This window comes from Paraburkholderia sp. JHI869 (genome assembly GCF_038900775.1).
GTDB lineage: Bacteria > Pseudomonadota > Gammaproteobacteria > Burkholderiales > Burkholderiaceae > Paraburkholderia.
On sequence record NZ_JAYMSC010000015.1, the window covers coordinates 1 to 57,671 of the forward strand.

A 57,671-nucleotide genomic window follows, 5' to 3' on the forward strand; every position below is an offset into this window, starting at 1 on the left:
GCCTCCAGGAGGTCGGACCACCGCGCGAGGCGGTGCGGAGAAACCATGTCGGCGCGCTCAACGGCTTGGCCGCCGCGATTTGCTGCCGGTGACAGTCGAGTTGCTGCATACGCATTCTCATGATTGTTATGCCGTCGAAGCCCGGCCTTGCTGTACAGCGAAGGCCGAGACTCGCAGTCTAACCAACTCGTGCGCCAATTTCGAAACGTTAGTTATTTGTAAGGTTTTCGGGGAATTACAGCGCGCGGATCGCGCGATCCGTGGGTGCCGGCGCGGTGTGCAATGCATCGTAGAAATGCTTGTTTGCGTGCGCGCCTCCGACTGACTAGATTGGAAGGGGTCAACGCCTAGCAAGGAGTCCGCAATGTCGAAGTTGTCGATGCCGGCGTGGTTTTCGCGGCGCGGCCGAGCGAACCGCGCGCCTATGCCGCACGCCGACGAGCCTGAACTGCGCGACCCGTCGCGCGAAACCGAGCACCTCGAACGAATTGCCACGTACGCACGGGCTGGTTACTTCAATATGGGCTATACGCCCGACATGTTTCCGCTAGTGGGCGATCTGCCGCCGCATTGAGCCGCGCCAGGCTTCTGCACGCGCGTCACTGTGCCGTGCCTTCCTCTGCGCGACCCGATGTGCCGCCGAGCGTCCCGGCGGGCCGGAACTCGCTGGGCGCCACGCCCAGTTCGCGGCGGAACATGTCGCTGAAGCTGCTGGGCAGATAGCCCAGCATGCGCGCCACGGCGCTCACAGGCTCGCCTTCCGCAAGCCGCGACACCGCGAGTGCGAGCTGCACCTGGCGGCGCCACTCAGCAAACCCCATGCCTAGCTCGCGTGTGAAGAGCCGCGAGAGCGTGCGCACGCTGGCGCCCACCTGTGCCGCGTGCTGTTCGAAGCCGATATCGGCCGACGGGTTGTCGATCACTGCGCGGCACAGCGTGCCGAGGCGGCGGTCGGAGGCGTCGGGCAGCGGAATGCGCATCGTGGAGCGCGGCGCGTGCGCAAGTTCGATCGTCGCGAGGCGATAGGCCGCGTCGAGCCAGGCGTCGTCGTCGTCGCGCGCGCGTTGCGCGAGGCTCGTGATGAGCTCGCGCAGCAGGCCGTTGATCTCGAAGACTTCGCAGCGTTCGCTCAGATGCCGGCTGTCGCGCTCGTGCAGATAGAGATTGCGCATCTCGACGGCGCTCAGCATGTGAATGGCGTGCTGCGTGCCGGGCGGCAGCCACACGGCGCGCTGCGGCGGCACGACGAGCGCTTCGCGTTCCACCTCGACCCACATCACGCCGGACACGGCGTAGAGCACCTGCGCCCAGGTATGCGTGTGCGGCTCGATCTGGAGGCCGCGTGGGTAGTGGCGCGCAAGCGATCGGCCGCGCCCCGGCTCGTCGTCGAGTTCGGGGGGCGCGGCTTGGGCCATTGGGGGGTCTCCAGGTGACAGGTGGGGCATGCGTGCCTAGTCGGGCGATCGTCACGCTAGCACGGTTGGACGCGGGCTGGAAGCACGGTCATGGCGCGAATGCGATCGTCGATGTCACGCTTTCGCGCATTGCCGCTTGTGCGCATTTGCACAGGTAATATGAGACGATTCACCGGACCGCGCGCCAGCGCCCCGCATTCCCGCCCATGAACGCATCCGATCCCGCACTGCAAGACGAAGACCCGCTGGGCCCGCTGGGCCTCTACACGCGCGGCGACGGCCGGGCCCGCGAATGGTGGCGCGTCTCGCCTTCCGGGCGCGTGCACATGTACCGCATCGAGCACGGCCAGGGCGAGTACGGAGAGGCCGCCGAAGTCGACATCGACACCGAGATCGATCTCGACAATCTCGAAGCAAAGTTGCTCAAATGGCGTCGCGAGGGCTTCGTTTCCGAAGCGCAGCACGCCGATGAAGTGCGCGCGCCACAGGCGGGCAGCACGTTTTCCGCAGCCTTGCAGCAAGCCGCCGCAGCAGTGCGAGAGGCCAAAGCGGCGCGAGCCAGGCCGCAAAGCAGAACGCCCACTGTACGCATTGGCCACGCCGATCTGCCGCGTGGCGAGCCAAACGCACTGGTGCCGCGCGTGAACGCCGCCTACCTCTTCACCGCACGCGGCGACGATATCGTTCAGGACATCGTAGAAAATCGCCGCGTCATGCTGATCGGTCATACGGGTTCGGGCAAGACGAGCTTCATCGAACAGGTGGCCGCGCGCGCGGACTATGGCGTGTTGCGCGCCAACATGAACGGCCAGACCACCATTGGCGACTTCGTGGGCTTCTGGACGGTGAAGGGCGGCGAGACGATCTGGGTGGACGGCGTGCTGCCCGTGGCGATGCGCGAGGGCTACTGGCTCATCATCGACGAACTCGATTTTGCCGAACCGTCCATTCTTGCGGTGCTTACCGCCGTGCTGGAACCGAACGGCCGCCTCCTGCTCAAGGAGCGCGGCAACGAGATCGTCGAGCCGCATCCGTCGTTCCGTCTCTTCGCCACGGCGAATGCGGCGGGCGCGATGAGCGCGTATCGCCATCTGTACCAGGGCGCGAACCTGCTCAACGAAGCGTTTCTCGACCGCTGGCGCGTCTACCTGTTCGACTATCTCTCGCTTGAAGAGGAGGCCGAAGTATTGCTGCGCACGCTGCCGGTGCTCACGCCGGCGCTCGCGCATACGCTCGCCGCCATCGCCGCCGACTGCCGCGCGGCGTTCGCTCGCGAGGACCTCGCGAGCGCGTTTTCTACGCGACGCCTGATCGACTGGGCCGAACTCATGCTGCGCACGGGCGATGTCGAGCGCGCAGCGGGGCCGGCGATCTACGCGAAGGTGAGCGCGGACGATGCTGCACTCATTCGCAGCATCATTCGTCATCACGTGATCTTCGACGCGTGAGTGCGGAGGCGACTGTGCCCAGCTTGCAGGACGCGACAGAAGGATTGACGGCGAGCGCCGATCCCGAGGGCGCACTCGGCCGCCTCGCGCGCGTGCTGGCCGGCGATACAGGCGTGAGCGTGACGTTCGGCGCGGGCGAGCCGCGCGTGGAGGGCGAGCGCTTCGTACTGCCCGCGCGCCTCGCGCGTGAGGCCGCGAGTGAAGCGGCGCTCATTGGCACGCTCGACTTGCTGGCGGCGCGCCATCGCTACAGCGAAGCCGCGCGTCTCGACACGCCGCAAGCCGGTGTGACGGGGCGCATTGCGCAGGCGATCGAGGACCGCCGCGTGTTCGCGCAGCTCGCGCGGACCTTCCCTGGCGCGCAACACTATATGCAAAGCTGGCGCGCGCAGCGCGGCGACGCAGTTGCGCGACGCTGGCCGGAGCTGGCGTGGCGCGAGCGCCTTGCATGGGCGATCGAACGCACGCTGTGGGACGAAGCGCCGGGCGTGCTCGAGCGCGACGCCGCGGCGCTTGCCGCCGCGCTGCGCGCAATCGACGGCCCGCTCGCTGCGGCCCGCGCGAGCCAGTCGACGCGCGCCAGCCTGAGCGCCGCCGCGGCGATCGTGGCGGGCGTGCGCTCGCTCGCATCGCGCGGCGCGAACAACATGATGCAGACGGCGGGGCCGTCCGAAGGGCTCGACGACGAAGCGGCGCGGCTCGCGCAGGCGATGGACGAATTCGGCGCGCAAGACGAGGTCGAACCGCCGGGCGGCGCGGCGCAGCCCGAAGACGCCCGCAAGGGTGACGAGGGCGCTTTCGCACGCGCGAGCATGGAGTCCGACTCCGCCGCTGGCACATCGCTTTCCGAAGCGGATGCGCCGCACGCCGCCTTGGTCGCGCATGGGAGCGCTGCCGCCATGCGGCCGCGCCTGTCGATTCCGCTGACGACGGCATTCGATGTCGTCACCGACCTCACGGGCCGCGGCGACGCCACCGCCTGGCGCAAGCTGCGCGCTTTGGCGCGAGCGGAGACCGGCGCGCTCAAGGCCCAGCTCGAGCGCGTGCTCAAGGCCGACGAACTCACGCACTGGAAGCGCGAGCAGGAGCGCGGCGAGATCGACCGCGCGGCGCTCGCGCGTCTGGCCGCCTCGCGCGGCTACCGCACGCCGTTTCGCGTGGCGCATCATGCGAGCGGGCGCGACACGGTCGTCACGCTGCTGCTCGACCTGAGCGGCTCGATGGCGGGCCGCAAGATCGAACTCGCGCGCCTGTGCGCGGCGGCGCTCGCCGATGCGCTTACGCAGCTCGCCTTCGATTCGGAAGTGCTCGGCTACAGCTCGATCGAAGCGCCGGAAATGCGCGCGCTTTATGAGCGCGAGCGCGCGGCGGGCGCCGATCTGCGGGCCTATAACCGCTTCGTTGAGCGCCTCGATCTACGCGTGTTCAAGCGTTTCGACTCACGCGAGCTGAGCGGACTCGCGGCCATCGAGTGCGGGCACGAGAACCCCGATGGCGAAGCGCTCGCGTGGGCGGCGGCGCGGCTCGCGCAGCGTAAGGCGCGCCGGCGGCTGCTGTTCGTGCTCTCGGACGGCTATCCTTCGACGAGCGACGGCGATGCGGCCGTGTTGCGTACCGACCTGCTCGCGCGCGTGCAGGCGGTCAAGCAGCAGGGCATCGAGCTGGTTGGCATCGGCATCCTGGACGACGCGGTCGAGGCGTTCTACCCGAACGCCGTGGTCGTGCGCAAGCTGCACGAACTGCCGGCCACCGCGTTCGCGACGCTGAGCCGCCTGCTCGCGGGCCGGCCGCACTGAAACCGTGCGGGCGCGGGCAGCGGCGCTTTCCTTGCCGGACTGCGCGCATTGCGCTAACTTGAGTAGGCAGGCGTTGCGGCGTCTGCGAACCCATCCACTGACGAATACATACAGGTCATGCCAGGCCGCGATCACCGACCCGTGGACTACGACCGCCTCTACTACCGGCTCGATCTGGAGCCGGGGGCGAGCGAGGCGGAGATCAAGCATCACTATCGCCATCTCGCGCAGATCCTGCATCCCGACAAATGGCGGCACCCCACGGCCGCCTCGATGCGCTGGGCCGACGACCAGTTCAAGCGCGTGAAGGAGGCCCGCGAACTGCTCGAAGCGTACTGGTCCGTGCACCATGCGCCGCCGGTGAGCCGCTCCGCGCTGAGCGTCGCGCAGGCCGAGGAGTTGCACGCGCAGATGCAGTCGCTGCTGGCGCAGCGCGAACGCGTGCGCGCCGAGCTGGACGGGCTGCGCGCCGAGCGCACGCGCACCCTCGACGAGGTCCAGCGCATGCGGACCGAGCGCGACACGCTGCACGGCGAACTCGCGGGGTTGCGCGACGAAGCGGATGCCGGGCAGCCAGGCGTCCCGGACGCCGGAGCCGAGCCTCAAGCCGTCGACGTGCACGCGCGTTCAGGCGGCGTGCGCGATTTCCTGTTTGCGAAACTCGACGACCCTTCGCGCGGCTGGCTGCTGACGCTCTCCGCGAGCGTGTTCGCGTGCGTCGTGATCTTCGTGGTCGCGCACTGGATCGCCGGCTTGCTGCTCGCGCCCATTGCGCGCTTCGAGGTTGGGCGCTGGCTCACGCATATTCTGCAATGGGCGCTCGTGGCCGGCGGCGTGGTGCTCACGTTCGGCTGGGGCTGGTCGCAGCGCACGCTATACCGCGCCGGGCGTGCCGGGCGCGAGCATCCCGTGGCCTTGCCCACCGATGAAACGCGCCTGCGCGTGAGCGCCGCATTGCGTCATGAGGCGCACTACGGAGCGGAGTGGAGTATCGATTCGTACGAGGCCGCGCCCGACGATACGCAATTCGCGCTGCGCGCGGTCATGCGCTTCTCGCCTGGCTCGCAAACGGGCACACGACGCCACATGGTGGCGTTCCGCTGCCGGGCGCACACGACTGGCGCCGCGCAGACGGCGCTCGCGTACGACTTCTCCGTGGCGGCTCCCACGTGGTGGCTCGTGCCTGCCGCGCGGGTGGTGCGCGACTTGCGCAAGCGGCTCGATGCCGATCTCGGCGCGCCGCGCTGAAGCGGCCACGCCGGCCGCCTTCAATCGACGACGAAAAGCTTCGTGCCCGTGCGCGTGTACGACTGGTGCGCTTCGGCGTTGTCACCCACCTGATAGCTCATGCCGGGCGTGAGCATGAACTTGCGCCCGTCGTCGAGCGTGGTTTCGAGTTCGCCTTCGAGGCAGAACAGAATGTGCCCCTTCTTGCACCAGTGGTCCGCGAGGTAGCCGGGCGAGTAGTCGACCATGCGCACGCGGATCGGGTTCGCCTCGTCGCCGAAAAAGCGCGTGCGCCACGTGGCCATGCCCGTTTCCCCTTTGTGCTGCGTGGGCTCGACGCTGGACCAGTCGGTGGTGCCGAAGCGGAATGCATCCATTTTCATGGGGTTCTCTCACTGTGCGTTGCGATGGATTGATTGTAGCGGAGCACGCTCACGCATCGTCGTCCGTCACACGCTCTCGGTCGTCCACGCGCTTCATGTTGTCGAGCAGCTTCAGAAGATAGTGCAGCGTGTGCGTCATGTCGTCCGACGAGAAATTGCTTAGCACTTCTTCGTAGTACGCCTCGATTTTCGGCGTGGCCTGCGCAACCCACAGCTTGCGCCCCGGCCCGGTCATGCAGACGAGGCGCGAGCGGCGGTCGCGCGCATCTGCCTCGGTGCTCACGTGGCCGTCGCGTTCCATCCGACTGATCAGGCCTGAGAGATTCTGGCGGCTCACCATCAGATATCGCGCGAGATCGCCCACGCTCATGCCCGGCTGCGCTTCGGGGCGCGAGAGCGCGCCGAGCACGGCCCATTGCTGCGTGGTCAATCCCTCGGCTTCCACGGCGCGCGTGCCGGTTTTATGCAACATGTTTGCGCATTGATACAGCCGGAAGAACAGCCGATTGGCAAGATCGAAGCGGCTTGAATCTTGATTTTGTGGTGTCTTTGGCAAGGGTTTCTCCTGGTGATTCCGCGCTTGTCATCGATCTGGGCGTTACCTAGTATACGTCAATATATTGACGTAATTCGATGTGAGGACTGGCGTCGAAGGCGTCTATGGTACTGCTCAACCGAATGGAGGGTCGCGGTGGGAAAACTCGAAGGCAAGACGGTCGTGGTGACGGGCGGCGGCGGCGGCATCGGCGGGGCGACCTGCCGGCGCTTCGCGGCCGAGGGCGCACGCGTGGCGGTGCTGGATCTGTCGCTCGAAGCAGCGCTGAAGGTGGCCGAAGAGATTCACGAGAAGGGCGGCCAGGCGCTGGCGTTGCGATGCGACATCACGAACCGCGCGGAGGTGGAAACAGCGCTCCAGCAAGTGCAAGCCCAATTGGGTCCCGTCGATGTGCTCGTCAATAACGCGGGCTGGGACGTTTTCCGTCCGTTCACGAAGACCGAGCCGGCGCAGTGGGAAAAGCTCATCGCCATCAATCTCACGGGCGCGCTGCACATGCATCACGCGGTGCTGCCTGGCATGGTCGAGCGCAAGCGCGGACGCATCGTCAACATCGCCTCGGACGCCGCGCGTGTGGGCTCGTCGGGCGAAGCGGTCTATGCGGCGTGCAAGGGCGGGCTCGTGGCGTTTTCGAAAACCATCGCGCGCGAGCATGCGCGCCACGGCATCACTGTGAACGTGGTGTGCCCAGGGCCGACCGACACCGCGCTCTTCGCCGAATACAAGGAGGGCGCGGGCAACCCCGACAAGCTGCTCGAAGCGTTCCAGCGCTCCATTCCGCTTGGCCGCATCGGCCAGCCCGACGACCTGCCAGGCGCGATCGTGTTCTTCGCGAGCGACGACGCGAACTACATCACGGGACAGGTGCTGAGCGTATCGGGCGGCCTGACCATGGCGGGTTAACGCGGGCAGGTGGGCTCTCCATCGACTACGAAACAGCGAAGACATCGATCATGAACTACGAAGACATTCTCTACGAAGTGCGCAACGGCGCGGCATGGATCACCATCAACCGGCCCGACAAGATGAACGCGTTTCGCGGCCGCACCTGCGACGAACTGATTCACGCGATCAACAAGGCGGGCTATGACCGCGAGATCGGAGTGATCGTGCTGGCAGGGGCGGGCGACAAGGCGTTCTGCACGGGCGGCGACCAGTCCGCGCACGCGGGGCAGTACGACGGGCGCGGCACGATCGGCCTGCCGATGGAAGAACTGCACAGCGCGATTCGTGACGTGCCCAAGCCCGTGATCGCACGCGTGCAGGGCTATGCGGTGGGCGGCGGCAACGTGCTGTGCACGATCTGCGATTTCACGATCGCTTCGGAGAAGGCCGTGTTCGCGCAGGCGGGCCCGAAGGTCGGCTCGGTCGATCCGGGTTACGGCACGGCGTTTCTCGCACGCGTGGTGGGCGAGAAAAAGGCGCGCGAAATCTGGTATCTCTGCCGACGCTATCCGGCCGCCGAAGCGCTGGCGATGGGCCTCGTGAACGCCGTCGTGCCGCACGATCAACTCGACGCGGAAGTGCAGAAGTGGTGCGACGAGATCATGGAAAAGAGCCCCACGGCCATTGCGATCGCCAAGCGCTCGTTCAATATGGACACCGCGCATCAAGCGGGCATAGCCGGCATGGGCATGTACGCGCTCAAGCTCTACTACGACACGGAAGAATCGCGCGAGGGCGTGCGCGCGTTCCAGGAAAAGCGCAAGCCGGAGTTCCGCAAGTACGTCAAATAAAGGCATCTCCATAACGATCAGGATAGCGAATCAATCAACGATGCTTTAAGGAGACGCCATGAATCCGTATATCGACGAAGACCTTACCGCGCTCGGCGAGCACGCGCGGCGCTTCGCGCAGGGACGCGTCGCGCCTGGCTTCATCGAACGCGACACCACGCGTGTGCTCGATCGCGGCCTCATGCGAGAAATGGGCGAGATGGGCTTCATCGCGCCGGAATTGCCGGAGCAGTATGGCGGCCAGGGCCTGGGGTGCCTCGCCGCTGGCGTGATCCACGAGGAGATTGCGCGGGCCGACCTGAGCCTCTCGTACATCAACCTGCTTGCCTCGCTCAACGGCCAGATTCTCGCAAAGCACGCGGCGCCCGAGATCGCGCGGCCTTGGCTGGAACGCCTCACGCAGGGCCGCGCGCTGCTCGCCATTGCGCTCACGGAGCCGCGTGGCGGCTCGGACGCCGCGAACCTGCGCCTGAAAATGGAGCGCGTGGGCGACCACTACGTCCTCAATGGCGAGAAGACTTCGATTTCAGCCGCCGATCAGGCCGACGCCGCGGTGGTGTTCGCGCGCACCGGCAGCGTGGAAGACGGCGCGCGCGGCGTTTCGGCCATTCTCGTGCCGATGGATTTGCCAGGCGTCACGCGCAACTGCTTCGACTGCCACGGACAGCGCGCGATTGGGCGCGGTTCGATTTTCTTCGAGAACGTGCGTGTGCCGGCGGACCACCTGCTCGGCGACGAGGGCAAGGGCTTTGTTCAGGTGATGCAGGGGTTCGACTTTTCGCGTGCATTGATCGGCCTGCAGGTGCTCGCCGTGGCGAACGTGAGCCTCGAGGAAACCTGGGAGTACGTCGCGCAGCGCGAAGCCTTCGGCAAGCCGCTTTCGGCGTTCCAGGGCGTCTCGCATCCGCTCGCCGAATACGCAACCCAGGTGGAGGCGGCGCGCCTGCTGTGCCTGCAGACGCTATGGCTCAAAGACCGCGGCCTGCCGCATACGGCCGAGGCCGCCATGTGCAAGTGGTGGGGGCCGAAGCTCGCCTACGACGTGGTGCACCAATGCCTGCTTTCGTTCGGGCACGGCGGTTACGATCGCGGGCCGCTCGAACAGCGCCTGCGCGACGTGCTGGGCTTCCAGATCGGCGACGGCACGGCCCAGATCATGAAGACCATCATCGCGCGCTCGAATGCGGGCCGCGACGCGGTGCCGGCATGATGCGCGCCGCCTGCGACGTTTCCTTCAACGCCACGGGAGGCTGCACATGGAGTTCGACGCGGTATTGATCGGGCCGCGCCGCGCGCGGGAGGAGGCACTGCGCTGGTGGCTCGGGCGCACCATCAATGACGAACTGGACGCGTGCGTTGCCGAATGTCCGGCGAAAATCGCGCTTACTGCGGTGCGAATCGAAGAGGGCGAAACCACGCGCTTCACCTACGCGCAAATGGCGCGCATGGCGGACCGCATTGCCGTGGGGCTCGTGCGACTCGGTGTCACGAAAGGCGACGTGGTGTCGATGCAGTTGCCCAACTGCTGGCAGTTCACGCTGCTCTATCTCGCGTGCTCGCGCATCGGCGCGGTGCTCAATCCGCTCATGCCGATCTTTCGCGAGCGCGAGCTGTCGTTCATGCTCAACCATAGCGCCAGCCAGGTGATGATCGTGCCGCAGCGCTATCGAGGCTTCGACCACGAAGCGATGCTGCGCGCGCTGCAGCCTGAACTACCCGCATTGCGGCACGTGGTGGTTGTGGGCGCAACCGAAGAGGGCAAGCCGGCGCGGCACAGCTTCGAGGCGCTTCTGAGCGAGCCGCGCTGGGAAGAAGCGAGCGACGCCGAAGCGATCCTCACGCGCAATCGCCCCGGCCCCGACGACGTGACGCAACTGCTCTATACCTCTGGCACGACGGGCGAGCCCAAGGGCGTGATGCACACGGCGAACACGCTGCTGTCGAACATCCTTCCTTATGCGCAGGCCATGCGTCTCGGGCGCGACGACGTCGTGCTGATGGCTTCGCCCATGGCGCATCAAACCGGCTTCATGTATGGCCTCATGATGCCGATCGCGCTGCGCGCGAGCGCCGTCTTGCAGGACGTATGGCAACCCAAAGCAGCGCTCGCGCTGATCGCCCAGGAGCGTGCGACGTTCACGATGGCGTCCACGGCGTTCCTGGGCGATCTCGCCAACGCGGCCACCGAGGCGCAAGCCCGTGTTCCGACACTGCGCACTTTCTTGTGCGCGGGCGCGCCGATTCCCGGCGCACTGGTCGAACGGGCTCGCATGACGCTGGGGGCGAAGATCGTCTCCGCGTGGGGCATGACGGAGATGGGCGCGGTGACGCTCACGCGTCTGGATGACGATGACGAGCGCTCGTTTACGACCGACGGCGCGCCGCTGCCGGGCGTGGAAGTGAAGGTGGTGGACGAGAACGACGGCGCACTGCCGGCGAACGTCGCGGGCCGGCTTTTCGTGCGCGCGTGCTCGGGTTTTGGTGGTTATCTGAAACGTGCGCACCTCAACGCTACGGACGCCGAAGGCTGGTTCGACACCGGAGACCTCGCGATCGTCGACGAGCGCGGCTATATCCGCATCAGCGGCCGCAGCAAGGACGTGATCATTCGCGGCGGCGAGAACATTCCCGTGGTCGAGATCGAGTCGTTGCTTTACCGTCATCCCGCGGTTGCGCAGGTGGCGATCGTCGCCTATGCGGACGAGCGGCTGGGCGAGCGCGCGTGCGCCGTGGTGGTGGCCAGGCCTGGCGTGGCTGTCGATCTGCCCTCGCTCGTCGGCTTCCTCAAGTCGCACAAGGTCGCCGTGCAGTATTTGCCCGAACGGCTATTGCTGCTCGACGCCATGCCGACTACGCCCGCAGGCAAGGTGCAGAAGTTCCGTTTGCGCGAGATGCTGCGTGAAGCCGATGTCAAAAAAACTGCCTGAACATCCAGTAAAGACCCGCGGCGAGCGCTATCGAAGCGGGCAGCGTGAGCACCCACGCGAGCACGAGGTTGCGCACGGTGCCCCACTGCAGGCCCGAGCCGTTCGCGGCCATCGTGCCGGCCACGCCCGAGGCGAGCACGTGTGTCGTCGACACCGGCAAGCCGTAGACATCGGCCATGCCGATGGTGACCATGGCGACCGCCTCGGCCGAAGCCCCCTGACCGTAGGTGAGATGCTGCTTGCCGATCTTTTCGCCCACCGTCACGACAATGCGCTTCCAGCCCACCATCGTGCCGAGACCGAGCGCCACCGCCACGGCCACCTTCACCCACGTTGGTATGAACTTGGTCGAGTGGTCCATCTGCTTGCGGAAGGTGTCGAGCACCTTGGCGTCCGCGGGCGACATCTCGGGCGCCTTTGCCTTCTGCATCAGCCGGATCGCTTCGCTCGCCACATACATGTTGTTGCGTACGTTGTCGACGATTGCATCGGGCACCTTCGCCATCGAGCCGGAGAGGGCCACCTGGTCGCCGATGGTGTCGGTAAGCTGGCGCAGCGCGGGCAGGGTGGCGGGCGTGAGCTTGCGTGTGCGCACGAATGCCTCGACCTCGGCGCGCGCGTTGTCGGGCGGCGCGCCGTTCGCGTATCGGCCAAGTGTTGCGGATGCCTCGCGCGCCACCACCACAAACGCCGTAGTTTCCTCGGGCGTGACGGCCTTGTTGAGCGCATAGGCGGTAGGCACGACGCCGATCAGGATCAGCATGATGAGACCCATGCCCTTCTGGCCGTCGTTCGAGCCGTGGGCGAACGACACACCGGTGCAGGTGAGGATGAGCAGCGTGCGGATCCAGAGCGGCGGCGCCTGGTTGGGTTTGGGCTCGGCGTAGAGCGCAGGCACGCGCACGAGCAGCTTGAGCACGAGAAGCAGCAGCGCGGCCATGACGAAGCCGACCACGGGCGAAAACAGCAGCGCCTTGCCTACACCGAGCGCCTGGTCCCAGTCCACGCCGCTCGTGCCCGAAGGCCCGCTGATGAACTGGTTCATGATGCCCACGCCGATGATCGAGCCCACGAGCGTATGCGAGCTGGATGAAGGCAAGCCGAAATACCAGGTGCCGAGATTCCAGACGATAGCCGCGATCAGGAGTGCGAACACCATGGCGAAGCCGGCACCGCTGCCCACCTGGAGGATGAGTTCCACCGGCAGCAGTTGCAGGATGCCGAACGCGACCGCGCCGCTGGAGACGAGCACGCCGATGAAATTCCACGCGCCCGACCAGGCCACGGCGAGATGCGGATCGAGTGAGTTCGTGTAGATGACGGTGGCGACAGCGTTGGCGGTGTCGTGAAAGCCGTTCACGAACTCGAAGCCGAGCGCGATGAGCAGCGCAAGCCCGAGCAGGATGAAGGGCAGCGCCGAGCTTTCGCGCACGGCGCGCAAATCAACGACGAGATGATCGATTACATAGATCGCCCCGGCCGCGATGAAGGCGAGAAAAAGGGCGATGCCAATGCCGCGGCGGCGAGCGCTCGGCGCGCGGTAGGGGGACAATGGTATGTCCGGCATGAAAGCGATGCTCTGTTTTATTCGCTTCGGGAAGCGCCTCGACGCAGCGTATGCGGGTTAGCAAACGTGCGCGGCACGATGCCGCGTCAGCACGCCAGCAAGGCGATACGGACGAGACGTCGCAGTGTCGCACAATTGACAAAGATCAGACACGGACGTGATGCCGCACTGGCCTGCGTGTGTTTGCGCTTTGTGAGTGCTTTTGTGATCGCTTTCGTGACCGCTTTTGTGACCGCTTTTGTGACTTCTCACAATCACGTTATCCGCTTTCCCAGTTCTCCAGGCGTGGACAAATCCGTAGCATGGAGATGAAACGCGGCGCCTCGCATACAAGCCGCGAAATGATTTCACGGAGACGAACGTGTCGAAAGCCCCCTGGCTCGCCAGCTATGGCGAGATCCCCGCTACCATCAATCCCGATCTGCATCCGTCGCTCGCACATATGTTCGACGCAGCGATGCGCGAGCATGCGCACCGGCCGGCATTGCGTGCGGGCGACGCATCGCTGAGCTACGCCGACGTCGATCGTCTCTCGCGCAATTTCGCGGCGTATTTGCAGCACGCAGGCGTGAAGAAGGGCGACCGCGTCGCCGTCATGTTGCCGAACCTGCTCGCGTTTCCCATCGCGCTGATCGGTATCGTGCGGGCCGGGGCGGTGCAGGTGAACGTGAATCCGCTTTATACGCCGCGTGAGCTTCAGCATCAGCTCGTGGATTCCGGCGCGCAAACGCTCGTGGTGTTCGAGGGCGTACTGCCCACTTTCGACGCGATCAAGGCGAATACGGCCGTCAAGACCGTGTTGAGCGTTGCCGCGAGCGATTGCGCGAGCGAACCCCAGGCGCTGCAGCCCGGCTCGTTTGCGGCGGCGCTCGCGCAAGGCGCCGGCTTGCCGTTCGAAGCCCCCACGTTGTGCGGCGACGACGCGCTCTTCCTGCAATACACGGGTGGCACGACCGGGCTTTCCAAGGGCGCGCTGCTCACGCATCGCAACCTCGTCGCCAATGTCGAGCAGTTCAAGACCTTCATGCCGGGCTTCATGAACCCAGGTGAAGAAGTCGTCGTGACGGCGCTGCCGCTTTATCACATCTTCGCGCTGACGGTGAATCTCATCACCTATTTCTCGATTGGCGCAGAGAACTGGCTCGTCGCGAACGCGCGCGATCTCAGCGGCGTGATCGACGTGTTCAAGGCTGCGCGTCCCACGAGTTTCATGGGCGTGAATACGCTCTACGCGGGGCTCGTTTCGCATCCGCGTATCGGCGAAGTCGATTTTTCGCGGCTGCGGCTCGCGGGCGGCGGCGGCGCGGCGATCATTCCCACGGTGTCCGAGCGCTGGCAGGCCATTACGGGCGGGTTCATCCGCGAAGGCTATGGACTTTCGGAAACGAGCCCGGTGCTGTCGTTCAATCCCGGGAGCGTCGACCGCTTCACGGGCACGACGGGGCTGCCGGTACCCTCCACCGACGTCAAGCTGATGAACGACGGCGTGGAGGCCGCGCCGGGCGAGCCCGGCGAGATCTGTGCAAAGGGTCCGCAGGTCATGCAGGGCTACTGGAACCAGCCCGAAGCCACCCGCGCGGCGTTCACGGACGACGGCTACTTCCGCACGGGCGACGTGGGCGTTTTCGACGAGCGCGGTTTCCTGCGCATTGTCGATCGTTCGAAGGACATGATCCTCGTTTCTGGCTTCAACGTGTACCCGAATGAAATCGAGGCGGTCGTGACCGCGCTGCCTGGCGTGGCCGAATGCGCGTGCGTGGGCGTGGCCGACGAACGCAGCGGCGAGGCCGTGCGAGTGTTCGTGGTGCTCGCGCGTGAGGCGGTGTTGAGCGATGAAGCCGTGATCGCGCATTGCCGGGCGCAACTCGCGGCGTACAAGGTGCCGCGCGTGGTGAGCTTTGTGGAGGCGCTGCCGAAGTCGACGGTGGGCAAGATTTTGCGGCGCGAGTTGCGCGACGCGGGGTAATACTGAGAAGAGCGCGCCGCGTCATCTAGCGCGCCGCGCTCTTCGCCTTCTTCACGCCCAAACGTCCCTTCTTCTCTGTCTTCTTTCCATCGCGCTCCAAACCCTGCGTCGCGCCGCGCAGCTTGAGCGCGATATCCAGCCTTGCGATCCATTGCGCGTCGTCGAGCTTCGCGCCCAGCAGCGTTTCGATGCGCTCGAGACGGTAGTCGAGCGTATTCGGATGCACACCTAACGTTTCGGCCGTCTGTCGCCGGCGCTGCCCGCTGGCGAACCACGCTTCGAGCGTGGCGAGCAGGTCCGCTTCCGTCGCGAGTTGCTCGGCGAGCGAGACGAGATAGCGCAGCACGTTGGCGCTGCTGCGCACGCTCTCCTCGATGGCGATCGACGAGAAGCGGTGCACGCGCACGGCACTCCCATTGTCATCGCCTTCATTCGCACGGCCGCCGCGAGGCGCGAAGTCCACTGCCTTGAGCGCTTCTTCCACCGATGCCGCCCAGCCGCGCGCCCCTTCGTTCATGAGACCAATACCGATGCTGCGCACGCGCGGCTCGGCACGCGTGAGCGCGGCCGCATGTTCGGCCACGCGTTGATCGTTGCGCGTCATTGAATCACCGCGCACGCACGGCAGCCAGAACACCAGCCGCTCGCGGTGCCACACGCGCACGAGCGCGTCGGGCTTCAGTTCGAAGTGACGCGCGGCGCTGAGCGCGAAACGGTCGAGCGCATCCTCGCGCACGGAAGGCGCGTGGTCGCGCAAGTCCAGGTCGACGGCGAGCGCAATACGCGGCAGCGTGGCGTCGAGGCCGAGCGCCGTGACGGTCTCGCGAAAGCGCGCGGCGTCGTCGGGGGCATGGAAGACGAGGTCGTAGAGCTGTTGCAGCAGCGATCCGCGCCAGCGCGCCTGCTGGTGCTGCTCGTCGAGATACGCTTCGGCGATGTGCTCGGCCATGGCGTCGAAGTAATCGAGCAGATACGGCGAAATATCGAACAGCAGCTCGTGTGCAAGTGATGGGTCCGCTTCGGCAAGCTCCGTGCAGGTGCGCCAGAGTTCGCGCGCGCCCAGACGAAACGCGCGCAGCAGCGAGCGCAGCGGCACGTTCTGGTGCACGCGGCGGCGCGCGAACGCCGCGGTCTGGTCCATGACTTCGGCGGTGGGCGGCGTGCCATCGAGCAGGCACTGGAACCACAGGCCGGCGGAAAACGCGATCGACGAGAAGATGTCCTTGCGCGCCGCCGCAGAAAGCGCGCTATAGCCCTCGAGCGAGAGCAGCGTGTCGTAGGTGCGCTGGACAGCCTTGGGCTGGGTTTTGGCGAGCGTGCGCAGCCTGCTGCGCAGGCGTGGGCTGATGGCGGGAACGGGGGGCGGCACGGTGAGTTCGCGAATATGCGCGGGTTTGTTCAAGCGATACCCGCGAGTGTACTCAGCGCCGTGCCGCCGCGTCGAGAGGCGGCAACCGGAAGCTGGGGCCGTCCAGACGGCCCCAGGCAGTCGATCAGAACAACAGCGCGATACCCGCCATGCCGACGAACTGCGAGCGCGTGGACGAGGGCGTGGCGTTCTGCGAGTCGCCCACGGCCGGGCTCGCGTTGACGATGTTGCCCGCGCCGTTCGCGCCGAGCGTCTGGCCGCCCGCGTGCTGGTAGGCCTGCAGCGCGTAGAGCGTGGTGCGCTTCGAGAGGTGGTACGACTCCTTGAGCGAGTACTGCTGGTAGCGCGCCGCGCTCGTGATGCCGTTGGCCTGCGAAGCCAGCGTGTAGGCGAAGCCGCCGCCCACGTCGAAGGCCGGCGTGAAGCGATACACGGCGAGCGCCGCCCAGGTGTTGAAGATGGCCGTGTCGTGGAAGATCGACTTGCCTCCCGCAATGTACTGAACGTTCGAATACGACGCGCCGAGGATCAGGTTGCCGATCGTGTAGTTGCCCGCTGCCGCAATGTGCTGGACCGCGCTCGCCGACACATAGCCCGTGTTCAGCGAGGACTTGCCGAAGCTGCCGGTGGACGAGCTGTCGAATCCGCTCGTCAGTTGCGCGTTGTCCATGCGCAGGATGGCCGCGGCGAGGCTCACCGGGCCGGCCGAATAGCGCAGCGCGGCGCTCCACGTCTGACCCTTGCCGGTGCTGCCGGCAATGCCGCCGAGCGCGTACATGGCGCTTGCCTGCACGCCGTAGAAGATCGGCGAGGTGTAGGTAGCTGAGTTGTTGATGCGCACGGTCGTGTCGAGACCGTCGATGTCGCCCGGGTGCGCGCCGGTCGCGCCGGTGAGCCACGAGCTGCCCGTGAGCGGGCCGACGAACTGGTAGTACGGCGTGTACTGGCGGCCGGCCGTGAACGTGCCCAGGTTCTGGTTCTGCAGGCCCACGTAGGCCTGGCGATTGAAGATCAAGCCGCTCGACGAAAGCGCGCCGCTGTTCAGGTCGAAGCCGTTTTGCAGGTCGAAGATCGCGAGCGTGCCGCCGCCGAGATCCTCCTTGCCCTGCAAGCCGAACTTCGACGCATACAGATTGCCCTGGCGCAGATAGACGTTCGAGTGACCGTTCTGGTTGTTGACGTAGGTGATGGCGTCGTCGACGGCGCCGTAGAGCGTGACGCTGCTTTGCGCGAACGCGGGGCTGGCCACGAGGGCTGCGCCGGTGGCGAGGAACGTGCCAAGACCAAGGCCTGCTTTCTTCATCGTTGTGTGTCTCCGGTGAGGTTGGGACTGCTTATTGTTGTCTTTGCTACGCCGCTCGACTTTCATGTCGATACGGCGTGCGTACTGCAGCGCGAAGTGACTAAGATGACTGCGGTGACTGCGTTTAAATCAATCTTGCGGTTCGCTCGCCCCCTTTGCGGCAAGCGCGCGCTGCCGGGCCTGCGCGGCGAGGCGCACGGCGGCATTGGGCGCGCCGTAGCCGTCGTAGCCGCCGCGCCGCTCCACGATCTCCAGGAAGAAGCGCTGGTCGAGCGTTTCCGTGTAGGCGTGCAGGAACTCGCCGCCGCGCTCGTCGCGGTCGTAAAGCAGGTTGTGCTCGCGCAGCATGTCGAGAAACTCCGGATCGAGCGCGTGGCGCGCGTCGAGATCGTCGTAGTAGTTCGCGGGCACGCGCAGCAGCGGCACGCCGGCTTCCTCGAACTCCTTCACTGCGCGGAAGATGTCGCCGGTGTTGAACGCCACGTGATTCAGGCCCGTGCCGTGGTAGGCGCGCACGGTTTCCGCCGCGGCCGTGTGCTGGTCCACCGAGGCGTTGAGCACCACACGCAGCCCGCGGTCGCGGCTCATGAGCGCGCGGCTGCGCACGAGCCCGTACGGATCGGGCAGCAGAACGGCGGGCGTGGCTTCGAGCCCGAACGCCGACTTCAGGAACAGCACCCACGAATCGAACGAGCCGGCCGGCAGCGAAAGGCTCACGTGATCGATGCCGAGGATCGGTCCCACTTCGACGGGGCCGTCGATATCCGTGAGTGCAAAATCGGCTTCGAAGAGCGTGGGCTGACCCGGCTCCTCGTTAACGAAATAGTTAAGACTGCCGTCCGGACCCTGGACGGCGGGCACCACGCGCTCGTTCGGACCCACGCGGCCTGAGAACGGCTGGTAGCCGAAGCCGGCGGCGCGTTCGAGCGAGAGGCGCGCATCGTCCACGCGAAACGCCGAGGCGCACAGCGAGAGCCCATGGCGCTGGAAAAACGCGCCGGCGAACGAGTCGGGCTCGGCATTGAGCACGATGGCGGCCGAGCCATGCTGATAGAGCGTCACATCTTTCGAGCGATGCTGGCCCGCGCGGCGGAAATGCAGCTTTTCGAGCCAGTTCGCCACGTGCGCGCGCGCCGTGTCGTCCACGGCGAATTCGAGGAACTGCCACTGCGCGTTCGCGGGCGCGGCGCTCGGATGGTAGAGCGTTCTCGCTTCGACATGCTCCGTTTGCAGGGTCTCGCGCGTAAGCGATTCGAGCAGCAGCAGCGAGCGATGACCGTCTGCGGCCGTGGCCGCGGGCGGCGCGCCGCGAAAGCCGTCGTTGAAGATTTCGAGCGAAAGCGGGCCCGTGTAGCCGCTTTTCACCACTTGCGCCGTGAAATCCGCGAGCGCGAAATCGCCCTGGCCCGGGAAGCAACGATAGTGCCGGCTCCATTCGAGCACGTCCATCTGCATTCTCGGCGCATCGGCGATCTGCACGAAGCCGATGCGCTCGCCCGGAATCGCGGCAATGCCGTCGGGGGTGTCGTCGAGCGAGAGCGTGTGGAAGCTGTCCAGCGCGAGCGTGAGGTTCGCGTGATTGACGGTGTTGACGAGCCGCCACGCGTGGCCATAGGTGCGCACATGGCGCCCCCACGCAAGCGCTTCATAACAGATCGTGACGCCCGCTTCCCCGGCTGCCTGTGCGAGCGCGCCAAGCTGCTCGGCGGCGAGAACGTCGTCGCAGATCGTTTCCGGCGAGACATTGCTGCACACCAGCAAACGGTCCGTGCCCAATTGATGCATCACGTCGAACTTGCGCTTCACGCGTTCGATGTTGCGCGCGAGGCGCTCGGGCGCAACGCCCTCGAAATCGCGGAACGGCTGATACAGCACGATATCGAGGCCGAGATCGCCAGCCATGCGGCGCACGTCGGCGGGCGAGCCTTCGAAATAGAGCAGATCGTTTTCAAAGATCTCGACGGCGTCGAAACCCGCGGCGCGGATCGCGGCGAGCTTTTCGGCGAGCGTGCCGCTGATCGACACCGTGGCGATCGAGCGGCGCAGCGCGCGAGAGGGGGTGTGGAGCGGCTTGGACATGGGCATGGCGATCGGGCTGACTGCAACTGCGATGTTGAACAAGGGTCCGGCGCGGCGGCGTGGGGCGGGTGCTTAACTAACTGGCGCACCGCAGACGCACTTGCCGCTGGAGTGTTCGAAGGATACGCCAAACTAACTAGTTAGTACAAATTCTGGCAAACCCCAGGTGACCGGTGGACGGCTTCGCGGCACACTTGCGACCATGCGGTGAAGCATGCATCGGTTCCTCAGCATGCGCCGTGCCGGTCGTCACGCTGTTCTGGAGTGTATGCAATGGGAATGCCTTCGGTGCTGGTCCTGAACGGACCGAACCTGAATCTGCTGGGAACGCGGGAGCCCGCGATCTACGGTGCTGAAACGTTAGATGACGTTGCCAACCTGTGCCGCGAGGCGGCGGGGCGTCTTGGGCTCGAGATCGATTTTCGCCAGTCGAACGCCGAGCATCAGTTGATCGACTGGCTTCATGAAGCACGTACGCGCGTGGACGGCGTCGTCATCAATCCGGCCGCCTACACGCATACGTCCGTGGCAATCGCCGACGCGCTTTCCGCCATCGCCAAGCCCGTGATCGAGGTCCATATTTCGAACGTGCACAAGCGCGAGGCGTTCCGGCACCATTCCTTCGTTTCGCCCATTGCGGAGGCGATCATCGTCGGCTGCGGCACGCAGGGGTATGTGCTGGCGCTCGAGCGCATGGCCACGCTGCTGGCAAAGAAGGTGGCGAAATGAGCAACGCAAAAAATGCGCTGGGCGCGCGCGCAACCGCCCAATCGTTTCTCTGCGGTCTGATCGGCTCGGGCATCGGCGGCTCGCTCACGCCCGCCATGCAGGAGCAGGAAGGCCGCGAACTCGGCTTCAACTATGTATACCGTCGTATCGACCTCGAAGCGCTGAAGCTTACGCCCGCAGCACTCCCCGAGTTGTTGCTCGCCGCCGAGCGCATGGGCTTCGACGGCCTGAACATCACGTATCCGTGCAAGCAGGCGGTGATCGAACTGCTCGACGAACTCTCCGACGACGCCCGCGCGCTCGGCGCCGTGAACACGGTGTTGTTCCGCGACGGCAAGCGCATCGGCCACAACACCGACTGGTCGGGTTTCGCGCGCGCGTTCCAGCGCGGCCTGCCCGATGTCTCGCTCGAAGCGGTGGTGCAACTGGGCGCGGGCGGTGCAGGCGCGGCGGTCGCGCACGCGGCGCTGCAGATGGGCGCCAAAGCGCTCACGCTGTTCGACGTGGACGCGTCGCGCGCCGAGTCGCTCGCCAGCGAATTGCAGGCGCGCTTTCCTGCCGCACGCGTGAGCGCTGGCGGCGACCTGCGCGACGTGCTGCAGCACGCCTCGGGCCTCATCCACGCCACGCCCACCGGCATGGCGAAGCTGCCGGGCATGCCGTTGCCTGCGGAGTATCTGCACGAGCGGCTGTGGGTGGCGGACATCGTCTATTTCCCGATCCGCACGGCGCTGCTCGAAGCAGCCGAGGCGCGCGGCTGCCGCACGTTGAGCGGCGGCGGCATGGCGGTGTACCAGGCAGTGGATGCGTTCCGGCTGTTCACGGGTGTCGAGCCCGACGCGGAACGCATGTATGCGCATCTGCAATCAATGCTGGCGGCCAACGCTGGCGAATAACAACGACAGCGCTCGACAGGACTAAGCGTTAAAGCGTTACTTCCCGTCGACATACCGGAGACGAAAGACATGGCACCACCCGTATCCACGGGGCGCGGCGACGCGCCGAACCTTTCCGCAGCCGCGCCGGCCGAGGGCGCAATGCGCCGCTCGAAGGCGCGCTATCGCATCCTGGGCCTGCTGGCCGTCGGCACGATGATCAATTACCTCGATCGCACCGTGCTCGGCATAGCCGCCCCGCAGCTCACCAAGGAACTGGGCATCAACGCGGCGCTCATGGGCGTCGTGTTCTCGGCGTTCTCGTGGAGCTACGTCGTCGCGCAGATTCCAGGCGGCGTGTTCCTCGACCGCTTCGGCAGCAAGTTCACCTACTGGCTTTCGATGACGCTGTGGTCGATGTGCACGCTCGCACAGGGCTTCATCAGCGGCGTGGGTGCGCTGTTCGCCTGCCGTCTGGGCCTTGGCGCTGCGGAGTCGCCGTGCTTCCCGACCAATAGCCGCGTGGTCGCCACGTGGTTCCCGCAAAGCGAGCGCGCGTTCGCCACGGGCACCTATACGGTGGGCGAATACGTCGGCCTGGCGTTCTTCAGCCCCTTCCTGTTCGCGCTGATGGGTGCGTATGGCTGGCGCTCGCTGTTCTACGTGGTGGGCGGCGTGGGCATCGTGTTCGGCGCGGTGTGGTGGTTCCTCTATCGCGAGCCGCACGAGCATCCGGCGGCGAACCGCGCGGAGCTCGACTACATCGAGGCAGGCGGCGGTCTCGCTCGCCACGAGCGCAAGGCCGACGCGCAGCAAGCTGCCGCAGAGCCGAAAAAGCAGGGCTTCGACTGGCGCATGGCCGGCCAGCTCGTGCGCCGCCGTCAGCTTGCGGGCATCTGCCTCGGGCAGTTCGCGGGCAACTCCACGCTCGTGTTCTTCCTCACGTGGTTCCCGACCTATCTCGCCACCGAGCGCCACATGGGCTGGCTCAAGATCGGCTTCTTCGCGATCATGCCGTTCATCGCCGCTTCGATCGGCGTGATGTTCGGCGGCACGTTCTCCGACTGGATGCTGCGCCGCGGCATCTCCGCCAACGTGGCGCGCAAGCTGCCGATCATCGCCGGTCTGCTGCTCGCCTCGACCATCATTCTTGCGAACTTCGTGGAGAGCAACGTCGCCGTGATCGCGATCCTCTCGGTGGCGTTCTTCGCGCAGGGCATGGCCGCGCTCGGCTGGACGCTCGTCTCGGATATCGCACCGGCCGGCATGCTCGGTCTCACGGGTGGCATCTTCAACCTGGCGGCCAATCTCGCGGGCATCATCACGCCGCTGGTCGTGGGGCTGATCGTGGGCGCAACGGGCTCGTTCGTCTGGGCGCTGGTGTTCATCGGCGTGATCGCGCTGATCGGCGCGGCCTCGTATATCTTCATCGTGGGCGATATCAAGCGCATCGAGCTGTAAGGCTCGCAGGCCGCGTCCGCGCGGCTTTCGGCTGGATTGCGGGGCGCGGCGCCTGATAAAGGGCCGCGCCCCGCGTGCTAGAATCGCCCGCATTCCTTCCCTGCTGCGGGCCACAAAAAACATGGCAAGACCGGCGGCTTCGGCCGAACGCAACGATGCTCAATCCGAAAGCCGGCGCAAGTACGATCCCGAGCAGACCAAGCGCAATATCCTCGAAGTGGCGACGGCCGAGTTCTCGGCCATGGGTCTCGCTGGCGCGCGTGTAGACGCGATCGCCGAGCGCACCAACACCACCAAGCGCATGCTGTATTACTACTTCGGCAGCAAGGAAGGGCTGTACGAAGCGGTGCTCGACAAGGTCTACGGCGACATCCGCGCGCTCGAACTGGACCTGCACATCGACGAACTGGACCCCACGGAAGGCCTGCGGCGGCTCGTCGAATTCACCTTCGACTATCACGACCGCCACCGCGACTTCGTGCGCCTCGTGACGATCGAGAACATTCACGGCGCGAAGTACATCGAGCGCCTGAAGACTTTCCGCAGCCGCAACGCCAGCGCGATCCGCACGATCGAAGACCTGCTCGCGCGGGGCGTGGCGAGCGGTGCGTTCCGCGAAGACATCGATCCTATCGACCTGCACTTGCTCATCAGCTCGATGTGCTTTCACCGCGTGGGCAACCGCCATACGTTCGGCGCAGCCTTCGGGCGCGACCCGTCGCACCCGCGCCTGCGTGCGCGCCATCGTGAGATGGTTGTCGACGCCACGCTGCGTTTCGTGAAGAAGTAAGCCGGGCCCGGAAGCCCGGGCCCCTGGCTGCCTCGGCCACTTCGAGTGCGCCTGCCGATGCGTGACGCATTGGCCGAGGCGTGCCCGCATCCCCGCACCGCGTCGCGCGGTCCTGCGCAGTGTGACCAACGCGCTCCGGAAAACGCCGCCAATTCATCTCCAAAATCCCGGTAAGCCCCGTCGTGCGTGGCTGACAGCTAGTCTCGCTTGTCCCATAAAAGTGCGCAAACGCATTACACTACGGCGGTCGAGGCCGCCGCGCGCGGCCTCACCCGGCGCAGCCGCGCCCCGCCTTGCCGGCAGGGGCGGTGCGCCGGTCCACGCCACCGGAGAGCCTTTAGCGCAATGAGCACCGCCATGCCCCGTTCCGGCCAAGCCGGCCTGCCTCGACAGACTCAGGGTCGTTACACCCTCGGCACGCGCATCGTTCTCAGCTTCGGCTTGCTGTTCGTGCTGATGCTCGCGATGGCTGCGATCTCCTGGGATCGCCTGCGCGCCATCGACAGCGAGGCGATGAGCCTCACGCACGATTCGGTGCCGGGCCTGTTCTACGCGACGTCGCTGCGGGCGGCGGCGAACCAGACTTACAGCCTCGTCGAGCGCGCGGCCTTCGTCGATGCCGACTCGGACAGCATTGCCCGGGACGTGGCCAGCCTGCCCGCGGCCATGGCGCAGGTGGAGGAGAACGCACGGCAGTACGAACGCACGGTCTTTCGAGCCGACGACCGCGAGCGCTACCAGCGTTTTCGCGACGCCTATGCGCGCTATCTGCCGATGGCGAAGGCGGTAGCGAGCCAGTTGCCCGCGTCGCGCCCGGCGGCCCAGGCCGCGTTCATGCAGATCGGCCCGGTGTGGCAGGAGGTGCTCGCCACGGCCAACACGCTCGTCGCCGAAAACCGTCAGCAGGCCGACGAGTCCGCGCAAACCATCCGCGGCTCGGTCACGGGTACGGAGATCACCCTCGCCACGGCGCTGGGCGTAGTCCTCCTCGCCGCGCTCGCCACGGGCTACGCGCTGTATCGCGCGATCACGGTGCCGATGGCGCGGCTCGTGGAGGTGCACGACTCCATGCGCACCGGCAACCTCTCGCAGCGGCTGGAACTCAACCGCGGCGACGAATTCGGCGTGCTGGAAGACGGCTTCAACCGCATGAGCGACGAACTGGCGAGCCTCGTGGCCCAGGCGCAGAAGTCGTCGCTGCAGGTCACGACTTCGGTGGCCGAAGTCGCCGCGACCTCGAAGGAGCAGCAGGCCACGGCGAGCGAGACGGCAGCCACCACGACCGAGATCGGCGCGACCTCGCGCGAGATTTTCGCCACGGCGCGTGACCTCGTGCGCACCATGAGCGAGGTGGCGACGGTGGCCGAGCAGTCGGCCGGGCTCGCCAGCACGAGCCAGAGCGGCCTCACGCACATGGAAGACACCATGCGCAGCGTGATGGAGGCGGCGGGCTCGGTGAACGCGAAGCTCGCCATCCTCAACGAGAAGGCGGTGAGCATCAATCAAGTCGTGGCGACGATCACGAAGGTGGCCGACCAGACCAACCTGCTTTCGCTGAACGCGGCGATCGAAGCGGAGAAGGCGGGCGAGTACGGACGCGGCTTCTCGGTGGTCGCCACCGAGATCCGGCGCCTCGCCGACCAGACGGCCGTGGCCACCTACGACATCGAGCAGACCGTGAAGGAGATTCAGTCGGCGGTGTCGGCGGGCGTGATGGGCATGGACAAGTTCGCCGAAGAAGTGCGGCGCGGCATGCACGACGTGCAGGCCGTGGGCGCGCAGCTTTCGCAGATCATCGGCGCGGTGCAGACGCTCGCGCCGCGCTTCCAGGTCGTGAACGACGGCATGCAGGCGCAGGCCACGAGCGCCGAGCAGATCACCCAGGCGCTCACGCAGCTTTCCGAAGCCGCCCAGCAGACGGCGGAGTCGCTGCGCCAGTCGTCGCAGGCCATCGACAATCTCACGCTCGTCGCCAACGAACTGCGCACCGGCGTGTCGCGGTTCAGGATCGACGCGTGACGCGGGAGCGGCGATGCTCTTCCTGGTGTTCGAACTGGACGGCGAGCGTTACGCGCTCGATGCCCGCGAGATCGCGCATGTGCTGCCGTTGGCTCCCGTGCGCGCGTTTCCGGGCACGCCCGCGTATATCGCCGGCGTGATCGACTACGAGGGCGCGCCCGTGCCCGTGGTCGATCTGCCGATGCTCGCGCTCGGGCGGCCCGCGCGCGCGCTCATGTCCACACGGCTCGTGCTCGTGCATGATCGTGGCGACGACGCGCACACGGCTGCCGCTCATGCGCCGCCGCGCCGCCTCGCGCTGCTGCTCGAAAGCGCGACGCGCACGCAGTCCATCGCGCCCGATCGCTTTGCCGAAGGCGGCATCGCCACGCCCGAGGCGCGCTGGCTTGGCCCTGTCGCGCGCGACGAGCGCGGTTTCGTGCAGTGGGTGAAAGTCGCCCAACTGCTCGACGCGCGCGTGCGAGCGCTGCTCTTTCCCGATCCGCCTTCGTGGCAAGGCGCGCCATGAGACAGGCCGATCCGCGCTTCGCTGCCTGGCTGCTCGACGAAACCGGCATCGACGCCGAATCGCTGGGCGCCAACGCGCTCGCGCGCGCGGTGGGCGCACGGGCGGCGGCGACGCTCGAGGTCCATGCCGATCTGCATCCGGCGCTCACGCGCAAGGAGTGGATGAGCGGCGCGGTGCTGCCCGAGTGGGCGCGCGAAGCGTACTGGCAGCACCTCACCACGACGCCCGCCGAGCGCCAGGCGCTGATCGACGCGCTCGTGGTGCCCGAGACCTGGTTCTTCCGCGAGCGGGAGGCGTTCGCCGCGCTCGCGCGCCTTGGCGCGAAGCGCCTGGCTGCGCAGCCGGGCGAAGTGCTGCGCGTGCTGAGCGCGCCATGCTCGAGCGGCGAAGAGCCGTACTCGGCGGCCATGGCGCTGCTCGACGCGGGCCTCACGCACGAGCAGTTCGCCATCGACGCGATCGACATCAGCGCCCAGTCCATTGCGGCGGCCGCGCACGGCGTGTACGGGCGCAATGCGTTTCGCGGCGACGGCCTCGCGTTTCGCGAGCGCTACTTCGAGGCGACGCCCGAAGGATGGCGGATCGCCGCGACGGTGCGGCGCGCCGTGACCTTCGAGCGCGCGAACCTGTTCGAATGGCTCGCCCCGCACCCGGTGCGCTACGACTTCATTTTCTGCCGCAACGTGCTGATCTATTTCGACCGCGCCTCGCAGGACCGCGCAATCGACCTCCTGCGTGCGCGCCTCACGGCGGGCGGCATGATTTTCGTCGGACCGGCGGAAACGGGGCTGATGATGCGCCATGAGATGGTGTCCGCCTATATTCCGCTCGCGTTCGGTTTTCGCACGCCTGAACCCGGCGCGGCGGTGGATCATCATCCGGCGAGCCCGGCGGCAGCCGTTCCGCCCGCGCTCACGCCGCTGCCGGTGATCGCCGCCACGGCAGCGGCGCCCGCACTCGGCAGCGCGGCGGTGTTCACGCCGCTCGACGCACCCTTGGCCACGCCGTCACGTCGGCCCGCGCCGCCGCGGCTCTCGCTGCGGCCCTTGCACGGTGCGCCCGCTCCGCGCGCCGCGGCCGTGATGAGCGCACCTGCGGCGGGCGCGCAGTCCACCGGTTCAACGCCTGAAGCCACGCTCGCCGACGCGCGGCGCCTCGCCGATGCGGGTGCGCTCGACGAGGCCGAACGCCTCGCCGCGCAAGCGGCAAAGGCATTGGCGCAGAACGCGGGCACGTGGTATCTGCTCGGTCTGATCGCCGATGCGCAGGGCCGTGCTTCCGAAGCGCTTGCGCACTATCGCAAGGCCATTTATCTGGAGCCTTCGCACTACGAAGCGCTCACGCATCTGGCCGCGCTGCTCGAAGTGCAGGGCGATGGCGAAGGTGCGCGCCGCCTGATGCGCCGGGCGCAGCGCGCGGCACAGGCGGGGGCGCAGCACGGCGAACCGGACGCGGGAGGCACGCATGCCTGAGCGCGAATTCACAGAGGACCTGGTGCTGGCAGCGCAACCGCCCGAACAATGCTGGAAGACCATCGGCACGCTCGGCGACAACTCGTGCCCGCGCCTCGCAACGTGCGTGCGTTGCCTGAATTGCCCGGTTTTCGAGGACGCAGCGGCGCGCATGCTTGACCGGCCCGCGCCGCTTGCCCCTTCGGCGCTTGCGCCCGAACGCGCGCCTGAGCCTGCGGGCCAGCAGGCGAGCCTCGAAGGCTCACTGGTGTTCCGCGTGGGCGCGGAGTGGCTCGCGCTGCCCGCCACCGCGCTGCGCCAGGTGGACGAGGCGCGCGCCATCCACACGCTGCCGCACCGGCGCAGCGCCGCCGTGCTGGGCGTCGTGAACGTGCGCGGCGTGCTCACGCTCGCGGTGTCGCTGGCTGCGCTCCTGCGTATCGAAGCCGCCGCGCCCGGCGCACAGGCGCGCGCCGCCACGCCGCGCCTGCTCGTGACCGAATGGTCGGGCGCGACGACGGCGTTTCCCGTCGACGCCGTGGAGGGCGTAACGAGCTTCGCCGCCGACGCGCTTCTGCCCGCGCCCGCCACGCTCGCGCAATCGGCGGGGCGGCATGTGCGCGGCGTGACGCACTGGCGCGGGCGCTCGGTGGGCGTGCTCGATGCCGAGGTGTTATTCGATGCGCTTGCAAGGAGTTTGCGATGAGCGACGACGAACTGAGCCGCCGCTCGCTGCTCGACCTCTTCCATGAGGAGGCGCAAGCGCAAACGCGCACGCTTTCCGCGGGCCTGCTCGCGCTCGAATCCGCGCCCGAGGATGCAGCGACGCTCGAAGCCTGCATGCGCGCCACCCACTCGCTCAAGGGCGCGGCGCGCATCGTCGGGCTGCCGGAGGCGGTCGAGGTGGCGAGTGCGATGGAGGATTGCTTCGTGGCCGCGCAGCAAGGCGCGTTGCGTATCGACGCGGCGCGCATCGATACACTGCTCGTCGGCATCGACTTGCTGGGCGCGGCGGGCGATGCCGCAGCGCCGCCGCTTTCGCGCGAGACGGTCGAGGCATTCGTTGCGCGCCTGCGGAGCGGGGTGCAGCCGCTCGCGGCCGATGCTGCCGCGAGCGCACGCGCGCCCGAGGCCGACGACATCGCAGCGCTTGCGGCTTCGCTGCGTCTGCCCGAGCCTCAGCCGCAGCGTGAAGCTGTGGCGTCTGGCAGCGTGGAACCCACGCCCTTGGCCCAACCCTCGCAACCGCGTTCGGCCGACGCCGAGCGCATGCTGCGCGTGCGCGCCGGCACGCTCGACCGCTTGCTGGGCTTCGCGGGCGAATCGCTGGTGGAGTCGCGCCGTATGCGACCGTTCGCGGACGGTCTCTTGCGCACGCGCCGCGCGCAGGGTGACGTGCTCGCCGCGCTGGGGCAGTTTCAGGAGCGCCACGGAGATGATCTCGACGCCGACGCGCGCGCTGCGCTCTCAGGTATTCGCGACGCGATTGCGTCGCTGGATCGTCAGCTATCCGAACGATTCGACGATGTCGATCGCATCGACCGGCGCGGCACGCAACTCGCGCAGCGTCTCTACGACGAGGCGCTGCAATGCCGCATGCGGCCGTTCGGCGACACGGCGCACACCTATCCGCGTGTCGTGCGCGACCTGGCGCGTTCGCTCGGCAAACGCGTGCGCTTCGCAGTTGCCGGCGAGTCGACGCAGGTGGACCGCGACATCCTCGAAATGCTCGATGCGCCGCTCGGCCATCTGCTGCGCAACGCGCTCGATCACGGTATCGAGGACCCCGAAACAAGACGGCGCGCCGGCAAGCCCGAAGAAGCCAGCCTCACGCTCGAAGCACGCCATAGCGCGGGCAAGCTGCTGATCGCCGTGGCCGACGACGGCGCGGGCATCGATCTGGACGCACTGCGCGCGAGCATCGTCGCGCGCTCGCTCGCGCAGCCCCAGGCCGTCGCCGCGATGTCCGACGCCGAGCTGTTCGACTTCCTGCTGCTGCCAGGCTTCTCGCTGCGCGACACCGTCACCGACGTGTCGGGGCGCGGCGTCGGGCTCGACGCCGTGCAGAACTTCGCGAAGGCTGTGCGCGGCACGGTGCGCATCGAGAGCGCGGCGGGGCAGGGCACGCGCTTCGTATTGCAGTTGCCGCTCACGCTCTCGGTGGTGCGCAGCCTGATCGTCGAGGTCGCGGGCGAAGCCTATGCCTTTCCGCTCGCGCACGTGCGCCGCGCGCTCAGCGTGCCGCGCAGCACGATCGAGATGCTCGAAGGGCAGCAGCACATTGCCTTCGAAGGGCGCCCTGTGGGGCTCGTCACTGCGCGTCAGTTGCTCGGCGCGGGCGCGGAACCCGCGGCCACGGAAGATCTGAACGTCGTGCTGGTGGGCAGCGAGGCAGGCCTCTATGGCGTGGCCGTGGACCGCTTCGCGGGCGAGCGCACGCTCGCCGTGCAGCCGCTCGATGCGCGTCTGGGCAAGGTGCGCAACGTCTCGGCAGCGGCGCTGCTCGACGACGGCGAGGTCGCGCTGATCGTCGACGTGGAAGACATCGTGACGTCGGTGGGGCGTCTCGTGCGCGACGGCCAGCTCGCGGGCGTGACGCGTGGCGGCGCACACGACGGCGCGCGCGCACGCAAGCGCATTCTCGTTGTCGAGGACTCCTTGACGGTGCGGGAGCTGGAGCGCAAGCTGCTCGAAAAACGCGGCTACGACGTGACAGTGGCAGTGGACGGCATGGACGGCTGGAACACCTTGCGCAACGCGCACTTCGACCTCGTCATCACCGACGTCGACATGCCGCGCATGGACGGCATCGAACTCGTCACGATGATCAAGGGCGACGCGCAGCATCGCAACGTGCCGGTGATGATCGTCTCGTACAAGGATCGTGAAGACGACCGGCGGCGTGGTCTCGATGCGGGCGCCGACTACTATCTGACCAAGGGCAGCTTCCACGACGAAGCGCTGCTCGACGCCGTGAACGACCTGATCGGGGAGTCGATAGGATGAAAATCGGTATCGCCAACGACATGCCGCTAGCGGTCGAGGCGCTGCGTCAGGCCATCGCGACGCGGCCGGGCCATCGCGTGCTGTGGGTCGCTGCGAACGGCGAGGAAGCGGTGCAGTTCTGCGCGGCGCAGGTGCCCGATGTGATCCTCATGGATCTCGTGATGCCGAAGATCGACGGCGTGGAGGCCACGCGGCAGATCATGGCGCGCTCGCCGTGCCCCATCCTGATCGTCACGAGCAGCGTGGGCGCGAACGCCTGGCGCGTGTACGAGGCGATGGGCGCGGGCGCGCTCGACGCCGTGGACACGCCCACGCTCGCCGGACCCGACACGCGCCGCACGATGGACCTGCTGCTCGCGAAGATCGAGCAGATCGGGCGCGTGTCCGGCGTGCTCGATTTCGCTGCGCGCGCGCCGGCCTTCACAGCGCCCGGCGTGCCGACAGCGCCGCTCGTCGCGATCGGCGCCTCGGCGGGCGGTCCCAGCGCGCTCGCCACCGTGCTCGGTGCGCTGCCCGCCAGTTTCGGCGCGGGCATCGTGATCGTGCAACACGTGGACCAGTCGTTCGCCGCGGGCATGGCCGCCTGGCTCGACGGCCAGACGCCGCTCACGGTGCGCATCGCGCTCGAAGGGGAGCAGCCCGCGCCCGGCTGCGTGCTGCTCGCCGCGACCAACGATCATCTGTGCATGACAGCCGGCGGTAAGCTGGCTTACACTCGCGAGCCGGCCGACACGCCTTACCGTCCCTCCGTCGATACGTTCTTTCACAGCCTCGTCGAGTGCTGGACGGGCGACGCGATCGGCGTGCTGCTCACGGGCATGGGGCGCGACGGCGCCATCGGCCTGAAGGCGATGCGCGCCAAGGGCTGGCACACCATCGCCCAGGACGAGGCGACGAGCGCCGTATACGGCATGCCCAAGGCGGCCGCCGCGCTCTTCGCCGCGCGTGCGATTCTGCCGCTTGGCGCCATCGCCCCCGAGCTTGCGAGCCGGGTGACATCACCGCATCAATCTGCCGGCTAGACGCCAGCCATCACGAGACGCGACCGACATCATGACCGAGAAGTCCACTCTTCCAACCACCGCACACGTTGCCGACAGCACCGGCCTCGACTCCGGCAGCGCCGACGACGCTTCGCTCGCCGTCGCGCTGGAGGCCGTGCGCAGCGCGCTGGAGCAAACGCTGCCCGCCGCCGACCTGCCGATGATGGTGCTGCTGGTGGACGACCAGGCGATCGTGGCCGAGGCCGTGCGCCGGGCGCTCGCAAGCGAGCGCGAGATCGACTTCCACTATTGCGCGCATCCCGACCAGGCCGTGCGCACCGCCGAGGAAGTGCGCCCGACCGTGATCCTGCAGGACCTCGTGATGCCGGGCACCGACGGCCTCACGCTCGTGCGCGCCTACCGCGCCAACGATGCGACGCGCGACGTGCCGATCATCGTGCTCTCCACCAAGGAAGAGCCCGCGATCAAGAGCGCGGCGTTCGCATCGGGCGCGAACGACTACCTCGTCAAGCTCCCGGACAGCGTCGAGCTGATCGCCCGTGTGAAATATCATTCGCGATCCTATGTAAGCATGCTTCAGCGCGATGAGGCGTATCGCGCGCTGCGCCGCTCGCAGCAGGAACTGCTCCGCGCGAACCTCGAACTGCGCCGCCTCACGCATTCGGATGGCCTCACGGGACTGTCGAACCGGCGCTATCTGGACGAATTCCTGAGCGCCGAGTGGAAACGCGCGGAGCGCGAGCGCACCGAAGTCTCGCTGCTGATGATCGACGTGGATTACTTCAAGCCCTACAACGACACCTACGGCCACGTGGCGGGCGACAACGTGCTGCGCTCGGTGGCGACGACGATCCGCCGCGAGATACGTCAGCCGCGCGACCTCGTGGCGCGCTTCGGCGGCGAGGAGTTCGCCGTTGTGCTGCCGGGCACGGGTAGCGCGGGCGCGCGGCTGCTCGCCGAGAAAATGCGCCGCGACGTGGCGGGGCTCGCTCTGCCGCACGTGGGCTCCGCCGTGAGCGAGCACCTCACGATCAGCATCGGCGTGGCCACGCTCACGCCCGCGCTGGGGCTCGCGGAAACGGCGCTGGTCGAGGAAGCCGACGCCGCCCTTTATCGGGCCAAGCGCGACGGGCGCAATCGTGTGGCGTTCTCTACTCACGTGTCGGGGCGCGCATAAAGCCGACGCGCCTTAACCCGGCGTCCAGTCGTACATGAGGATTTTCGCGCGCGCGTCGTCCTCCACGAGCACCACGTAATGGCCGTTATCGCGCTGCGCCGCGCTCATGCCCATATAGATGTCCACCCATCCGCTCGTGTTGCCCACGTTGGCGCCCGGCGTCATCGAGCCGACGATCTGGCCGCTGCGCGCGTCGTACACGTCGATCTTCTGCGTGTATAGCTCGGCGATGAACACATAGTTGCCTGCCACGGCGATCCCTACCGTCGTCAACTGCGGACTGCTGCTCGTGTTCCAGGGCAGCGACGTCTGCCACGTGAGCGTGGGCGAACCGCTCGACCAGTTGTCGTAACGCGCGAGCACGGGCCCGGCTTCCTTCCAGTGCGACGCGTCCCACGGAATGTTCGCGGTGAAGCCGGTGATGTACATCGTATCGGTTTCGGCGACGTAGACGATGCGCGCAATGCGGTTGAACGGCGCCGGCATCGGGAACATCTTCGACGATGCATAGGTGTACTGGGGATTGCCCTGCGCGTCGAGCCCTTGCATCGGCATCTCGCGAATGCCTGAGAGCGGCGTGGCTAGCCACACGTTGCCAGGCGTGTCCACCCACCAGTAGCCGTTGCCAACCGTTGCGCCCGTCGAGGGGTTCGAGGTGATTTCGCTGGCGTCCACGTGGCCGTCGCCGTTCGCGTCGCGCCACAACCACTCGCCGTAGGCCGGCTGGCCAGCGGGCCAGGTGCCCGGCATCGGGTTCTGGGCGAGCAGGCCTGAGGGAATCGCAACTTCGCCGTCGGTGGCGGGCGAGAAGCGGTAGATGTTCAGGTAGTGCGCGTACTGGTCGAGCGTGTAGAGGAACCGCCGGCCATTGAAGCGGCGCACCATGGGCGAACCGCGCACGCCGCGCGTGGAGTGCAGCGCGGGATCGTCGGGATAGGCGAAGCGGTTGAGCGTGAAGCCCGCATAGGTCCATTGCTTGCCGGGCGCCTGGCTGTAGTCGAGCGTGAAGCGCTTCGAGCCGGTGAAGACGTTTGCGGAGTTGGCGGGGTCGAAGGCAGCGGCATCGACGAAGGTGAGGCCATCGAGGCGCCAGCTCAGTGTGCGCGTGCCCATCGCGTAGCTCTCGAGCACCGCGCCCTGGCCGACGAGCGCGGTGCCGTACGGCCGCGGCCCCTGGCCGTTCTGCGCGACGTACAGGTTGCCCGCCTGGTCGTAGCCAAGGCTCGCGATGCCGTTGAAGCGCCAGTCGCCGGGCTTGCCCTCCACGACGTGAAAGACGCCCTGGCGCGTGCCCAGCGAGCCGGCCGCCGCCATCTGGCCGCCCGACGTGCGCGCGTAGAGCAGGATCTGCTGCGAGGGCCCGTTGTCGGCAATCGCGAGCTGGCCCGAAGGCGCGAAGGCGAGGTCGGTGGGCACGGTGCCCGTGGGCAGTACGGGCGCGTCGTTGAGCGCGGTGCCGTCCGCGCGGTAGTGACCGATGCTCGGGCCGCTTGCGTCCTGCAAGCCCTGGATCAGCCACATCGTGCCGTCGCTCGCGAGTGCAATGCGGCCCGGCGTGGGCACGGTGAACGAACGCAGTTGACGCATGGTTTGCGCGTCGTAGACCACGATGCGGTTGTCCGCGGTATCGGAAACGTACAACTCGGCGTCGGTGGCGGCGAGGCCGCGCACGGCGCCGTCGCTGCCGCTTTGCGCGGCGAGCACGCGCAGGAAGCTGTTTTTCGTCGCGTTCGCGCTGTTGCCAATGCCGCTTGCGAACGGCGCGCCCTGCGTCGTGTCGGAGCGCAGGCGGCGCGTCACGCCGAACCAGGTCTGGTTCGCGGGCGGATAGTCCGCGCCCACGAGCCCGTTGCTCTGGTTGCCGATCGACATCGCGGCATACACGTAGGTGCTGTTCACCGCGATGGCGTCGCCGCCCGCGTTGCCCCAGCCATGCGTGTTGCCGGCCACGGCGAGCTTGTCGCCGCCGCGGTAGACGCCGATCTCGCTGCCGCTTTCGTCCCAGGGCGCGTTCGCGTAGACGGTGCCATCGGGTGCGACGGCGATCGCCTCCACGTCTTGCTGCATCCATTTGCCGTCGCCGAAACCGAAGCTGTTGCCGATCCAGGACGTGGTGTAGTTGAGCGTGCTTTGCGCAACGGAGGGTTGAATGACGAGACCTTGCAGCGCAAACGACAAGGCAATGAGGCGAGCAGCATTTTTCACTTGAATTCCCGTAAATCACGAACCTGCCGCAGGGTGTGCGGCAGTTGGGCGTGATGCTCGCACGCGCTTTTAAGGAAATAATTCAAATATTATTCAATGCGGGTAATGTGGCGTTTTTTTATGCCGATGCGATGAATGCGCTGCCCACGCGGCGCAAAATCGCTTGGGCGCGGCGCAAAAAACGGAATTTCGCCGCACGGAGGAATAATCCGCGCCTGCCGCGTGTTAGCCCCCGCATCGCCACCCAATCAGCATTGCTCCACGATCATGAAGTTCCGCGGGCCGCTCGACGAGCCGCCGGTTTCCGAAGCCGATATCCAGGCCTATAGCGACGGCACGCTTGCCGGCGCGCGGGCAGCGCACGTGCGGCGCTACCTCGCGGGCAAGCCCGGCGAATGGCATCGCATCCTGTTCTACCGGCGCCTGAACGCCCAGATCCGCGATGCCTACCCAGCGCAGGCGGCGCTCTCGGCGCTCTCGCGCACCGCTCCGGCTCGGCGCATGCGCGTGTTGCGCTACGCTATCGCTCTCGCTGCCGCCCTGGCGCTGGCGGCCGCCGCGTTGGCGTGGGTTGCCGTGACCGAGCCGTCTCAGCAAGCGCTGAACAATGCCGCGGTCATGGCGCTGATGGAGGCCGAAAACGCGCAGCCTCAGGTTCTGGAAACAGGTCCGGCACGTGCGCCATTCGATTTCGGCGCCGCGGGCCTGCGCTATCTCGGTGGCGGCGAAGTGCGGGTTGGCCCGTTCGCGAGCGCGCAGCGCTATGTCTACGAAAACAACCAGGGCGAGCGTGTGGTGCTGCTCGCGACTCGCGCCTGGCTGGCGGGCGCAGCGCCCCAATGGAGCGCGCACCGCGCCGGACCGCTGCGGCTTTTGATGTGGCGCGAGCGCGGTACGCGCTGGGTGCTCGCGGGCAACGCGCAAACGCGCGGCTTGATGCGCGCAGCGGATCTCGCGACGCTCGCCACGCCGCGGGTGGGCGAGAGCGAAGGATCATGAACCTGCCCGACGATGCAAACCACGCAATGACCTTTGCAGCAATCCAGGATGAAACATGGACATCCGTGACGAGCTGATAGAACACGTGCCACGCCTGCGCCGCTATGCGCGCGCACTGATCAACAACCGCGAGCTCGCCGACGACCTCGTGCAGGACACGCTCGAGCGCGCGATCGCCCGCACGGAGCTGTTTCGTTCGGGCACCGACCTGCGCGCGTGGCTTTTCACGATCATGCACAACATCTTCGTGAACCAGGTACGCAAGTCGGCGGCGCGCGGCGCGCACGTTTCCGTCGACGACGACAGCGTGCCCGAAACCGACTATGCAGTGCCCGCCACGCAAACAAGCGCGCTCGAAGTGCGCGATCTGGATTTCGCGCTGCAGCGCCTGCCCGTGGAGCAGCGCGAAGTGGTGCTTCTGGTAGGACTGGAGGAAATGAGTTACGCCGATGTCGCATTGGCGCTCGACATACCGATCGGTACGGTCATGTCGCGTCTGTCGAGGGGACGTGAGCGCCTGCGCGCGCTCATGGCCGGTTCCGTCCCGCGTGCGAATCTGAAGGTGGTGCGATGAGCGATCAACAAAATCCAGTCACGCAAGACGAGATCCACGCCTACGTGGACGGCACGCTTTCCGAGGCGCGCCGCGCCGATGTGGAACGTGAACTCGAGCGCAACCCCGAGCTTGCCGCGCGCGCGAGCGACTTCTTCGCGCTGAACAACCTGCTGCACGAGCGTTACGACCGTGTGCTCAACGAGCCGCTGCCCGCGCGCCTGCGCATGGCCGCGCCTGAGCCCGAGGTGCAAACGGTGCAGGCGGTGCAAAACGCGCGGCCGGCGGCGAACTGGCCGCGCTTCGCGGGCCTCGCGGCGACGCTGGTGCTGGGCGTGGGAATCGGCTGGGGCATGCACTACGGCATGAGCGGCGCGGGCGCACCCGCTGGCGCGGCTGGCGGCGGTGAGTTGCGCGCGGTGAGCGCTGATAGCCCCATGCGCTTCGCCCAGCAAGCGGCGCTTGCGCACGTGGTCTACATGCCGACGGTGGTGCGGCCCGACACGATGGGCGACAGCCAGGAGCAGGACTTCGTGAAGTGGCTCACGAGCCGGCTCGGCACCAATGTGCGCGCGCCGATGCTCTCGAAAAGCGGCTTCGAGCTTTCGGGCGGGCGCTTGTTGCCGGCCGACGACGGTGGCGAAGTCGCGCAGTTCATGTATCACAATGCGCGCGGCGAGCGCGTGACGCTCTGTATCTCGCATCGCAAGGCGAGCGCCAACACGACCGCGTTCAAGCTGTATCAGGATGGGCCGGTGAACGTGTTTTATTGGGTGGACGGGGACTTCGGCTATGCGCTTTCCGGCGGTATCGACCGCAAGGCGTTGTTGCAGCTCGCGCATGATGTTTATGCGCAGTTGACGCCGCAGTGAGGGGGCGGTTTGAGTTTTTTGGGGTGCTTTGACGTGGTTCTTAACCCATTGGCCTTTCCTTGAATTCGCGTCGGTGTGCATGCGTTACCCCAGTGCCGCCCCGCACAGCGGCAACCCAGGCAGACCGACACGAACACAAGGAAACGCCAAAGCGCCAAGAACCGCGAATCAAGCCTCAAACACCCGCAGAGCGCAGACATGGCCACACCGCCATGCCGCGCTTGCTACGAGTGCCTCACCGAAGTTTCACCGCAACAAAACTGCGCGCGTTATTCCGCTGAATCAGCAGCGACATACTCTTCGTCGCTTTGGCCTCGAGCGCGAGGGCGTCCTCCTGCGACTCGACCAGCGTGTCGTCGATCGACAGCACGACGTCGCCGGCCCTCACACCCGCGCTCGCGGCGGGCCCAGTCGAGGCTTCGACCATCAAGCCGAGCGGCAGCCCGGTCGAGCGTTTTTCCTCGGCGCTCAGCGCGTGCGCGATCAGACCGAGGCGGTCAGCGGCATGGCGCGGGGCCTGCGCGCTCGCGGGTTGAGCGAGCGGCGCGGCGGTGTCCGTCATCACCGTCTTGACGGCGTGCACGTTAGCCGGCGGCGCCTTGCCGGCCGCATCTCCGACCGCGGGCGCGACCGGCGCGTCGGTCTTTTCCGCCGCCTGCGCGGCTTCGGTTGCTTGTGCCGCTGGTGCGCCTGCGGCCCCCGCTGCTACCCCTGCCGCAGCCGCATCGTCTGTTTTGGCTTCGAACGCCGTGTTCGAGAAGCCCGCCACCGCCGGCTGCCGGTTGCGGATCACCTTGAGCGAGGCCGGCGTAGCCGGCGGTACGGCGGCGAGCGCGGCGGCCAGCGTCGCGGCCCGGTCGACGGGCTTGGTGCCGACCTGCACGATCACATCGCCGGCCCGGATGCCGGCTTTGCCGATCGGCGAGGCGGGATCGACGGAGTCGACGAGCGCGCCGCCCGCGTGCGGCAAGCCGAGCGCCGCCGCAAGCCCAGGGCTCACGTCTTCCACCTGCATGCCGAAGGTGCGGATCGTGCCGCCATTGCCGCCATTGCCGGCGTTTGCTCCGCTGCCCGCGTTCGCCGCAGTGGCGCTGCCGGCGGGCGCCGCCTTGCGCGCCTGCAACTGGGCGCGGAACTGGTTGGCCGCGTCAATCGGAATCGCGAAGGTCAGGCCTTCGTAGCGGCCGCCGTCCGCGTAGATCTGCACGTCGATGCCGATCACCTCGCCCGCGCGATTGAAGATCGGCCCGCCGGAGTTGTCTGGGTTGACGGCCACATCGGTCTGGAGGAACGGAAAAGCCTTGCCGTCGGGCAGCGTGCGCGAGGTCGCGCTGAGGATGCCCGTCGTCACGGTGTTCTGATAGCTGTCCGGCGACCCGATCGAGAGCACCGGCTCGCCGGGATGCACCTTCGCCGCGTCGGCGAGTTTCACGAACGGCAGATCGTGGGCGTCGATCTGCAGCACGGCAACGTCGCTTTGCGGGTCGACGGCGACCACTTCCGCCTTGAACTCGCGCTTGTCTGTGAGCCGCACGGTGACTTCCTGGGCGCTGTCGACGACGTGCGCCGTGGTGAGCACGACGCCATCGGGGCTGACGATGAACCCGGAGCCCGCGCCGGTCATCACGCGCGGCCCGCTGGTCTCGGCTTCGGACGCCGGCTTCGGCGCGCGCGTGAAGAACGCGAAGAAGGGATCGTCGGCGTCGATGGCTTCCTGCTCGGGCGGCGCGGACTGGTCGTCGGCGCTGCGCGCGATCACGTGCACGACGGCGGGGCCGTAGCGCTCGGCGAGCGAGAAGAAGTCGGGTGTGGCCGCCGCCGGCGCAGATGTCTCGGCGGCGGCCTTCTGCGCCGCTGTCTTTTCGCTTGCCGCCTTGTCGTTAGCGGCCTTGTCGGCGGCGGCTTTGCTGGCGGGCGGCTTGGCGGTGGCCGGCGCAGGCGTCGCGGCGTTCGCATCGAAACAGAAAGCGCTGGCAAGCGCGAGGGTAAGCGCGGCCGCGGGGCGCGATTGGCGGGTGAAGATCAGGCGGAGCACAGCACACCTCCCAGTGGTCATCGTGCTGGCGGGCGGCACGCGAACGCGGATAGCAAACGAATGCCGATGACCATAGTGTAGTTACGCCGCAAGACAATTGGGGGGCAGGGTTTGTCCTGTAGCGCACGCAAAGCGGCACATCGGCGTGACGGCGCATGCGCGGCGCATCGAAGATGACGCTTTGCTGACGTTACGGCTGGTCAGGACGGACGTTCGGGGGCGAGAGGGGTGGCGCCGAAAAAGCGCGCGAGACGCCCCGCTCGTCGCGAGCGGGGCGTTCGGGTGTGGCTGGGCGGCTGGCGGGATCCGGCGAGCGCTTTCAGCTACCCGAATAGATGTTGCAGAAGCTGACCGGCCCGACGCAAGTCGTATGCGGTGCGCCGGCGTCGCTCGTGCCCTGCATGGGTGCGCCCATGCCGCTGGGCTGCTGCTGTTGCTGCTGTGCCTTCGCATGCGCGACTTGCTGCGCGAAGATGGGGCTCACGTCGGGATACGAGCTATCGGTCACGAATTGCGAGCCGTTGGCCTGCGCTTCGATCAACTGCTGGCGCACCTGAGCACGCGTGAGTCCCTGCGCGGACGCGGTGGAAATAGCGCCAATGGAAGCAGTCACGACGAGCAAGGCGAAAAGCGGGCGGCGGGTATTCATTTCGAACTCCTGATTAAATAGCATGGTTCGGCGACCGGCTTAAGCACGGTCGCATCAACGGAGACTGCAATGGGTATACCGCAAAGGGTGGGCTGCTATTCCCGTGGAGTTGTAACAGCGCGCGTTTTTCTACGTGAGCTGCACCTGGAACCAATGCGGCAGACCCGCGCCGATCAGGCTGACACCAACGAGCGCAAGCGCGCCGGCGAGGAGAAGCACGAGCGGACTGACTCGCGTTCGGAGCAGCACGCAAAGCGACACGACGGCAATCGCTTTCGCGGGCAGGCCGCCGTTCAGCGATTCGAGCAGCACCCAGCCCGCCGCGAGCATCATGCCGGCCGCAATGGGACGCAGGCCGCGCTCGAGCGCCAATTGCCACGCCGCGCCCTGATAGCGGCCCCAGATATGCGTGATGCCGTAGATGAGGATGCCGGTTGGCAGCAAGAGCGCGGCGGTCGCCACGAGCGCGCCCCAGAACCCGGCAACCTGCCAGCCAATCAGCGTGACGAGCAGCGAGCCGGGTCCGGGGGCCATGCGCGAAATCGCGAAGTCGGCGGCGAATTGCGAATGCGTCATCCATGGATGCACTTCCACGACCTGGCGCTGGATCTCCGCGACGATCGCCTGGCCGCCACCGATCGTCACGAGCGAAAGTGGCGCGAAAATGGCGGCTAGCTGACCGAGCAGGCGTGCCTTCATCGCGTACCCCGGCGGATCGTCACGTATTCGTAGAGCACGCTCACGGTGCCGCCCGTCAGGACCACCCAAACCAGCGACAAACGCAGAACGCCGATCGCAAGAAAAGTCGCCGCCATGAGCAGCAGCGGCAGCGCTTGCCGCCGTACGCGTCGTGCGGTGACGATCCCCATCGACAGTGACAATCCCGTGGCCGCGGCGGCGGCGCCCGCGATCAGAATCTGCGTGAGCGGATGGAAGATGAGCGCGCCGACTACGCTGCCAATCACGATGATCAGACACGCGGGCGGCACTACGATACCCGTCACGGCCACGGCGGCGCCGCGCCAGCCGAACAGCCGATGCCCGATCCAGATCGCCATGTTCTTTACGTTGATGCCGGGCAGCGCCTGCGAGATGGCGAGCCCATTGAGGAAGTCTTCTTCGCTGATCCAGTTGCGATCCTGAACGAATTCGCGCAACAGCCAGCCGCTCAAGCCGCCGCCGAAGCTCGTCAAACCAATGCGGCTGAATATCAGAAAGAGTCCGGGCAGCGTGGGTCGCGGCGAGACGTGTGGCGTGGAAGCGGTCACGGGAATGGCGTAAAGCGTGTGATGCCGAATCGCTCGGCTATTGTCATGTGCGGCTGTTCTTTCCGGTTCCAGTTCGAATGAGTCTGTCTTTTACCGGTCTTCGAATGGGCCGCGCGGCAACGGGCGCTGAAATTATAGCGCCGCGGCACTTGTGCGCCCGGCGCCGTCAGCGGCGTGCGCACAGTGCGGTCACGCAAAATTCAGCGCGAGGTCAGGGCCGCTATGATGGTCGCTATCATTGTCGAACTGCAGCGGCTCGATTGCTGTAGTTGCGCTGTCCGCCGCGTCGCTCCTGGCGTGACGTGAACAAAACGCTCTGTCGCCCTTGCTCATGCCCAGGAAAAAGACCAGCGTCTGGTTCAAAGGTCTCGAACTGCTCACCCGCATGAGCGTCCCGCGACCGAAGAAGAAGCCCGCCGCGCGCAAAGCGGTGTCCGCAAAGACCGCGCCGGCGACCAAACCGGTGAGGAGCGCCGGAAAAGCGCATGTGGGCCGTGCGCAACCGGTGGGCACGGGCGGCACGTGGATCCGCTCTTATCACTCCGCGCCGCCCAGAGCCGGGCATCTCGTCAACCATCTCGCCTATGCGCTCTATCTGCCCGCCGGTGCTGCGAGTAACGCGGGCATGCCGCTCGTGGTCATGCTGCACGGCTGCAAGCAGACAGCGGAGTCGTTTGCCGCGGGCACGCGGGTTTGCCGGCTGGCGGATCGCTCAGGGTTCGCCGTCCTGCTTCCCGAGCAGGCGAAAACGGCGCACGCACAGCGATGCTGGCACTGGCACGGCGACCACGCGCAGTCGGAGGCGCCAGGCATCGCCTCGCTCGTCGATGCCATCGTGCGCGAGCACGGATTCGATCGCGAGCGCGTCTGCCTGGCGGGCATCTCGGCGGGGGCGGGTCTCGCGTCCGTGCTCGCCATGCGTTATCCGTGGCGATTCGCCGCCGTAGGCCTGCACTCGGGGCCGGTATTCGGTGCGGCCAATTCCACGATGAGCGCGATGAACGTCATGCACCACGGCAGCCGCGAAGATCCGGTGCGTCTCGTCGATGCCGCCGTCGACGTCGCCGCCCATCCCGGTATGCCCACCTTCATCGTGCAAGGCGAAATCGACGCGGTCGTGGCGAGGCGCAACGCCGTGCAACTCGGCATGCAGTTCGCGCGAGTCAACCGGCTGCTCGACGCACAGGGCGAATTGCGCGTTGGCGAGATTCGCACCTATAACCGCGACGCGGTGGCGTACACCGACTATGTAAAGTCCGGCAGGCTCGTTGTGAGGGTGTGTCTCGTTCGCGGGCTCGGGCATGCATGGAGCGGCGGTGACGCGCGCGAACCGTTTCACTCGGATCGCGGCCCCGATGCGATGTCGATGATGTGGCAGTTCTTTCGGCGGCAGCGTCGAAGTGCGGAAGGCGACGTGGCGTGAGCGTGGCTTCAGCCCTCGTTGGCGCGTCGGACTCTCACCGGAAGCAGCATGGCCGCGGCGAAGCACAGCAGATGCAGGCCGCAGAGCGCCGCGAACGCCAGCAGGAATTGCTGCGGATCGCCAGCCGAAGAACTTGGTATTGCCAGGGAAACGGCGATGGAGACGAGCGTTGTCGCGACCGGTCCGCCAATTCTTTGCGCGATGTTCAATGCAGTGTTCGCCACGGCAAGCCGTGCTTTCGGCAGCGGAGCATACGCGGCCGAAATGGAAGGAATGCTAATGGTTCCCTGACCCACGCCTGCGAGAAACAGGCTGACCAACGCGAGGCCCGTGGAAAACACGTGACCCGTCATCCACAGGAACGGGAGCGTGGCGCATAGCGCCAGCAGCGCCCCGCCTGCCGCGAGCGCGCGGCAGCCCAGTCGCTCAGTGAGAAAGCCCATGCAGGCGAACGAGCCCATCATGCCTGCACCCGTCGCCGCCAGGAGCCAGCCCGCATGCGCTGCGCTCAAACCGCAGCCCGCTATCAGGTAGAGCGGAACGGCAAGCTGCCGCCCGTACATGATGCCGTTGGCGAAAAATTGCGTGATGGCGGGAACCGCAAACCTACGGTCCGCAAAGAGGCGCACGTCGATCAGCGCTGACGTTGGGCGGTGTATCGAGTGCCACACGAATCCCGCGAGCAGCCCGGCGCCTACGAGCAGAAGCGCAGCGCCTTCGGCGTGCATGGCGCTCTGGAATCCATAGACGAGCGCGGCGAGCCCAGGCGAGATCAACGCAAAGCCCGCGAAATCGAAGCGGCGCTTTTGCGGCTGACCGCCGTCGGGCGCGAGCAAACGCGCGGCGAGCGTGACGCCGAGTATGCCGACCGGCACGTTGATCAAAAAGAGCCAGGGCCAGGCCGCATGCGCCAGCACGGCGCCGGCGAGCACCGGGCCGAGAATTGGCCCGAGCAGGATGGGCAGCGCTGCATAGCCCATCACGCGCTCCATGTTCTTGCCCGCGACGCGCCCGATCATCATCTGCGCCATGGGCGCGAGCAGCCCGGCAACCAGACCCTGGACGATGCGTGCGCCGATCAATTCCCCCATGGTTTGCGCCGCGCCGCACAGCACCGAGGCAAGTGTGAAGGTCGAGAAAGCGAAGAGATAGAGCCGCTTCGCCCCCACGCGGTCCACGAGCCAGCCGTTGAGCGGCAGCATGAGCGCCATGGCCAGCAGGTAGCCGCTCATGATCCACTGCGTCGTGGCAACGGGCGAGTGGAGCGCCTGGCCGATGGCCGAGAGGGAGACGTTCACGAGCGTCGAGTCCATCTGCGCCATGAACGAGCCGATGGAAACGACGGCGGCGACCTTCCAGACGGAGGGGGGAATCCGGCTGGCGGGACCGGTGCTCTCGCGCGTCCCGCTCATTGTTCAGCCAGCCTTCTGATGATCGCGCCTGCCTTGAAAAGCGTGGTGCGCTCGTTTTCGTTGAGCTCCGCGATGGCTTGCGAAAGCCAAAGTTGCTTCGCGTCGCGCGTTTTCTTGCGTAGCCGCGTGCCTTTCTCCGTCAGCTCGATGAGTAACTGACGGCCGTCCGTCGCGTGCGGCGTTCGCTTGACGAGAGCCATCTCCTCCAGCGCCGCGATGGTGGCGCCCATCGACTGGGGACGCATGCCTTCGGCGCGCGCAAGTGCGGCAATCGTGGCGGGACCGTCCTTGGCCAGCCGCGACATGACGAAGGACTCCGTCATCGAAAGGGCGCCTGCATAGGATTCGTTGCGCGTGCGCCGCACGAGCATGCCGATCGCCTGCATGAAGTCGATGACGGCGGGTTCAGCGCTTTTGGCAGACATGTCTTTCCAGGTGGATCGGGGGGGCATGTCTTTCATGATGAAGATGAACAGCTAAACTTGCAAGTTTACCTGTTGAAAAATTGGATGCGGGGCGAGCGAAGGGAAGTGCGCAAGCAAAAAGGAGACCGGCAAACGCAACCGGTCCCCTTCGAAGAAATCAAGCAAGAATCAAGCAACAACCGTGTTCAGTTCGACGCTGCCGTAACGCGGTTTTCGCCCAGGTCGAGCGATTTCCCGAGCGCCGCGCGCAGTTTCTCGCTGTAGTGCGCCGGCGCGTCGATCACGACGAGGTTGTCGTCGATCGCCTGCCGCAAGCCAGGACTGCCTGCCAGCAGGGCCTTTAGCGTGACGTTGGCCATGACGAGCACGATGCTGCGCTTCTCGACATCTTCCGTGGTGATGTCGGGCATGTCCGGCACGATGTCGGGATCGAAACCTTCCGGCGTTGCGTGGAAGAATCCCCACGTCTCGCCTTCGATCAGCAAGACGTAGAAGTCGGGGAGTTCCAGCAACTCCTCGATCGCGACCGTGGTTTCGAGCCTGTCCTGAAACACCTTGAGCGTTTCGATCGCTGCTAGCCGCTGGCGCGCGGTGGCCAGCACGCCTTCCGTTTTGTCCTCGATGAGGAGCCCGCTGTCGATCGCGCTGCGCGTGGCAGTTGCGACGCACAACGCCAACGGGTGACCGATTCCGAACTCGATCTTGAAGTTGCAAATAGCGCACATGGCAGGGTCAGGGCGTCACGATGTTGAAGAACAGTTCGAAGCTGTCGAGCCAGGTCACGAACTCGCCGAGCTTCTGGCTGTTGCCGTCGACCTTCGCCTTGCCTGCAATGACAAGGCTATGCATCGTGGCGTCGCCAAGCATGATGTTGTTCAGATCATGGCGGCTCATGGTCAGCGAAGCGTCGGCGGTTTTGGAGGTGCGGCCCTTCGAGTAGTACAGCGCGCAATTGTCGACGCCGACGACGTACTTGTCGTCCGTGTCCGTGAGCACTAGGTTGAACGACACCGACTTGCCGGCCGCTTTCTTCGCGTCGAGGCGAACGCCGAGGTAGTCGAGGAACATGTCGAGCGGCATTGCGCGGATCACGTCCGGGCTTTGCGGTGTGGACGCCGCGCCCTTTTGAACACCATTGCGCAGTTCCATTGCGCCGGACAAGTATATGTTACGCCAGCTCGCCGACTCGGACTGGTAACCGAGTTGCTCATAGGTATCGGCCAGCAGATGCTTTGCCGCGACGTTGTCCGGCTCGGCAAACACGACGTGATTGACGACCTCGGCTACCCAACGGTAGTCGCCCTTGTCGTACGACGCCTGTGCCTTCTTGAGCACGGCGCCGGAGCCGCCCATAAAGTCGACGTAGCGTTTGCCTGCCTCAACGGGCGGCAGACAGTGGAGATTCGCTGGTACACCGTCGAAAAAGCCGAGACGCAGGTTGTACTGTGCGACCACGTTGTGGTACGTGGCGCCGTAATAGCCGCGACAGAACCAGTGCTTCGCAAGGCTGTCGGGCAGATGGAGCATCTCGCCGATTTCGCGCGGTGTATAGCCGCTGTTCGCGAGGCGCATGGTCTGATCGTGCAGATAGCGGTACATGTCACGCTGAATACGCAGAAACGGCACGATGCGCTCGTTGCCCCAGGTCGGCCAGTAGTGCGACGCGAACAGAACCTGCACGTCGTCGCCGAACATGTCGAGCGCCGTTTGCAGATACTTCGACCAGAGCAAGGCGTCACGCACCTTGGCGCCGCGCAGTGTGTAGAGATTGTGCTGCGTATGCGTCGCGTCCTCGGCCGCGCAGAACGCCTTATATTTCGGCAAATAGAACATGAATTCCGCAGGGGCCTCGGATTCCGGCGCCATCAGCACAACGAGTTCGACGCCGTCGAGCATCATTTTCTGGCCGGTCTTTTCCGCGTATTCAGCGGGTACCGCGAGCGTCATCGTGCCGATGGAGCCGGTCTTGCCGAGGCCGGCATCCACCAGGCCCACCGCGTTGCGCGGCAACTGGATGCCATACATGTAAAGCGCGCGGCGGCCCATGGCGTTGCCGGCGATGATGTTTTCGCTGACCGCCGCTTCGACGAAGCCAGCCGGCGCGACGACCTTGACCTTGCCTGACTTCAGGTCGTCGTCGCTCACGATGCCGCGAACCCCGCCGTAGTGGTCCGCATGGCTATGCGTGTAGATCACATGGGTAACGGGGTGGTCGCCGAGATGCGGTATGACCAGGTTCTTCCACACGTACGACGAGATCTCGATCGTGACGAACGGGTCGACGACGATAAAGCCTTTGTCTCCGCGGATGATGCTCATGACCGACAGGTCATAGCCGCGCACCTGCCAGATGCCATCGGTGACCTTGAACAGGCCGTGATTCATGTTGAGCTTGGCGTTGCGCCAGAGGCTGGGGTTCACGGTGTTCGGCGCGTTGTTTTTCGGACCGCCGGCAACGAATGCGAACTGGCCGAGATTCCACGCGTCGACGCCCTTGGGACCCGGAATCCTCACCGGGTCGGGAAGCTTCGCGACGAGGCCGCGGCTTGCGTCTTCGAAATCCTGTGTGTCGGCGAAGGAAAGGAAGTTGGCGTAGGCCGCATTGGCGTCGAGCGTGGCGCGGGTGGGCGGCTTGGGCGCGACGCCGGTGGGCGCCGCAGTCGTTCCGGTTTGCGCCGCGAAGCCCTCGCCCATTGCGGATCCCAGACCCGTCGCCACGCCGGCTACGGCGACGTTCTTCAGGAAAGTGCGGCGTGTGCCGGGATTCTCGCGATCTTTATTGTCGGTCATGAAAGATTCTCCAGGTTATTGCTTTTGCCAGTTGCAACACATTCCCGCGAACGTCCAGAACGCGCAGGCCAGCCATACGGGTTCCGAAGAACGCGGTATGTGCCTTGTCTCGACGAGTCGGAAAGAATGATTAATGAATGAGTTGGAATTTCTGATGTGGTAATGCAAGTCAATAGTTTGTCTTTCGAATTTGCCCGGTCCTGTCTCGTGCGGAGTTGATAAATTGGAATGCTAATTTTTTAAGTCGATGAAAAATACTTTTCAGTAAATGAAAATAAACCTCGATATCAATTGAATTCGTGTCATGGCGTTTGCTGAGCTTGCTTGTGATATCTTGCATGGGGTGCTCCTGCGGTTATTTTCATTCTAATTCAGTCGGATTGATGTGTGGTTGATATATCGCTTATCGGAGGTATGCGATTCATCAAGTTAAATAAAAAAATAGCGTCGTGAAATGAAAAAATCGCCGCGTCGTTAGCGTGAATTCATCGCCTTCGAGAATAGGATCATTCCTATTTTGCGAGAGATTTGTTTGCCATCCAATTATGAAACGTTAGAAACGGCCGATTCGATTGATCCCGGTAAAGTTCCCGGCACAACCGATTGGCCAGCAGAAGACCACGTGTTCGCGACGCAGTCGATTCCATCAATACGGAAGCCGTGGCGACATGTACACAACGAAGACGCATATGAACGATCAACGCTGCGAACGAATTCATGAGCATCGCGCGCTCAGGCATCCCGAGCCGCCACCCCGGATGCGGGGCCGCTGCGCACGAGCGCTGTCGTGCCTCGTTGCGGCGGCGCTAGCCGGGTGTTCGGCGTCGCCGTCCATTAGCGTGCTGGGCGCTTTTTTTCCGGACTGGATGTTCTGTGTGCTGGGCGCACTGGCAACGACGCTGGTCGTCCGGGCCGTGCTTGGGCGCCTGAAATACGAGCGCGCGCTCGGGCCGCCGGTCATTGCGTATCCCGCGCTGCTGTTGCTCATTTCCCTGCTGATCTGGCTACTCATCTTTAATTCCTGACTTTGACGGAGCGGCTTCATGCCTGGCATGCCGAATCAAAAATCCAGCAAGATCGTCCCGGCCGTGCTGGTTCTGGTGGCGCTCCTCGTCCTTGGCTACGTGCTCTGGCGAGTCGATACTTCGCCGCGCACCGACGACGCCTACGCGTATGCGGATTCGATCGATGTGGTTTCCGAAGTGAACGGACGCATCGTCGACATGGCCGTGCGCGACAACCAGGCGGTCAAGCGCGGCGACGTGTTGTTCGTGCTCGATCCGCGCCCCTTCGACGACGAACTGGCTCGCGCCAATGCCGCGCTCGCGGCGCTCGACAGCCAGATCACGCTGATGGAGCGCACCGTCAAGGCGCAGCAATACGGCGCCGACTCCGCCCATGCGGCTGTCGAACGCGCGCGCGCAGCGTCCGCGCAATCCATCCAGACGCTCAAGCGCACCGAGCCGCTGCTCGCGAAAGGCTACGTTTCTGCCGAGGACGTTGACCGCGCGCGCACGGCCCAGCGCGCGGCCGAGGCGGAACTGGAGGCGGCGCGGCTGCAGGCCCAGCAGGCGTCGGCTGCGGTGACCGGCGTCGACGCGCTGGTCGCGCAGCGCGCCGTGGTGCGCGCCGAGATCGCGCTCGCCGAGTACCGCAAGGACATGGCGACGGTGCGCGCGCCTTTCGACGGCCGCGTCGTATCGCTGAAGACGACGACCGGGCAGTTCGCTTCGCCGCTCAAGCCCGTGTTCACGCTCATCGACACGCGCACGTGGTACGTCGTCGCGAACTTTCGCGAAACGGAACTGAAGAACGTTCGCGCGGGTACGCCTGCGAAGGTCATTTTGATGTCGGACACCGGGCAGACATTTGGCGGGCGCGTCGACTCCATCGGCTATGGTGTGCTGCCGGACGACGGCGGCCTCGTGCTCGAGGGCTTGCCCCGTGTGCAGCGCAGCTTGAACTGGGTGCGCGTGGCGCAGCGCTTTCCCGTGAAGATTCGCGTCGAGCGGCCAGATCCGGCGTTGTTCCGTGTGGGCGCTTCGGCCGTGGTCAAGCTCGGACCCGCCGCCGTGTCGGCGCGCTGAGCGGGACCTCGCCCATGAACGATTCCGTCGCGCAACGCCTGACGAACACGCTCCACTGGTTCGCCGCCGAACTGGCGCCGTTTCCCGGACGCGCTCAGTTCGTGCTGCGCCTGACACTCGCGTCTGCCATCGCCATCGTGATCGGCGAGACGTTCCAGATTCCTTCCATGGTCATGTCGCTGGTCGCGATCTTCTTTACGGCGCAGGCCAACATAGTCCTCACGCGCATTATCTTCGTCATCCTGACGATTGCCGACCTCATTGCAGTCAGCGTATTGGTTTTGCTGCTGAATTTGACCTACGACTACACGGTGTTGCGTATTGTCGCGTCCAGCGTGCTGTTTTTCTGCTTCATGTTTTGCGTACGAGTCTCGAAGGTCGGACTCGTCATGCTCGGCCCGGCGCTCGTCATCCTCTACACGCAGTCGTTCGTCGACCTGACGGGCCAGGCCGATTATCTGGTGCGTCAGGTGTTGTGGGCCGTGCTGGCCATCACCTATGGCAGTGTGATTGCGCTGATCGTGAATACGCTCTTCGCGTCGACACATCCGGTGCGCCAGTTTCAGGCTGAAGCGCATCGCCAGCTCACGCACGCCGCAGAACGTCTGCGCGCGCTGGCCGCGGGCGGGGCCGTCGCGCCAATGTTGTCCGCGGCCGAACTGCAACGTCAGTCTGCCGCGCTGCAGGGCTTCGCCGCTTTCGCCAACATGAGCGACGCGAAAGACCCCCAGCGCCAGCAGTATCGGCTGTGTTGCCTCGCCGCCGTCTTGCATGCGCAGCATCTCTGCAACACGTTGCCGTCCGCACTGCACGGGGAGGCGCCCGCGCTTCGGCGCGCGCTGCATCGGCTGCACGAGCAGTTGCTTGCTTTCGATGCAGCGATCGCGGCTCAGTCGTCTTTCCGGCTCGCCTGGACGCCGGATGCGCAGGAGCGCGCTGGCCTCACCGGTCTCGCGCCGGCAGACGATCTCTACCGCACCATGCAGGCAGTGGATCATTTCGACAGCGCTGCCGTGCCCACGCAGCAGCCGGCGAAGCCGGCGATGCTGCCGCCCGATGTCTTCACCAATCCCGCGTACGTGCGCTTTGCGGTGAAGGTGCTGATCTGCGGTCTTGCCGGATATTTCGTCTTCAACGTGCTGCAATGGCCGGGCATCCACACCATTCTGATCACGAGCGGGATGGTGGCGCTGCCGGGGCTCGGAACCTCCGTGCGGCAGATGACCCTGCGGTTCTATGGCGCCTTGCTGGGAAGTTTGAGTGCGCTGCTAGTGTTCGTGTTCGTCATGCCGCACATCGACACCATCTTCGGCCTGCTGCTCGCCATGCTGCCCGTTATCGCGGCCGGCGCGTGGATTACCGCGGGTTCCGAACGTCTTTCGTACCTCGGCACACAGGGCGCCGCGACCTTCGCGCTGGCGCTGCTCGAACACTTTGGCCCCAGCACCGACCTGACTGAGATTCGCGACCGCATGGTCGGCATCGTGCTTGGCGTGGGCATCTGCTGGCTAGTCTATGCGTTCATCTGGCCGGAAAGCGAGGCAGGCGCCGCGCGTGCAAAGCTCGCCTCGCTCGTGCGCGCGCTCGCGGAGCTCGTGCGCACGCCCACTGGCCGGGAAGACCCGCAACAGGAACTCGCCTACGCAAAACGCCACATGCAATGCTGGGCAGCGCTCAACGCATGCAGCCTGGATATCGAGCGCGTGCGCTACGAGCCGCAGTACAAGCGCGGCGCGTTCGCGCAGCGCGCGAGCCAGGCCGAGCGGCTTGTCGCCGTGAGCCGCGACCTGCTGGTGGCGCAGGACCACGTCCATAGCCTGGCGCGCGACGGCCTCGATCCGTCGCAACGGCCCATCGGCTCCATGGCGTCCACGCTGGCCACCGCTGCGCGGCTGCGCGACGAAACCGTCAGCCTGCTCGAGCGCTACGCCGAACGCGTGGCAGAGGAGGGCGAGCCACCCACACGCGAGCAGGCGCAACTGCGCAGCCACGCCATGCAAGTTCCCGGTGCGGCCGGCGTGCCGCTGCTCGCGCACCTGCAACGTCTAGCACTGCATGCGGCGGACCTGCCTGGCTGGGACACAGCCGATCCCACCACCGCCGCCCAACGGACTACCCGACAAACACGCTGACATGCATACGAAACACGTCTTCGCCACGGCTTGCCTCGTTGGCGTCCTGAGTCTCTTGTCGGGTTGCGCGCTCATGCACAGCGACGCCCCGGTTCATACGCAGATGCCGCCGGAGCGTATCCAGCTCGCGAGCGACATCCACCTCGCGCGCGACGGCTGGCCCGATGCGCAATGGTGGAAACGCTATGGCGACCCGCAACTCGACGCCTTGGTCGAGCGTGCGCTCAAGGACTCGCCGACGATTGCCGCCGCTCAGCTGCGCGTGGCGCAATCGAGTTCGCAGGTCGATCTGCTCAAGGCCGGTTCCAACCTGCAGGTGTCGGCTCTCGGCATGATCAACCGCCAGTACACGTCGTCAAACGGTTTTCTCGGCCCTTACGCATTGAATGCGCCGAAGCTGGGTCTCGACGGTCCGTGGTACACGGAAGGCACCATGGGCCTTTTCGCTGGGCTGAAGATCGACATCTGGGGGCGCCAGCGCTCGCTCGTCGAGGCGGCCATCGGCTCGCGCAATGCGCGCGTTGCCGAAGAGTCGGCCGTCGAACTGGCGATTTCAACGGAAGTCGCGCAGCTCTACTTCAGCATGCAGGCAACATTTCGGCTGCTCGATTTGCTGCAACAAACGCGACAGGTTTTCGCTTTCGCCGTCGAGGCGCACGAGGGCAAAGCCGCGACCGGCCTCGAGGCCAGGGTTCCGTTACGTGGCGCTCGCGGTGAATTGCTGGGGGTCGATCGGCAGATCGCTGCGGCGCAGGGTCAAATCAAGGAGACGCGCGAGATGCTGCGCGCCATGGTCGGCGGCGCGCTGCCGGACATCCAGCCGGTGGTGCTGCCAGAGGCGGCGGACAGCCTGCCCGCGGCGCTTTCATACCAACTGCTGGCGCGCCGCCCCGATCTCCAGGCCATGCGCTGGTACGTTCAGGCGTCGATGAGCGAAGTGCAGGCCGCGAAGGCTGCGTTCTATCCGAATCTCGACATCAAGGCCTTCTTTGGCATCGACTCCATCCAGCTCAGCAAGCTCTTTCGCGCGGCCAGCACCCAGTTCAACCTGATTCCCGGCCTCTATCTGCCGATATTCGACGGCGGGCGTCTCAATGCGAATCTGGGCAGCGCGCGCGCTGCGAGCAACATTCTGATCGAGCAGTACAACCAGGCCGTGCTCGACGCCGTACGCGACGTGGCCGTGAACGGCAACCGTCTGCAAACGCTCGACGAGGAGCGGCGCCTGCAGGTGGAAAAGGTGGAAGCGGCCCGCTTCGCGCTGGAGGCGGCCGACGCCGTGTACCAAAGAGGTCTGGGCAGCCGCCTGAGCGCCGAGCAGGCGCGCCTGCCACTGCTTGCCGAGCAGACCGCGCTGCTGATGCTCGACAGCGAGCGACTGGGGCAGGACGTCAAACTGACCAAGGCGCTGGGCGGCGGGTATCAGGCGCCGGATGCGCCCGGGCCGTGACCTGGGCGCGCCAGGTGTGCTGAATATGCGAAAAACGCGGCACGACTAGTGCCAGTTGCGCGCCATTGGAGCGTATGCTTGCCATCAAACGACGGCATTCAACCCCGATGGAGACATGCATGGCGGCACTTCAAATCGACGATGTCCCGGCCGCGATCCGGCAGACCAAGCGCATGTTGCGCGCGCAACTGCCGAATTATCGCGAAGTGTTCGAGGAAGTCGCGCAGGCCATAGGCGAGGAGGCGCGGCACATTGCCCGGTTGCGCGAGGCGGGCGAGGCCGTCATTCCGGAGATCGCGTTCGCCGACATCGCGGCGCAGCGCGTGAGCGCCGAGGCGATCGCGCTCGTGAAAGCGCGCGGGGCCTGTGTGATCCGCGGCGTGTTCGAACCGGAGCAGGCCGCACGCTGGGACGCCGAAATTGCCGATTACGTGGCGCGCAACGACCTCGACGCGCGTGCTGCCCAACGCGCGGCCGAGCGCAATGCCCTCCCGCCGGATGTGAGCCGCCCGTTGATCTATGGCCTCTACTGGTCGCGCCCGCAGGTGCAGGCGCGCGAGTCCGCCGAACTCACCGCCGCGCGGGTTTTCCTCAACCGCCTGTGGCGCCACGAGAGCGAGGGGCGCGTGCATTTCGATCCTGATGTCGTGCCCGTCTACGCCGACCGTCTGCGGCGCCGGCCGCCCGGAACGGCGGCGCCGGGCCTCGCCCCGCACTGCGACGGCGGCGCGGTCGAGCGCTGGGTCGACGAGAATTTCCGCCAGGTCTATCGTCACGTGTTCTCGGGCGACTGGAGGCGCTACGACCCGTTCGACGGCGCATACCGTACGGACGCGAGCGAGATCCCTTCGCGCATATCCTCTTCGATGTTCCGCACCTTCCAGGGCTGGACCGCGCTCACGCCGCAGGGGCCCGGCGACGGCACGCTGCAGATCGTGCCCATCGCCAACGCCATGGCGTACGTGCTCCTGCGCGCGCTGCAGGACGATGTGGCCGACGACGACCTGTGCGGCGCGCAGCCCGGCCGAGGGCTGCCGATCGTCCCCGAGTGGCATGCGCCGCTGTTCGATGCGCTGACATCGATTCCGCAGATGCAGGCCGGCGACACCGTGTTCTGGCACTGCGACGTGATTCACTCCGTGGAAGACGAGCACCGCGGCAGCGGCTACAGCAACGTGATGTACATTCCGGCCACACCGGGATGCGCGAAGAACGACGACTATTTGCAGCGCCAGTTGCCGAGCTTTCTCGAAGGCCGCAGTCCGCCTGATTTTCCCCCTGAGCACATCGAAGCCGATCTCGCGGACCGGGCGGGCGTGGCCGATCTCACGCCGCTCGGCCGCGCACAACTTGGTTTGCCTGGCTCGGCCTAGCATACGCAGATGACCCGCGCGTGTCGGCGCATCGATTCGCGTGCTTGCCTGTAAAAGCACGCGTATGGCATGCTGTGCGCCGATCAACCGGCCATGACGACCATGGATTTCGCTTCGTCCGTCGCAACGTATGGCGCCGACCTCTCGGGCCTCATTTGCGGTTTTCGCTTCACGCCCGGTCAGCCTGGGCAGCCCGTCACGTGCGACGATGTCCTCGACGCGCTGCGGCGCACGCATGAGAGCGGCGAGCCGCAAGCCGCGCACGACGACACGTTTTACTGGCTGCACTTCAATCTCGCCCACGCCGCGGCGCAACCGTGGATGCGCGCGCATCTCGACCTGCCCGACGCCTTCTTCGAGATGCTCGTGGAAGGCTCGCACTCCACGCGCATCGAACACGTGGACAACGGGCTCTTTGCCGTGGTCAACGACGTGATGTTCGATTTCGAGCTCACGCCCTCGCAGATCGCTACGCTCTGGTCGTACACGCACGAGCGCATTCTCATCACGGCGCGCCTGAAGCCGCTGCGCTCCATCGACCGTCTGCGCGGCTATGTGCGCAACGGCGAGACGTTTCGCTCGCCGGCCGAACTGCTCATCCACTTGATGCGCGACCAGGCCGACCTCATGGTGGAGATCGTGCGCCGCACGAGCGTCGACGTCGATCGCGCCGAGGACCAGTATCTCGCCTCGCGCCGCTCGGCGAGCCGCCATGATCTCGCGGCCATGCGGCGCATCCTGGTGCGCCTGCAGCGCATGCTCGCGCCGGAGCCGGGCTCGATCTTCCGTCTGCTCGCGCGCCCGCCGCGCTGGCTCCAGGCACCCGACATGCAGGACCTGCGCGAGGCGACCGAAGAGTTCTCGCTCGTGCTGGGCGACATGGCCGGGCTCGTCGAGCGCATCAAGCTCTTGCAGGAAGAAATTGCGGCGCGGCTCGAAGAGCAGAACAACCGCACGCTTTTCACGCTCACGCTCGTTACCGTCCTCGCGCTGCCGATCAACATCGTCGCGGGCTTCTTCGGCATGAACGTGGGCGGCATTCCGCTTGCGGAAAACCGCCACGGGTTCTGGCTCATGGTGGTGCTGGTCGCGACCTTCACGGCGCTGCTGGGCTGGTGGGTGTTCCGCCGGCGCGGCGACACCTGAGGCCTGCGGAGTCGCCGCTGGGCCACAACGCGCGCGCTATATACTAGGCGCTCGAATTTTCTGTTTGAGCGCAAGCCATGACCGTTCCCTCGCCGACGCCCGAGGCCGTGCCGTCCCCCTGCGAAGCCGCGTTTGCCGGGGTGCAGGAGCAGGGCGCCGAACCAGGAGAGCCGTTGCGCTCGCACGGTCATGCGATTTCGCTCGCCGCCGGGCACGCAACGGCGGACCCGTTGCTCGACGGCCTGTTGCGGCTCGTCGCGGCGCATTTCGGCGTGGCGGCAGCCTGCGTGGTGCCCGGCGAGGCGCCCGCTGTGCGCGGGCTCGATGCGGGCGTGGACGAAGCGCTCTACGAAGCGCTGCGCGTGCTGACGCGTCGGGCACACGAATGCGGGGCGCGAGAGCCGCTCATCGTGCCCGATATTTCCGCAGATCCCGCCTGGCGCAACCTGCTTGCACACGCAAGCAAGCCGCTTCGTTTCGTTGCGGCGTGGCCCCTGTACGGCGCGCAGGGCGAGCACGTGGGCAGCCTCTGCCTGATCGACCCCGCGCCGCGCGAGCTGGATGCCGCCGGGTGCGCGAGTCTCGGCGACTTTGCGCGCGTGGCGGCGGCGCTGGCCGCGCGGCCAACGCTCGCCACGAGCCGCGACATCGAAGTTCCCGCCGTCGACCGACTCGCGCTGCATGCCGAACTCGAAGCGCTGCGCGAGCACGAACGCCTGCTCGCGCACGCCATTGCGGGCAGCGGCACGGGCATCTGGGACCGCGACGTGGTGACGGGCGAGATCCGCTATTCGGTGGGCTGGAAGGCGATACTCGGCTACGCGGAGCACGAGCTGACGAGCCGCATCGAAGACAGCTATCTGCGGCTGCATCCCGACGACCGCGATTACGTGAAGGCCGCAATGCAGGCGCATTTCGAAGGCCGCACGCCCACTTACGAGGTCGAGCACCGCATTCGCTGCAAGGACGGCCGCTACAAGTGGATCTGCAGCCGCGGCAAGGTCATGAGCCGCGACGTGCATGGCCGCGCGCTGCGCATGATCGGCACGACCACGGACATCACCTCGATGCGCGAGATGGCCGAGCGTTTGCGCGAGAGCGCGGCGCTCATCACGAACCTCACGAACGAGGTGCCGGGTCTCGTGTTCCAGCGCCGCCAGTTACCAGGCGGCCGCGCGTTCTTCTCCTATGCGAGCGCGGGTATTTCGGAGATCTACGAACTCACGCCCGAGCAGGCCGCGCACGACACGGCGTGCATCGATGCGCTGATTCATCCCGATGACCTCGACGCGTGGCGTGCCTCGTTCGAGCACTCCGCGGCGAATCTCACGCCGTGGCACCTGGAGTTTCGCGTGCTGCTGCCGCAGCAGGGCCTGCGATGGCGCCAGGGCGATGCGAGGCCGCAGCGGTTCGCCGACGGCACGACGGTCTGGCATGGCTTCATCACGGACGCGACGGAGCGCAAGCGCATCGAAGCCGAGCTGAAGGAATTCGCTAGCACCGACGGCCTCACGCGTCTGGCCAACCGCCGGCACTTCATGGCGCGCGTCGAGGCGCAGCTTGCACAAGCGCGGCGCGGCGGCGCTGGCGCGGCCGTGATGATGTGCGACCTCGACCACTTCAAGTCGATCAACGACCGCTGGGGCCACGCGGTCGGCGACGACGTGTTGCGCCATTTCGCCGAGATCCTGCGCACGCAGGTGCGCGCGGGCGACATGGCGGGCCGCATCGGCGGCGAGGAGTTTGCGATCCTGCTCGCGCCCGCCGACCTCGAAGGCGCACATACTGTCGCGCGGCGAATTCAGGAACGTTTCGCCGAGCAACCGCTCGCTGTGGTCGGCGACGTGGTGGCGCTAACGGTGAGCATCGGCATCACGCTCATGAATGCCACCGACATGAGCGCCGAAACCGCGCTCACGCGCAGCGACTTCGCGCTCTACCGCGCGAAAAAGGGTGGACGTAACCGCATCGAATGTGCATGACGCGCGCTCACGTTAGCTGACGTCCGCGCGGGCACTGCACGCGCCCGCTGCGAGCGCGTTGGTGTATGTTGGCGTCAT

48 protein-coding genes are annotated in these 57,671 nt (G+C 66.3%); 31 read left to right on the forward strand and 17 right to left on the reverse strand.

From position 1 onward, the window contains the following. Positions 1-364 precede the first annotated feature (364 nt). Complete coding sequence (locus VSR72_RS24025) at positions 365-574, forward strand: hypothetical protein (protein WP_342954843.1); 210 nt, start codon at positions 365-367, stop codon at positions 572-574. A gap of 25 nt (positions 575-599) precedes the next feature. Here VSR72_RS24025 and VSR72_RS24030 read toward each other — a convergent pair whose 3' ends face one another. Then, positions 600-1,415, reverse strand: a complete 816-nt coding sequence (locus VSR72_RS24030; RefSeq protein ID WP_342954844.1) for a helix-turn-helix transcriptional regulator — start codon at positions 1,413-1,415, stop codon at positions 600-602. 206 nt (positions 1,416-1,621) lie between these two features. On the opposite strand from VSR72_RS24030, the gene VSR72_RS24035 reads away from it, so the two are divergent. The 3 genes from VSR72_RS24035 to VSR72_RS24045 all read left to right on the forward strand — a co-directional run bounded on the left by VSR72_RS24035 (position 1,622) and on the right by VSR72_RS24045 (position 5,907). Continuing rightward, the gene (locus VSR72_RS24035; RefSeq protein ID WP_342954845.1) at positions 1,622-2,863 is read left to right on the forward strand and encodes an AAA family ATPase; all 1,242 of its coding nucleotides are present in this window, start codon (positions 1,622-1,624) and stop codon (positions 2,861-2,863) included. 14 nt (positions 2,864-2,877) lie between these two features. Then, a complete protein-coding gene (locus tag VSR72_RS24040; RefSeq protein ID WP_342954846.1) occupies positions 2,878-4,659 on the forward strand; it encodes a cobalamin biosynthesis protein CobT in 1,782 nt (593 codons plus the stop codon). 141 nt (positions 4,660-4,800) lie between these two features. After that, complete coding sequence (locus VSR72_RS24045) at positions 4,801-5,907, forward strand: DnaJ domain-containing protein (protein WP_342954847.1); 1,107 nt, start codon at positions 4,801-4,803, stop codon at positions 5,905-5,907. 20 nt (positions 5,908-5,927) lie between these two features. Here VSR72_RS24045 and VSR72_RS24050 read toward each other — a convergent pair whose 3' ends face one another. Both VSR72_RS24050 and VSR72_RS24055 read right to left on the reverse strand, forming a co-directional pair. Next, entirely contained in the window at positions 5,928-6,269 is a 342-nt protein-coding gene (locus VSR72_RS24050; RefSeq protein ID WP_342954848.1) for a DHCW motif cupin fold protein, read from the reverse strand. 49 nt (positions 6,270-6,318) lie between these two features. Next, the gene (locus tag VSR72_RS24055; RefSeq protein WP_342954849.1) at positions 6,319-6,741 is read right to left on the reverse strand and encodes a MarR family transcriptional regulator; all 423 of its coding nucleotides are present in this window, start codon (positions 6,739-6,741) and stop codon (positions 6,319-6,321) included. Between the two features lie 219 nt (positions 6,742-6,960). Here VSR72_RS24055 and badH point away from each other — a divergent pair, with 219 nt between their 5' ends. Genes badH through aliA form a run of 4 tightly spaced genes read left to right on the forward strand, consistent with a single transcriptional unit; the run spans position 6,961 to position 11,488 of the window. Beyond that, positions 6,961-7,728, forward strand: coding sequence for a 2-hydroxycyclohexanecarboxyl-CoA dehydrogenase (gene badH, locus VSR72_RS24060; protein WP_342954850.1), 768 nt, complete (start codon positions 6,961-6,963; stop codon positions 7,726-7,728). A gap of 50 nt (positions 7,729-7,778) precedes the next feature. Continuing rightward, the gene (gene badI / locus VSR72_RS24065) at positions 7,779-8,561 is read left to right on the forward strand and encodes a 2-ketocyclohexanecarboxyl-CoA hydrolase (protein ID WP_342954851.1); all 783 of its coding nucleotides are present in this window, start codon (positions 7,779-7,781) and stop codon (positions 8,559-8,561) included. 58 nt (positions 8,562-8,619) lie between these two features. Beyond that, entirely contained in the window at positions 8,620-9,771 is a 1,152-nt protein-coding gene (gene aliB, locus VSR72_RS24070) for a cyclohexanecarboxyl-CoA dehydrogenase (protein WP_342954852.1), read from the forward strand. A 46-nt stretch (positions 9,772-9,817) separates the two neighbouring features. Continuing rightward, positions 9,818-11,488 (forward strand): cyclohexanecarboxylate-CoA ligase, encoded by a 1,671-nt coding sequence (gene aliA, locus VSR72_RS24075; protein ID WP_342954853.1) that lies wholly within the window; start codon positions 9,818-9,820, stop codon positions 11,486-11,488. Here aliA and VSR72_RS24080 read toward each other — a convergent pair. Next, positions 11,472-13,055, reverse strand: coding sequence for an inorganic phosphate transporter (locus VSR72_RS24080; RefSeq protein WP_342954854.1), 1,584 nt, complete (start codon positions 13,053-13,055; stop codon positions 11,472-11,474). The genes aliA and VSR72_RS24080 overlap by 17 nt on opposite strands. 361 nt (positions 13,056-13,416) lie before the next feature. Here VSR72_RS24080 and VSR72_RS24085 point away from each other — a divergent pair, with 361 nt between their 5' ends. Beyond that, positions 13,417-15,021 carry an AMP-binding protein gene (locus VSR72_RS24085; RefSeq protein ID WP_342954855.1) on the forward strand — a complete coding sequence of 535 codons (1,605 nt, stop codon included), beginning with the start codon at positions 13,417-13,419 and terminating at the stop codon, positions 15,019-15,021. 25 nt (positions 15,022-15,046) lie between these two features. On the opposite strand, the gene VSR72_RS24090 is transcribed toward VSR72_RS24085, so the two are convergent. From VSR72_RS24090 to VSR72_RS24100, 3 genes are all read right to left on the reverse strand, one after another. After that, on the reverse strand, positions 15,047-16,423 hold the full coding sequence (locus VSR72_RS24090) for a helix-turn-helix domain-containing protein (protein WP_342954856.1): 1,377 nt from the start codon (positions 16,421-16,423) through the stop codon (positions 15,047-15,049). A gap of 91 nt (positions 16,424-16,514) precedes the next feature. Further along, entirely contained in the window at positions 16,515-17,693 is a 1,179-nt protein-coding gene (locus VSR72_RS24095; RefSeq protein ID WP_342954857.1) for a porin, read from the reverse strand. Positions 17,694-17,822: 129 nt separating this feature from the next. Next, positions 17,823-19,739, reverse strand: coding sequence for a TIM barrel protein (locus tag VSR72_RS24100; RefSeq protein ID WP_342955007.1), 1,917 nt, complete (start codon positions 19,737-19,739; stop codon positions 17,823-17,825). A gap of 306 nt (positions 19,740-20,045) precedes the next feature. Between VSR72_RS24100 and aroQ the strand changes: the two genes are divergently transcribed. The 11 genes from aroQ to VSR72_RS24155 all read left to right on the forward strand — a co-directional run bounded on the left by aroQ (position 20,046) and on the right by VSR72_RS24155 (position 32,792). After that, positions 20,046-20,501, forward strand: a complete 456-nt coding sequence (aroQ, locus tag VSR72_RS24105) for a type II 3-dehydroquinate dehydratase (protein WP_342954858.1) — start codon at positions 20,046-20,048, stop codon at positions 20,499-20,501. Further along, a complete protein-coding gene (locus VSR72_RS24110) occupies positions 20,498-21,397 on the forward strand; it encodes a shikimate dehydrogenase (RefSeq protein WP_342954859.1) in 900 nt (299 codons plus the stop codon). The genes aroQ and VSR72_RS24110 overlap by 4 nt, the downstream gene beginning before the upstream one ends. Before the next feature lie 141 nt (positions 21,398-21,538). Further along, positions 21,539-22,837, forward strand: coding sequence for an MFS transporter (locus VSR72_RS24115; RefSeq protein ID WP_342955008.1), 1,299 nt, complete (start codon positions 21,539-21,541; stop codon positions 22,835-22,837). Positions 22,838-22,958: 121 nt separating this feature from the next. Next, positions 22,959-23,627 (forward strand): TetR/AcrR family transcriptional regulator, encoded by a 669-nt coding sequence (locus tag VSR72_RS24120; protein ID WP_133187290.1) that lies wholly within the window; start codon positions 22,959-22,961, stop codon positions 23,625-23,627. A 345-nt stretch (positions 23,628-23,972) separates the two neighbouring features. Further along, positions 23,973-25,646 (forward strand): methyl-accepting chemotaxis protein, encoded by a 1,674-nt coding sequence (locus VSR72_RS24125; RefSeq protein ID WP_342954860.1) that lies wholly within the window; start codon positions 23,973-23,975, stop codon positions 25,644-25,646. Between the two features lie 13 nt (positions 25,647-25,659). After that, positions 25,660-26,154: a chemotaxis protein CheW gene (locus tag VSR72_RS24130; protein WP_342954861.1), complete on the forward strand. Its 495-nt coding sequence runs from the start codon at positions 25,660-25,662 to the stop codon at positions 26,152-26,154. Continuing rightward, on the forward strand, positions 26,151-27,626 hold the full coding sequence (locus tag VSR72_RS24135; protein WP_342954862.1) for a CheR family methyltransferase: 1,476 nt from the start codon (positions 26,151-26,153) through the stop codon (positions 27,624-27,626). The genes VSR72_RS24130 and VSR72_RS24135 overlap by 4 nt, the downstream gene beginning before the upstream one ends. Continuing rightward, the gene (locus tag VSR72_RS24140; RefSeq protein ID WP_342954863.1) at positions 27,619-28,311 is read left to right on the forward strand and encodes a chemotaxis protein CheW; all 693 of its coding nucleotides are present in this window, start codon (positions 27,619-27,621) and stop codon (positions 28,309-28,311) included. The genes VSR72_RS24135 and VSR72_RS24140 overlap by 8 nt, the downstream gene beginning before the upstream one ends. Beyond that, the gene (locus VSR72_RS24145; protein WP_342954864.1) at positions 28,308-30,611 is read left to right on the forward strand and encodes a hybrid sensor histidine kinase/response regulator; all 2,304 of its coding nucleotides are present in this window, start codon (positions 28,308-28,310) and stop codon (positions 30,609-30,611) included. Before VSR72_RS24140 ends, VSR72_RS24145 begins: the two co-directional genes overlap by 4 nt. Continuing rightward, positions 30,608-31,633, forward strand: a complete 1,026-nt coding sequence (locus VSR72_RS24150; protein WP_342954865.1) for a chemotaxis response regulator protein-glutamate methylesterase — start codon at positions 30,608-30,610, stop codon at positions 31,631-31,633. The genes VSR72_RS24145 and VSR72_RS24150 overlap by 4 nt, the downstream gene beginning before the upstream one ends. A gap of 181 nt (positions 31,634-31,814) precedes the next feature. After that, positions 31,815-32,792: a diguanylate cyclase gene (locus VSR72_RS24155; protein WP_342955009.1), complete on the forward strand. Its 978-nt coding sequence runs from the start codon at positions 31,815-31,817 to the stop codon at positions 32,790-32,792. Between the two features lie 12 nt (positions 32,793-32,804). Here VSR72_RS24155 and VSR72_RS24160 read toward each other — a convergent pair whose 3' ends face one another. Further along, on the reverse strand, positions 32,805-34,997 hold the full coding sequence (locus tag VSR72_RS24160) for a hypothetical protein (protein ID WP_342954866.1): 2,193 nt from the start codon (positions 34,995-34,997) through the stop codon (positions 32,805-32,807). 267 nt (positions 34,998-35,264) lie between these two features. Here VSR72_RS24160 and VSR72_RS24165 point away from each other — a divergent pair, with 267 nt between their 5' ends. The 3 genes from VSR72_RS24165 to VSR72_RS24175 are packed head-to-tail and all read left to right on the forward strand — an operon-like array spanning position 35,265 to position 37,421. Continuing rightward, entirely contained in the window at positions 35,265-35,996 is a 732-nt protein-coding gene (locus VSR72_RS24165) for a transcriptional regulator (protein WP_342954867.1), read from the forward strand. Between the two features lie 55 nt (positions 35,997-36,051). Continuing rightward, positions 36,052-36,570, forward strand: coding sequence for a sigma-70 family RNA polymerase sigma factor (locus tag VSR72_RS24170; protein WP_342954868.1), 519 nt, complete (start codon positions 36,052-36,054; stop codon positions 36,568-36,570). Further along, positions 36,567-37,421, forward strand: coding sequence for an anti-sigma factor (locus VSR72_RS24175; RefSeq protein WP_342954869.1), 855 nt, complete (start codon positions 36,567-36,569; stop codon positions 37,419-37,421). The genes VSR72_RS24170 and VSR72_RS24175 overlap by 4 nt, the downstream gene beginning before the upstream one ends. A gap of 235 nt (positions 37,422-37,656) precedes the next feature. Here VSR72_RS24175 and VSR72_RS24180 read toward each other — a convergent pair whose 3' ends face one another. The 5 genes from VSR72_RS24180 to VSR72_RS24200 all read right to left on the reverse strand — a co-directional run bounded on the left by VSR72_RS24180 (position 37,657) and on the right by VSR72_RS24200 (position 41,736). Continuing rightward, complete coding sequence (locus tag VSR72_RS24180) at positions 37,657-39,456, reverse strand: trypsin-like peptidase domain-containing protein (protein ID WP_342954870.1); 1,800 nt, start codon at positions 39,454-39,456, stop codon at positions 37,657-37,659. Between the two features lie 319 nt (positions 39,457-39,775). Further along, positions 39,776-40,105, reverse strand: coding sequence for a DUF4148 domain-containing protein (locus tag VSR72_RS24185; RefSeq protein WP_342954871.1), 330 nt, complete (start codon positions 40,103-40,105; stop codon positions 39,776-39,778). A 129-nt stretch (positions 40,106-40,234) separates the two neighbouring features. Continuing rightward, positions 40,235-40,804, reverse strand: coding sequence for a chromate transporter (locus tag VSR72_RS24190; protein ID WP_342954872.1), 570 nt, complete (start codon positions 40,802-40,804; stop codon positions 40,235-40,237). Then, entirely contained in the window at positions 40,801-41,373 is a 573-nt protein-coding gene (locus VSR72_RS24195) for a chromate transporter (RefSeq protein WP_342954873.1), read from the reverse strand. Before VSR72_RS24195 ends, VSR72_RS24190 begins: the two co-directional genes overlap by 4 nt. Before the next feature lie 189 nt (positions 41,374-41,562). Beyond that, positions 41,563-41,736 carry a hypothetical protein gene (locus tag VSR72_RS24200; protein WP_342955019.1) on the reverse strand — a complete coding sequence of 58 codons (174 nt, stop codon included), beginning with the start codon at positions 41,734-41,736 and terminating at the stop codon, positions 41,563-41,565. Here VSR72_RS24200 and VSR72_RS24205 point away from each other — a divergent pair. Then, positions 41,705-42,796 carry a PHB depolymerase family esterase gene (locus VSR72_RS24205; protein ID WP_342954874.1) on the forward strand — a complete coding sequence of 364 codons (1,092 nt, stop codon included), beginning with the start codon at positions 41,705-41,707 and terminating at the stop codon, positions 42,794-42,796. The two genes, VSR72_RS24200 and VSR72_RS24205, sit on opposite strands and share 32 nt — an antisense overlap. 8 nt (positions 42,797-42,804) lie before the next feature. Here VSR72_RS24205 and VSR72_RS24210 read toward each other — a convergent pair whose 3' ends face one another. From VSR72_RS24210 to VSR72_RS24225, 4 genes are all read right to left on the reverse strand, one after another. Beyond that, the gene (locus VSR72_RS24210; protein ID WP_342954875.1) at positions 42,805-44,208 is read right to left on the reverse strand and encodes a DHA2 family efflux MFS transporter permease subunit; all 1,404 of its coding nucleotides are present in this window, start codon (positions 44,206-44,208) and stop codon (positions 42,805-42,807) included. Continuing rightward, positions 44,205-44,594, reverse strand: coding sequence for a MarR family transcriptional regulator (locus VSR72_RS24215; RefSeq protein ID WP_342954876.1), 390 nt, complete (start codon positions 44,592-44,594; stop codon positions 44,205-44,207). Before VSR72_RS24215 ends, VSR72_RS24210 begins: the two co-directional genes overlap by 4 nt. A gap of 224 nt (positions 44,595-44,818) precedes the next feature. Further along, positions 44,819-45,358, reverse strand: a complete 540-nt coding sequence (locus VSR72_RS24220) for a hypothetical protein (RefSeq protein ID WP_342954877.1) — start codon at positions 45,356-45,358, stop codon at positions 44,819-44,821. Positions 45,359-45,365: 7 nt separating this feature from the next. Beyond that, entirely contained in the window at positions 45,366-47,423 is a 2,058-nt protein-coding gene (locus VSR72_RS24225; RefSeq protein ID WP_342954878.1) for an alkyl sulfatase dimerization domain-containing protein, read from the reverse strand. A 689-nt stretch (positions 47,424-48,112) separates the two neighbouring features. Here VSR72_RS24225 and VSR72_RS24230 point away from each other — a divergent pair. The 7 genes from VSR72_RS24230 (at position 48,113) to VSR72_RS24260 (ending at position 57,593) form a co-directional block, all read left to right on the forward strand. Further along, positions 48,113-48,448 (forward strand): YtcA family lipoprotein, encoded by a 336-nt coding sequence (locus VSR72_RS24230; protein ID WP_342954879.1) that lies wholly within the window; start codon positions 48,113-48,115, stop codon positions 48,446-48,448. 18 nt (positions 48,449-48,466) lie between these two features. Further along, positions 48,467-49,510: a multidrug transporter subunit MdtN gene (gene mdtN, locus VSR72_RS24235; protein ID WP_342954880.1), complete on the forward strand. Its 1,044-nt coding sequence runs from the start codon at positions 48,467-48,469 to the stop codon at positions 49,508-49,510. 14 nt (positions 49,511-49,524) lie between these two features. Then, positions 49,525-51,642, forward strand: coding sequence for an FUSC family protein (locus VSR72_RS24240; protein ID WP_342954881.1), 2,118 nt, complete (start codon positions 49,525-49,527; stop codon positions 51,640-51,642). A gap of 1 nt (position 51,643) precedes the next feature. After that, on the forward strand, positions 51,644-53,092 hold the full coding sequence (locus VSR72_RS24245) for an MdtP family multidrug efflux transporter outer membrane subunit (RefSeq protein ID WP_342954882.1): 1,449 nt from the start codon (positions 51,644-51,646) through the stop codon (positions 53,090-53,092). Positions 53,093-53,211: 119 nt separating this feature from the next. Then, positions 53,212-54,465 (forward strand): DUF1479 domain-containing protein, encoded by a 1,254-nt coding sequence (locus VSR72_RS24250; protein WP_342954883.1) that lies wholly within the window; start codon positions 53,212-53,214, stop codon positions 54,463-54,465. A 102-nt stretch (positions 54,466-54,567) separates the two neighbouring features. After that, positions 54,568-55,611: a transporter gene (locus tag VSR72_RS24255; RefSeq protein ID WP_342955010.1), complete on the forward strand. Its 1,044-nt coding sequence runs from the start codon at positions 54,568-54,570 to the stop codon at positions 55,609-55,611. 77 nt (positions 55,612-55,688) lie between these two features. Beyond that, complete coding sequence (locus VSR72_RS24260; RefSeq protein WP_342954884.1) at positions 55,689-57,593, forward strand: diguanylate cyclase; 1,905 nt, start codon at positions 55,689-55,691, stop codon at positions 57,591-57,593. Positions 57,594-57,671: the final 78 nt, after the last annotated feature.

Excerpts from the sequence above, each read along its gene's own strand:
- VSR72_RS24030 (WP_342954844.1), bottom strand. The coding sequence starts at position 1,415 with ATGGCCCAAGCCGCGCCCCCCGAACTCGACGACGAGCCGGGGCGCGGC.
- VSR72_RS24155 (WP_342955009.1), top strand. The coding sequence starts at position 31,815 with ATGATGGTGCTGCTGGTGGACGACCAGGCGATCGTGGCCGAGGCCGTG.
- VSR72_RS24185 (WP_342954871.1), bottom strand. The coding sequence starts at position 40,105 with ATGAATACCCGCCGCCCGCTTTTCGCCTTGCTCGTCGTGACTGCTTCC.
- VSR72_RS24210 (WP_342954875.1), bottom strand. The coding sequence starts at position 44,208 with ATGAGCGGGACGCGCGAGAGCACCGGTCCCGCCAGCCGGATTCCCCCC.
- VSR72_RS24190 (WP_342954872.1), bottom strand. The coding sequence starts at position 40,804 with ATGAAGGCACGCCTGCTCGGTCAGCTAGCCGCCATTTTCGCGCCACTT.
- VSR72_RS24055 (WP_342954849.1), bottom strand. The coding sequence starts at position 6,741 with ATGTTGCATAAAACCGGCACGCGCGCCGTGGAAGCCGAGGGATTGACC.
- VSR72_RS24095 (WP_342954857.1), bottom strand. The coding sequence starts at position 17,693 with ATGAAGAAAGCAGGCCTTGGTCTTGGCACGTTCCTCGCCACCGGCGCA.
- VSR72_RS24205 (WP_342954874.1), top strand. The coding sequence starts at position 41,705 with ATGCCCAGGAAAAAGACCAGCGTCTGGTTCAAAGGTCTCGAACTGCTC.
- VSR72_RS24080 (WP_342954854.1), bottom strand. The coding sequence starts at position 13,055 with ATGCCGGACATACCATTGTCCCCCTACCGCGCGCCGAGCGCTCGCCGC.
- VSR72_RS24215 (WP_342954876.1), bottom strand. The coding sequence starts at position 44,594 with ATGCAGGCGATCGGCATGCTCGTGCGGCGCACGCGCAACGAATCCTAT.
- VSR72_RS24240 (WP_342954881.1), top strand. The coding sequence starts at position 49,525 with ATGAACGATTCCGTCGCGCAACGCCTGACGAACACGCTCCACTGGTTC.
- VSR72_RS24260 (WP_342954884.1), top strand. The coding sequence starts at position 55,689 with ATGACCGTTCCCTCGCCGACGCCCGAGGCCGTGCCGTCCCCCTGCGAA.
- VSR72_RS24150 (WP_342954865.1), top strand. The coding sequence starts at position 30,608 with ATGAAAATCGGTATCGCCAACGACATGCCGCTAGCGGTCGAGGCGCTG.
- VSR72_RS24245 (WP_342954882.1), top strand. The coding sequence starts at position 51,644 with ATGCATACGAAACACGTCTTCGCCACGGCTTGCCTCGTTGGCGTCCTG.
- VSR72_RS24145 (WP_342954864.1), top strand. The coding sequence starts at position 28,308 with ATGAGCGACGACGAACTGAGCCGCCGCTCGCTGCTCGACCTCTTCCAT.
- VSR72_RS24230 (WP_342954879.1), top strand. The coding sequence starts at position 48,113 with ATGAACGATCAACGCTGCGAACGAATTCATGAGCATCGCGCGCTCAGG.
- VSR72_RS24125 (WP_342954860.1), top strand. The coding sequence starts at position 23,973 with ATGAGCACCGCCATGCCCCGTTCCGGCCAAGCCGGCCTGCCTCGACAG.
- aliB (WP_342954852.1), top strand. The coding sequence starts at position 8,620 with ATGAATCCGTATATCGACGAAGACCTTACCGCGCTCGGCGAGCACGCG.
- mdtN (WP_342954880.1), top strand. The coding sequence starts at position 48,467 with ATGCCTGGCATGCCGAATCAAAAATCCAGCAAGATCGTCCCGGCCGTG.
- VSR72_RS24165 (WP_342954867.1), top strand. The coding sequence starts at position 35,265 with ATGAAGTTCCGCGGGCCGCTCGACGAGCCGCCGGTTTCCGAAGCCGAT.
- VSR72_RS24220 (WP_342954877.1), bottom strand. The coding sequence starts at position 45,358 with ATGTGCGCTATTTGCAACTTCAAGATCGAGTTCGGAATCGGTCACCCG.
- VSR72_RS24135 (WP_342954862.1), top strand. The coding sequence starts at position 26,151 with ATGAGACAGGCCGATCCGCGCTTCGCTGCCTGGCTGCTCGACGAAACC.
- badI (WP_342954851.1), top strand. The coding sequence starts at position 7,779 with ATGAACTACGAAGACATTCTCTACGAAGTGCGCAACGGCGCGGCATGG.
- VSR72_RS24120 (WP_133187290.1), top strand. The coding sequence starts at position 22,959 with ATGGCAAGACCGGCGGCTTCGGCCGAACGCAACGATGCTCAATCCGAA.
- VSR72_RS24140 (WP_342954863.1), top strand. The coding sequence starts at position 27,619 with ATGCCTGAGCGCGAATTCACAGAGGACCTGGTGCTGGCAGCGCAACCG.
- VSR72_RS24110 (WP_342954859.1), top strand. The coding sequence starts at position 20,498 with ATGAGCAACGCAAAAAATGCGCTGGGCGCGCGCGCAACCGCCCAATCG.
- VSR72_RS24255 (WP_342955010.1), top strand. The coding sequence starts at position 54,568 with ATGGATTTCGCTTCGTCCGTCGCAACGTATGGCGCCGACCTCTCGGGC.
- VSR72_RS24050 (WP_342954848.1), bottom strand. The coding sequence starts at position 6,269 with ATGAAAATGGATGCATTCCGCTTCGGCACCACCGACTGGTCCAGCGTC.
- aroQ (WP_342954858.1), top strand. The coding sequence starts at position 20,046 with ATGGGAATGCCTTCGGTGCTGGTCCTGAACGGACCGAACCTGAATCTG.
- VSR72_RS24175 (WP_342954869.1), top strand. The coding sequence starts at position 36,567 with ATGAGCGATCAACAAAATCCAGTCACGCAAGACGAGATCCACGCCTAC.
- VSR72_RS24225 (WP_342954878.1), bottom strand. The coding sequence starts at position 47,423 with ATGACCGACAATAAAGATCGCGAGAATCCCGGCACACGCCGCACTTTC.
- VSR72_RS24130 (WP_342954861.1), top strand. The coding sequence starts at position 25,660 with ATGCTCTTCCTGGTGTTCGAACTGGACGGCGAGCGTTACGCGCTCGAT.
- VSR72_RS24115 (WP_342955008.1), top strand. The coding sequence starts at position 21,539 with ATGCGCCGCTCGAAGGCGCGCTATCGCATCCTGGGCCTGCTGGCCGTC.
- VSR72_RS24250 (WP_342954883.1), top strand. The coding sequence starts at position 53,212 with ATGGCGGCACTTCAAATCGACGATGTCCCGGCCGCGATCCGGCAGACC.
- VSR72_RS24025 (WP_342954843.1), top strand. The coding sequence starts at position 365 with ATGTCGAAGTTGTCGATGCCGGCGTGGTTTTCGCGGCGCGGCCGAGCG.
- VSR72_RS24170 (WP_342954868.1), top strand. The coding sequence starts at position 36,052 with ATGGACATCCGTGACGAGCTGATAGAACACGTGCCACGCCTGCGCCGC.
- VSR72_RS24035 (WP_342954845.1), top strand. The coding sequence starts at position 1,622 with ATGAACGCATCCGATCCCGCACTGCAAGACGAAGACCCGCTGGGCCCG.
- aliA (WP_342954853.1), top strand. The coding sequence starts at position 9,818 with ATGGAGTTCGACGCGGTATTGATCGGGCCGCGCCGCGCGCGGGAGGAG.